The organism is Streptomyces sp. NPDC002926, from assembly GCF_053591755.1.
Genome location: NZ_JBSFUK010000002.1, coordinates 370517 through 425851 on the forward strand (window position 1 = coordinate 370517; position 55335 = coordinate 425851).

The 55335-nt window shown below is 70.9% G+C and carries 54 protein-coding genes (1 of these 54 running past the window's edge); 25 read left to right on the plus strand and 29 right to left on the minus strand.

The window, feature by feature from the left end:
• Positions 1-125: 125 nt before the first annotated feature.
• Positions 126-1199, plus strand: coding sequence for an AI-2E family transporter (locus ACWDZ6_RS04985; protein WP_451501696.1), 1074 nt, complete (start codon positions 126-128; stop codon positions 1197-1199).
• A 135-nt stretch (positions 1200-1334) separates the two neighbouring features.
• The gene (gene aspS, locus ACWDZ6_RS04990; RefSeq protein WP_451501697.1) at positions 1335-3107 is read left to right on the plus strand and encodes an aspartate--tRNA ligase; all 1773 of its coding nucleotides are present in this window, start codon (positions 1335-1337) and stop codon (positions 3105-3107) included.
• Positions 3108-3180: 73 nt separating this feature from the next.
• On the opposite strand, the gene ACWDZ6_RS04995 is transcribed toward aspS, so the two are convergent.
• Entirely contained in the window at positions 3181-4851 is a 1671-nt protein-coding gene (locus tag ACWDZ6_RS04995) for an IS1182 family transposase (RefSeq protein ID WP_451501698.1), read from the minus strand.
• Positions 4852-5284: 433 nt separating this feature from the next.
• Here ACWDZ6_RS04995 and ACWDZ6_RS05000 point away from each other — a divergent pair, with 433 nt between their 5' ends.
• Entirely contained in the window at positions 5285-6055 is a 771-nt protein-coding gene (locus ACWDZ6_RS05000; protein WP_389185094.1) for a L,D-transpeptidase family protein, read from the plus strand.
• A gap of 162 nt (positions 6056-6217) precedes the next feature.
• Here ACWDZ6_RS05000 and metG read toward each other — a convergent pair whose 3' ends face one another.
• Positions 6218-7834, minus strand: a complete 1617-nt coding sequence (gene metG, locus ACWDZ6_RS05005; protein WP_451501699.1) for a methionine--tRNA ligase — start codon at positions 7832-7834, stop codon at positions 6218-6220.
• A gap of 159 nt (positions 7835-7993) precedes the next feature.
• Between metG and ACWDZ6_RS05010 the strand changes: the two genes are divergently transcribed.
• Together ACWDZ6_RS05010 and ACWDZ6_RS05015 are read left to right on the plus strand one after the other, a co-directional pair.
• Positions 7994-8647 (plus strand): response regulator transcription factor, encoded by a 654-nt coding sequence (locus tag ACWDZ6_RS05010; protein ID WP_451501700.1) that lies wholly within the window; start codon positions 7994-7996, stop codon positions 8645-8647.
• Positions 8648-8772: 125 nt separating this feature from the next.
• Complete coding sequence (locus ACWDZ6_RS05015; protein ID WP_451501915.1) at positions 8773-9903, plus strand: sensor histidine kinase; 1131 nt, start codon at positions 8773-8775, stop codon at positions 9901-9903.
• On the opposite strand, the gene ACWDZ6_RS05020 is transcribed toward ACWDZ6_RS05015, so the two are convergent.
• On the minus strand, positions 9900-11561 hold the full coding sequence (locus tag ACWDZ6_RS05020) for a VWA domain-containing protein (RefSeq protein WP_451501701.1): 1662 nt from the start codon (positions 11559-11561) through the stop codon (positions 9900-9902). The genes ACWDZ6_RS05015 and ACWDZ6_RS05020 overlap by 4 nt on opposite strands.
• Positions 11562-11901: 340 nt before the next feature.
• Between ACWDZ6_RS05020 and ACWDZ6_RS05025 the strand changes: the two genes are divergently transcribed.
• On the plus strand, positions 11902-13977 hold the full coding sequence (locus tag ACWDZ6_RS05025; protein ID WP_451501702.1) for a PhoX family protein: 2076 nt from the start codon (positions 11902-11904) through the stop codon (positions 13975-13977).
• 111 nt (positions 13978-14088) lie between these two features.
• Here ACWDZ6_RS05025 and ACWDZ6_RS05030 read toward each other — a convergent pair whose 3' ends face one another.
• Positions 14089-15048 (minus strand): hypothetical protein, encoded by a 960-nt coding sequence (locus tag ACWDZ6_RS05030; protein WP_451501703.1) that lies wholly within the window; start codon positions 15046-15048, stop codon positions 14089-14091.
• 20 nt (positions 15049-15068) lie between these two features.
• Positions 15069-16544 (minus strand): APC family permease, encoded by a 1476-nt coding sequence (locus ACWDZ6_RS05035; protein ID WP_366734262.1) that lies wholly within the window; start codon positions 16542-16544, stop codon positions 15069-15071.
• Positions 16545-16803: 259 nt separating this feature from the next.
• Here ACWDZ6_RS05035 and ACWDZ6_RS05040 point away from each other — a divergent pair, with 259 nt between their 5' ends.
• Positions 16804-17199, plus strand: a complete 396-nt coding sequence (locus ACWDZ6_RS05040) for an RNA-binding S4 domain-containing protein (protein WP_326651273.1) — start codon at positions 16804-16806, stop codon at positions 17197-17199.
• 74 nt (positions 17200-17273) lie between these two features.
• Here the strand turns inward: ACWDZ6_RS05040 and ACWDZ6_RS05045 are convergent, their stop codons facing one another.
• Together ACWDZ6_RS05045 and ACWDZ6_RS05050 are read right to left on the minus strand one after the other, a co-directional pair.
• Positions 17274-18083, minus strand: coding sequence for an MBL fold metallo-hydrolase (locus tag ACWDZ6_RS05045; protein WP_451501704.1), 810 nt, complete (start codon positions 18081-18083; stop codon positions 17274-17276).
• 12 nt (positions 18084-18095) lie between these two features.
• Positions 18096-18278 (minus strand): hypothetical protein, encoded by a 183-nt coding sequence (locus ACWDZ6_RS05050; RefSeq protein ID WP_366734260.1) that lies wholly within the window; start codon positions 18276-18278, stop codon positions 18096-18098.
• 127 nt (positions 18279-18405) lie between these two features.
• Here ACWDZ6_RS05050 and ACWDZ6_RS05055 point away from each other — a divergent pair, with 127 nt between their 5' ends.
• The 5 genes from ACWDZ6_RS05055 to ACWDZ6_RS05075 all read left to right on the plus strand — a co-directional run bounded on the left by ACWDZ6_RS05055 (position 18406) and on the right by ACWDZ6_RS05075 (position 23597).
• The gene (locus tag ACWDZ6_RS05055; RefSeq protein WP_451501705.1) at positions 18406-19128 is read left to right on the plus strand and encodes a TetR/AcrR family transcriptional regulator C-terminal domain-containing protein; all 723 of its coding nucleotides are present in this window, start codon (positions 18406-18408) and stop codon (positions 19126-19128) included.
• A gap of 134 nt (positions 19129-19262) precedes the next feature.
• Positions 19263-20282, plus strand: a complete 1020-nt coding sequence (locus ACWDZ6_RS05060) for an endonuclease/exonuclease/phosphatase family protein (RefSeq protein ID WP_451501706.1) — start codon at positions 19263-19265, stop codon at positions 20280-20282.
• Between the two features lie 66 nt (positions 20283-20348).
• The gene (locus ACWDZ6_RS05065; protein WP_451501707.1) at positions 20349-21293 is read left to right on the plus strand and encodes an NADP-dependent oxidoreductase; all 945 of its coding nucleotides are present in this window, start codon (positions 20349-20351) and stop codon (positions 21291-21293) included.
• A gap of 26 nt (positions 21294-21319) precedes the next feature.
• Positions 21320-21565 (plus strand): DUF2630 family protein, encoded by a 246-nt coding sequence (locus ACWDZ6_RS05070; RefSeq protein ID WP_366734256.1) that lies wholly within the window; start codon positions 21320-21322, stop codon positions 21563-21565.
• A 61-nt stretch (positions 21566-21626) separates the two neighbouring features.
• A complete protein-coding gene (locus ACWDZ6_RS05075) occupies positions 21627-23597 on the plus strand; it encodes an FUSC family protein (protein WP_451501708.1) in 1971 nt (656 codons plus the stop codon).
• On the opposite strand, the gene ACWDZ6_RS05080 is transcribed toward ACWDZ6_RS05075, so the two are convergent.
• The 3 genes from ACWDZ6_RS05080 to ACWDZ6_RS05090 form a co-directional block, all read right to left on the minus strand.
• Positions 23546-23815 (minus strand): hypothetical protein, encoded by a 270-nt coding sequence (locus ACWDZ6_RS05080; protein ID WP_451501709.1) that lies wholly within the window; start codon positions 23813-23815, stop codon positions 23546-23548. The genes ACWDZ6_RS05075 and ACWDZ6_RS05080 overlap by 52 nt on opposite strands.
• Before the next feature lie 32 nt (positions 23816-23847).
• Complete coding sequence (locus ACWDZ6_RS05085; RefSeq protein WP_451501710.1) at positions 23848-25203, minus strand: flavin monoamine oxidase family protein; 1356 nt, start codon at positions 25201-25203, stop codon at positions 23848-23850.
• A gap of 267 nt (positions 25204-25470) precedes the next feature.
• On the minus strand, positions 25471-26307 hold the full coding sequence (locus ACWDZ6_RS05090) for a hypothetical protein (protein WP_451501711.1): 837 nt from the start codon (positions 26305-26307) through the stop codon (positions 25471-25473).
• A gap of 240 nt (positions 26308-26547) precedes the next feature.
• On the opposite strand from ACWDZ6_RS05090, the gene ACWDZ6_RS05095 reads away from it, so the two are divergent.
• The gene (locus ACWDZ6_RS05095; protein WP_451501712.1) at positions 26548-26922 is read left to right on the plus strand and encodes a hypothetical protein; all 375 of its coding nucleotides are present in this window, start codon (positions 26548-26550) and stop codon (positions 26920-26922) included.
• A gap of 178 nt (positions 26923-27100) precedes the next feature.
• On the opposite strand, the gene ACWDZ6_RS05100 is transcribed toward ACWDZ6_RS05095, so the two are convergent.
• Genes ACWDZ6_RS05100 through ACWDZ6_RS05110 form a run of 3 tightly spaced genes read right to left on the minus strand, consistent with a single transcriptional unit; the run spans position 27101 to position 29328 of the window.
• Positions 27101-27553, minus strand: a complete 453-nt coding sequence (locus ACWDZ6_RS05100) for a universal stress protein (RefSeq protein WP_451501713.1) — start codon at positions 27551-27553, stop codon at positions 27101-27103.
• Positions 27554-27598: 45 nt separating this feature from the next.
• Entirely contained in the window at positions 27599-28249 is a 651-nt protein-coding gene (locus ACWDZ6_RS05105) for an FMN reductase (protein ID WP_451501714.1), read from the minus strand.
• Between the two features lie 2 nt (positions 28250-28251).
• A complete protein-coding gene (locus ACWDZ6_RS05110; RefSeq protein WP_451501715.1) occupies positions 28252-29328 on the minus strand; it encodes an LLM class flavin-dependent oxidoreductase in 1077 nt (358 codons plus the stop codon).
• Positions 29329-29475: 147 nt separating this feature from the next.
• Here ACWDZ6_RS05110 and ACWDZ6_RS05115 point away from each other — a divergent pair, with 147 nt between their 5' ends.
• Positions 29476-29604: a DUF6126 family protein gene (locus ACWDZ6_RS05115; RefSeq protein WP_351453004.1), complete on the plus strand. Its 129-nt coding sequence runs from the start codon at positions 29476-29478 to the stop codon at positions 29602-29604.
• Between the two features lie 21 nt (positions 29605-29625).
• Here the strand turns inward: ACWDZ6_RS05115 and ACWDZ6_RS05120 are convergent, their stop codons facing one another.
• A complete protein-coding gene (locus ACWDZ6_RS05120) occupies positions 29626-30411 on the minus strand; it encodes a bestrophin-like domain (RefSeq protein ID WP_451501716.1) in 786 nt (261 codons plus the stop codon).
• Positions 30412-30532: 121 nt separating this feature from the next.
• Between ACWDZ6_RS05120 and ACWDZ6_RS05125 the strand changes: the two genes are divergently transcribed.
• The 5 genes from ACWDZ6_RS05125 (at position 30533) to ACWDZ6_RS05145 (ending at position 34989) form a co-directional block, all read left to right on the plus strand.
• Positions 30533-30904 carry a hypothetical protein gene (locus tag ACWDZ6_RS05125; protein ID WP_451501717.1) on the plus strand — a complete coding sequence of 124 codons (372 nt, stop codon included), beginning with the start codon at positions 30533-30535 and terminating at the stop codon, positions 30902-30904.
• Positions 30905-31356: 452 nt separating this feature from the next.
• Entirely contained in the window at positions 31357-33384 is a 2028-nt protein-coding gene (locus ACWDZ6_RS05130; RefSeq protein WP_451501718.1) for an FAD-dependent oxidoreductase, read from the plus strand.
• A 31-nt stretch (positions 33385-33415) separates the two neighbouring features.
• On the plus strand, positions 33416-33955 hold the full coding sequence (locus ACWDZ6_RS05135) for a PadR family transcriptional regulator (RefSeq protein WP_389185028.1): 540 nt from the start codon (positions 33416-33418) through the stop codon (positions 33953-33955).
• Positions 33956-34071: 116 nt separating this feature from the next.
• Positions 34072-34254, plus strand: coding sequence for a hypothetical protein (locus ACWDZ6_RS05140; RefSeq protein ID WP_451501719.1), 183 nt, complete (start codon positions 34072-34074; stop codon positions 34252-34254).
• Between the two features lie 78 nt (positions 34255-34332).
• Complete coding sequence (locus ACWDZ6_RS05145; protein WP_451501720.1) at positions 34333-34989, plus strand: class I SAM-dependent methyltransferase; 657 nt, start codon at positions 34333-34335, stop codon at positions 34987-34989.
• 91 nt (positions 34990-35080) lie between these two features.
• Here ACWDZ6_RS05145 and ACWDZ6_RS05150 read toward each other — a convergent pair whose 3' ends face one another.
• Positions 35081-36394: a phosphoribosyltransferase family protein gene (locus tag ACWDZ6_RS05150; RefSeq protein WP_451501721.1), complete on the minus strand. Its 1314-nt coding sequence runs from the start codon at positions 36392-36394 to the stop codon at positions 35081-35083.
• Between the two features lie 131 nt (positions 36395-36525).
• On the opposite strand from ACWDZ6_RS05150, the gene ACWDZ6_RS05155 reads away from it, so the two are divergent.
• Entirely contained in the window at positions 36526-37311 is a 786-nt protein-coding gene (locus ACWDZ6_RS05155; protein WP_389185019.1) for an HAD-IIA family hydrolase, read from the plus strand.
• Between the two features lie 16 nt (positions 37312-37327).
• Here ACWDZ6_RS05155 and ACWDZ6_RS05160 read toward each other — a convergent pair whose 3' ends face one another.
• The 3 genes from ACWDZ6_RS05160 to corA form a co-directional block, all read right to left on the minus strand.
• Positions 37328-38014 carry a histone deacetylase gene (locus tag ACWDZ6_RS05160; RefSeq protein WP_451501722.1) on the minus strand — a complete coding sequence of 229 codons (687 nt, stop codon included), beginning with the start codon at positions 38012-38014 and terminating at the stop codon, positions 37328-37330.
• Positions 38015-38182: 168 nt separating this feature from the next.
• Positions 38183-40357 carry an NPCBM/NEW2 domain-containing protein gene (locus ACWDZ6_RS05165; protein WP_451501723.1) on the minus strand — a complete coding sequence of 725 codons (2175 nt, stop codon included), beginning with the start codon at positions 40355-40357 and terminating at the stop codon, positions 38183-38185.
• Between the two features lie 247 nt (positions 40358-40604).
• A complete protein-coding gene (gene corA, locus ACWDZ6_RS05170; protein ID WP_389185240.1) occupies positions 40605-41687 on the minus strand; it encodes a magnesium/cobalt transporter CorA in 1083 nt (360 codons plus the stop codon).
• Positions 41688-41803: 116 nt separating this feature from the next.
• Between corA and ACWDZ6_RS05175 the strand changes: the two genes are divergently transcribed.
• Both ACWDZ6_RS05175 and ACWDZ6_RS05180 read left to right on the plus strand, forming a co-directional pair.
• Positions 41804-42043, plus strand: a complete 240-nt coding sequence (locus tag ACWDZ6_RS05175) for a hypothetical protein (RefSeq protein WP_451501724.1) — start codon at positions 41804-41806, stop codon at positions 42041-42043.
• A gap of 44 nt (positions 42044-42087) precedes the next feature.
• The gene (locus ACWDZ6_RS05180; RefSeq protein WP_451501725.1) at positions 42088-42885 is read left to right on the plus strand and encodes a VOC family protein; all 798 of its coding nucleotides are present in this window, start codon (positions 42088-42090) and stop codon (positions 42883-42885) included.
• 115 nt (positions 42886-43000) lie between these two features.
• Here the strand turns inward: ACWDZ6_RS05180 and ACWDZ6_RS05185 are convergent, their stop codons facing one another.
• Both ACWDZ6_RS05185 and ACWDZ6_RS05190 read right to left on the minus strand, forming a co-directional pair.
• Entirely contained in the window at positions 43001-43741 is a 741-nt protein-coding gene (locus ACWDZ6_RS05185) for a PP2C family protein-serine/threonine phosphatase (protein ID WP_389185237.1), read from the minus strand.
• Between the two features lie 133 nt (positions 43742-43874).
• Positions 43875-44687, minus strand: coding sequence for a maleylpyruvate isomerase family mycothiol-dependent enzyme (locus tag ACWDZ6_RS05190; protein WP_451501726.1), 813 nt, complete (start codon positions 44685-44687; stop codon positions 43875-43877).
• Positions 44688-44870: 183 nt separating this feature from the next.
• Here ACWDZ6_RS05190 and ACWDZ6_RS05195 point away from each other — a divergent pair, with 183 nt between their 5' ends.
• Both ACWDZ6_RS05195 and ACWDZ6_RS05200 read left to right on the plus strand, forming a co-directional pair.
• Positions 44871-45629: an IclR family transcriptional regulator gene (locus tag ACWDZ6_RS05195; RefSeq protein WP_451501727.1), complete on the plus strand. Its 759-nt coding sequence runs from the start codon at positions 44871-44873 to the stop codon at positions 45627-45629.
• Positions 45630-45726: 97 nt separating this feature from the next.
• A complete protein-coding gene (locus tag ACWDZ6_RS05200) occupies positions 45727-46974 on the plus strand; it encodes a PP2C family protein-serine/threonine phosphatase (protein ID WP_451501728.1) in 1248 nt (415 codons plus the stop codon).
• Here ACWDZ6_RS05200 and ACWDZ6_RS05205 read toward each other — a convergent pair.
• From ACWDZ6_RS05205 to ACWDZ6_RS05225, 5 genes are all read right to left on the minus strand, one after another.
• Positions 46953-47399 carry a GYD domain-containing protein gene (locus ACWDZ6_RS05205; protein ID WP_451501729.1) on the minus strand — a complete coding sequence of 149 codons (447 nt, stop codon included), beginning with the start codon at positions 47397-47399 and terminating at the stop codon, positions 46953-46955. The genes ACWDZ6_RS05200 and ACWDZ6_RS05205 overlap by 22 nt on opposite strands.
• Before the next feature lie 70 nt (positions 47400-47469).
• Positions 47470-47721, minus strand: coding sequence for a hypothetical protein (locus tag ACWDZ6_RS05210; protein ID WP_451501730.1), 252 nt, complete (start codon positions 47719-47721; stop codon positions 47470-47472).
• The gene (locus ACWDZ6_RS05215) at positions 47721-48119 is read right to left on the minus strand and encodes a hypothetical protein (protein WP_451501731.1); all 399 of its coding nucleotides are present in this window, start codon (positions 48117-48119) and stop codon (positions 47721-47723) included. The genes ACWDZ6_RS05210 and ACWDZ6_RS05215 overlap by 1 nt, the downstream gene beginning before the upstream one ends.
• Before the next feature lie 55 nt (positions 48120-48174).
• Positions 48175-49668, minus strand: coding sequence for a sensor histidine kinase (locus tag ACWDZ6_RS05220; RefSeq protein WP_451501732.1), 1494 nt, complete (start codon positions 49666-49668; stop codon positions 48175-48177).
• A complete protein-coding gene (locus tag ACWDZ6_RS05225; protein WP_451501733.1) occupies positions 49665-50375 on the minus strand; it encodes a response regulator transcription factor in 711 nt (236 codons plus the stop codon). Before ACWDZ6_RS05225 ends, ACWDZ6_RS05220 begins: the two co-directional genes overlap by 4 nt.
• Before the next feature lie 222 nt (positions 50376-50597).
• Here ACWDZ6_RS05225 and ACWDZ6_RS05230 point away from each other — a divergent pair, with 222 nt between their 5' ends.
• On the plus strand, positions 50598-52550 hold the full coding sequence (locus ACWDZ6_RS05230; protein ID WP_451501734.1) for a sensor histidine kinase: 1953 nt from the start codon (positions 50598-50600) through the stop codon (positions 52548-52550).
• A gap of 58 nt (positions 52551-52608) precedes the next feature.
• Here the strand turns inward: ACWDZ6_RS05230 and ACWDZ6_RS05235 are convergent, their stop codons facing one another.
• The 4 genes from ACWDZ6_RS05235 to ACWDZ6_RS05250 form a co-directional block, all read right to left on the minus strand.
• Positions 52609-52905: an antibiotic biosynthesis monooxygenase gene (locus tag ACWDZ6_RS05235; protein WP_389184983.1), complete on the minus strand. Its 297-nt coding sequence runs from the start codon at positions 52903-52905 to the stop codon at positions 52609-52611.
• Between the two features lie 90 nt (positions 52906-52995).
• Complete coding sequence (locus tag ACWDZ6_RS05240; protein ID WP_451501735.1) at positions 52996-53781, minus strand: DUF72 domain-containing protein; 786 nt, start codon at positions 53779-53781, stop codon at positions 52996-52998.
• Positions 53782-53891: 110 nt separating this feature from the next.
• Positions 53892-54716 (minus strand): glutaminyl-peptide cyclotransferase, encoded by an 825-nt coding sequence (locus ACWDZ6_RS05245; protein WP_451501736.1) that lies wholly within the window; start codon positions 54714-54716, stop codon positions 53892-53894.
• A gap of 54 nt (positions 54717-54770) precedes the next feature.
• Positions 54771-55335, minus strand: partial view of a polysaccharide biosynthesis tyrosine autokinase gene (locus tag ACWDZ6_RS05250; protein ID WP_451501737.1) — the final stretch only. It continues 1040 nt past the right edge of the window; the window shows 565 of its 1605 coding nt (coding positions 1041-1605); its start codon lies off the right edge, out of view; the stop codon is at positions 54771-54773.

Consider the following 55335-nt stretch of genomic DNA (forward strand, 5'->3'; position numbering starts at 1 on the left):
CCCCCAGGCTCACCACATGACCGGGTGACTGCGCCCCCAGGCCAGGCTCACCACATGATCGGGTAACTGACCCAGGTGGGGTCCCCCGGCGGGCCCGTCGTCGTGGCCCGTGGTCACGTGGGAGCGTGCAGACTCCGAAGCCGCTTCTGCCCGACGCCGCCCGGCGGGTCGCCGCATGGTGCGTTGTCCTGCTGCTCGTCAGCGGCGTGGTCGCCGTCGGGATCTGGCTCTGTGCCACCTTCAAGGCCGCCGTCACGCCCGTGCTCCTCGCGCTGCTCGGGACGGCCCTTCTCGGGCCCCTGCACGAGCGGCTCGTCAGGATGCGGATGAATCGCTCGCTCGCCGCCGCGCTGACCTGTGCCGCCGTCGTCGCCGTCGTCGGCGGGGCCATGTACATCATCGTCAACGTACTGATCGGGACCGGCGACCAGATCATCTCCGCGCTGCGGCGTGCCGCCAGGGATCTCACCAAGTACTTCGGGGCCGCCGGGACCTCGCTCGACGACATCGCCGCCAACTCGAAGGACCTGCTGGGGAAGTTCGGCGGGACCGCCGCGTCCGAGGTGATCAGTGGGCTGAGTGTGGTGGGCGAGCTGATCGCCACCGCCGTGTTGGCGCTGCTGTTCAGCTTCTTCTTTCTGCGGGACTCGTACAGGGCCGCGGGCGTTCTGCGGTCCCTCGTGCCCGGTACGAGCGGGGAGGTCCTTGAGGCCATGGGGCGGCGGGCCTTCGAGGCCGTCGAGGGCTTTATGCGCGGGACGACGTTCATCGCGCTCATCGACGCGATCTGCATCACCGTCGGGCTGCTGATCCTGCGCGTCCCCGGCGCTGTGGGGCTCGGCGCGCTCGTCTTCGTCGGTGCGTACATCCCCTACCTCGGCGCCTTCATCTCCGGCGCCGTCGCCATCCTCGTGGCACTCGCCGACCGTGGGTTCGTGATCGCGCTCTGGGTGCTGGGGGTGGTCCTGGCGGTGCAACTGCTGGAGGGGCATGTGCTCCAGCCGGTGATCCAGAGCCGCATGGTGCGGATGCACCCGGCCGTCGTGATGCTGGCGATCACCGCGGGGGCGTCCGTCGCCGGCATTCTCGGGATGCTGCTCTCCGTACCGGTCACCGCCGCCGCGTTCGGTGTGATCGGCGAGCTGCGGAGGCGTTACGCGGCCGGGTCGGAGACCGGTCCCGGCGCCGCCGACTCCTAGAGCCCCGGGTATTCCGATCTTCATGGCGACCTGCCGGGGTCATGGCATGCGTATGTCAATGAGGCGAACGGGGCCCGGGCGGTAACCTTGACGCGGCCCACTCCTCTCGAATCGCTAAGACTGGATGAAACGACGATGCATCGGTACAGGTCCCACACCTGCGGCGAGCTCCGCGCCTCTGACGTCTCCGCCGACGTCCGGCTGAGCGGCTGGCTGCACAATCGCCGAGACCTGGGCGGCATCCTCTTCATCGATCTGCGCGATCACTACGGCATCACGCAGCTTGTCGCCCGCCCCGGCTCCCCCGCCTACGAGGCCCTCGACAAGATCAACAAGGAGTCGGTCGTCCGCGTCGACGGCAAGGTCGTCTCGCGCGGGGCCGAGAACATCAACCCCGAGCTGCCCACCGGCGAGATCGAGGTCGAGGTCTCCTCGGTCGAACTGCTCGGCGCGGCGCAGCAGCTGCCGTTCCAGATCAACACCGACGACGGGGTCGGCGAGGAGCGGCGCCTGGAGTACCGCTTCCTCGACCTGCGCCGCGAGCGCATGCACCGCAACATCATGCTGCGCACGGCCGTCATCTCCGCGATCCGGCACAAGATGACCGCCCTCGGCTTCAACGAGATGGCGACCCCGATCCTGACCGCGACCTCCCCCGAGGGCGCGCGCGACTTCGTGGTGCCGTCCCGGCTGAACCCGGGCAAGTTCTACGCGCTGCCGCAGGCCCCGCAGCAGTTCAAGCAGCTGCTCATGATCTCCGGCTTCGACCGTTACTTCCAGATCGCGCCCTGCTTCCGCGACGAGGACGCCCGCGCCGACCGTTCGCCGGGCGAGTTCTACCAGCTCGACGTCGAGATGAGCTTCGTCGAGCAGGAGGACGTCTTCCGGCCGATCGAGAAGCTGATGACCGAGCTCTTCGAGGAGTTCGGCAACGGCCGCCACGTCACCTCGCCGTTCCCCCGGATCCCGTTCCGCGAGGCGATGCTGAAGTACGGCAACGACAAGCCGGACCTGCGTGCCCAGCTCGAGCTCGTCGACATCTCCGACGTCTTCGAGGGCTCGGAGTTCAAGGCCTTCGCCGGCAAGCACGTACGTGCGCTGCCGGTGCCGGACACGGCCTCCCAGTCGCGGAAGTTCTTCGACGGCCTCGGCGACTTCGCCGTCGAGCACGGAGCGAAGGGCCTGGCCTGGGTGCGCGTCGGCGAGGACGGCTCGCTGACCGGCCCGATCGCCAAGTTCCTCACCGAGGAGAACGTCAAGGTCCTCACCGAGCGTCTCTCCCTGGTCCCCGGCCACGCGATCTTCTTCGGCGCCGGCGACTTCGACGAGGTCTCCAAGATCATGGGCGCGGTCCGCGTCGAGGCCGCCAAGCGCGCCGGTCACTTCGAGGAGGGCGTGTTCCGGTTCGCCTGGATCGTGGACTTCCCGATGTACGAGAAGGACGAGGAGACCGGCAGGATCGACTTCTCGCACAACCCGTTCTCGATGCCGCAGGGCGGCCTCGAGGCCCTGGAGACCCAGGACCCGTTGGACATTCTGGGCTGGCAGTACGACATCGTCTGCAACGGCGTCGAGCTGTCCTCGGGCGCGATCCGGAACCACGAGCCCGAGATCATGTTCAAGGCCTTCGAGATCGCCGGCTACGCGAAGGAGACCGTTGAGCACGAGTTCTCCGGCATGCTCCGCGCGTTCCAGTTCGGCGCCCCGCCGCACGGTGGCATCGCGCCGGGCATCGACCGCATCGTGATGCTGCTCGCGGACGAGCCGAACATCCGCGAGACGATCGCCTTCCCGCTCAACGGCAACGCGCAGGACCTGATGATGGGCGCGCCGACCGAGCTGGACGAGTCGCGTCTGCGGGAGTTGAACATCGCGCTGCGCAAGCCGGTCGCCAAGTCCGGCGAGTAGCCGACGGAGCAGGTCGAACGCTGAGAAGGCCCCGGAACCGAAAGGGACGCTGTTGGTTAATTCGGGGGCCTGATCACTTCGTCCCGTCGAGTTGTTTCTCGGCGGGGCGAAGTCGTGCGAAGTGGCTGGTGCGGGTGCGAGCCCGAGGTGTCGCGGTGAGGTGGGCGTCGATGCGGGCGAGGTTGAGTGCGGCGCCGGTGAGCTGGTGCTGGAGGCTCGTCTTCGTAAGGCCACGGTAGCGGGACCTGCGCAGGCCACAGCGTTGGACGCCTTGGGAGATGGTGCCTTCGACCCCAGCGCGGATCTTGTACTGCTCTTTCCAGCGGTCGGTCTGCTGAAGGGCGCGGGCCTGTTGGAGGGCCTGGTGTTCGTGGTGCTGCCGCAGGGTCAGCGACCTTCGTTCGGCCTTCGGTGAACTGACGCAGTCGCGCAGTGCGGGACAAGGGCGGCAGCCGGCCGGGGAGAATCTGACCTTGATCACGGGAAGCTGCTGCTGGGAGGTGCCCATGGCCCACCGGGTGCTGGTGCGGCCCTTCGGGCAGGTGACCTGCTGTCGCTCCCAGTCGATGGCGAAGGCGTCCTGTCCATAGCCGCCGCTTTTCGCCTGGGCGACGGTGACCTCTTGCAGCGGCCCGTGCAGGGCAACGCCATGCTCTCTCCGGGCGGTCACGATCTGCGCGGCGGTGGGATATCCGGCATCGACCCAGTGCTCGCCGGGCAGGCAGTCGCGTGCGGCCAGCTGGTCGTGGACCGTCTCGGCCATCGCCTTGTCCGGGATGGTGGCAACGGTGGTGGCCACGTTCGTGATCAGGTTCGGGGCACCGGGTTCGCAGGTCTCGGTGAGGTGGACTTTGTAGCCGTCCCACATGGTGTCGCGCTTGACGCTGCCGCGTGCCTCGGCGTCATAGGGGGTGACCAGGCGCATCGCGCCCGGCGGCCGGTCTTTTGGGTCCCGCCGTGCCACCTCGCCCTCAACCAGATGGAAGTGCTGGACCCATACCTGACGCAGGATCTCCACCTCGTCCAGCGCACGAAGCCAGTGCGGTGCGCCGGGGGCGAAGGCCGCCTCAAGCAGCCGCATCCCGTCCGCGCCGATCCGCAAGCCCACCTCGTCCCGCTTGGCGCGGGCCTTGGGGAACCGCGAGTCCTCGGCCCTGGTCGCGTAGTGCCTGAACCAGTCCGGCTCCGCCAGTTCCACCGGCCAGTCGGGGGCGGCCTGGGCCAGCGCGTTCAACGCTGAACGCAAGGTCTCCGCCACCAGCTCCAGCCAGTTCAACTCACGTGCCGCCGAGGACACGTGCGTGGAATCGGTGCGGGCCCGGCCTGCGCTCTTCAGCAGTCCTTTCCCCCGGGCTGCGGCCAGGATGCCGTCCAGCACCCGACGTCCGGCGTCCGCCCCGGTCAGGCGGTCCCTGAACTCCGACAGCACCGAGAAGTCGAACCCCGGATCTCCCAGTTCCAATCCGAGCGCGTACTTGAAATCGATCCTTGCCCGGACCGTCTCCGCGGCCTGCCGGTCGGTGAGCCCCTCCACGAACTGCAACACCAGTACCAACGCCAACCGCCCCGGTGACCAGGCGGGCTTACCCCGCGAGGGGAACAGGTCCGCGAACTCCTCGTCGGTGAACAACGGCCCCAATTGGTCCCGGACCCGGATCGCCAGGCTCCCCTTCGGGAACGCGGCCCGCGCCACCCGCACTGTCTCCGCCGGGATCTCCCCCGGCCCGCTCGGCTGCATCGACATCGATACCCACCCCATACGACAACGTCGGCCTTCAAGACCACAACCGGGTCTTGAAGGCCGACGTCACGCGAACCCCCGAATTAACCAACAGCGTCCCGAAAGGTTCCGGGGCCTTCTTGCGTGCCGCGTGCACCCCAAACGAGCCGGCGACGGCGGCACGGTGGGCCGGGGCGGCAGTGACGGCGGCTTCCAGGCATGCGTCGCCGCCCCGCGGGCAACCGCCGCTGCGGACGGCCCGGCCGCTGACCGGCGGCGCACAGTTCGCCGAGGACCTCTCTTCTTCAGCCTTTGTGTCTCCGGCGACGCCTCCCACGCTCCGGCCGAAACAGAGCAGATGATCCTATATGTCCGGTTTCAATGTTGTCGGAGCGGAGGCTGATCCCACCCCGGCTCCGAAGCAGCACATCAGGCTCTCGAACTGAAAGGCCCGCACATGTCCCTCCGCACAGGACCGTTTCCGGCGGTCGCACTTACCGTCGCCGGTCTGCTGCTCACCGGCTGCGCGGGCGATCCCGGTGACACAGCGCCCGCGGCCGCGAACAGATCGACGCGCGAAGCCGCGAAGTCGGGCCCCAACGCGCGCTCCGGCGCCGAGGGGCAGCTGGGCCGGGCGCAGGTCATCCCCGCCCTCGGGCCGGGGACCAGCGCCAAGATCACCGCAGCGAACAAGCAGGCGGTCGTGGTGGTCGGTGACGACCCCGACTCCAACAAGTCCGTCGCCACGCTCTACGAGCGCGATCCCGTGCTGGGCTGGAAGCCGGTTTCGGACCCGTGGCCGGCGCACAACGCGCTCCTCGGCTGGACCGAAGACCACCACACGGCCGACCATCGCTCGCCGATCGGGGTCTTCGGCCTCACGGACGCGGGCGGCATGCTGCCCAACCCGGGCACAAAGCTCCCGTACGACGAGGGACCCGCCTTCGACGCACCCGGCACCGGTTTCGAGGGGGAGCCGCTCGAGGGGTCCTTCGACTATGTCGTTGCCATCAACTACAACCGCGAGCCGGGGAACTCCCCGCTGGACTGGACCCGGCCGCTGGGCATGGAGAAGGGCGGCGGTATCTGGATCCACGTCGATCACGGCGGGCCCACACAGGGCTGTGTCGCGCTGCCGAGGGCCCGGATGAAGGAGCTGCTGAGGTGGCTGGATCCGGCGAAGCAGCCGGTTGTGGTGATGGGTGACCTGACAGGGCTGGGCCGCTGAGCCGAGGTGTACGTCCACCGGGGCTCCGCCGCCGGCCGGGTCGTCGGGCGGTTCGAAGCGCGGCCCCCCGGCGGCCGTGGGGAACGGGAAAGGCGGCCGGCCGAGGCCGGAAACGGGAAAGGGCGGGCCGGGGGAAGATCCCCCGGGCCCGCCCCTCACGCACTACGCCTTCTTCGGCTCCTCCAGACGCGGGAACAGCACCGCGCCCTTCGTCACCGTCACGCCCGCCGGGAGCCTGCCCCACTCACCCGCGTGCTGGACCCGCTGGTCCGCGAGGGCGCCCAGCACGGCCTCGGCGCCGAGCGAGTCCCACAGGCTCTGCGAGGTCTCCGGCATGACCGGGTTGAGCAGCACCGCGACCGCGCGCAGCGATTCGGCGGCCGTGTAGAGGATCGTCGCGAGGCGTGCCCGGCCCTCCTCGGACTCGTCCTTGGCGACCTTCCACGGCTCCTGCTCCGTGATGTAGCCGTTGACCTGCTTCACGAAGTCGAAGACGGCCAGGATGCCGCCCTGGAAGTCCAGCTCCTCGCCGATCTTCCGGTCGGCCTCGGCGACAGCCTTGGCCAGGCCCTCCTGGACCGGCTTCTCCGCCTCGCCGGCCGCAGTGGCCTCGGGCAGTACGCCGCCGAAGTACTTGCCGACCATGGCCGCGACGCGCGAGGCGAGGTTGCCGTAGTCGTTGGCCAGCTCGGAGGTGTACCGGGCGGTGAAGTCCTCCCAGGAGAACGAGCCGTCCTGGCCGAACGCGATCGCGCGCAGGAAGTACCAGCGGTACGCGTCCACGCCGAAGTGCGCGGTCAGGTCCTGCGGCTTGATGCCCGTGAGGTTCGACTTCGACATCTTCTCGCCGCCGACCATCAGCCAGCCGTTCGCGGCGATGCGGCCCGGCACCGGCAGGCCGTTCGCCATCAGCATCGCGGGCCAGATGATCGCGTGGAAACGGAGGATGTCCTTGCCGACCAGATGGACATCGGCCGGGAAGGTCTCCTCGAACTTCGCAGGGTTCTCGTTGTAGCCGACGGCCGTGGCGTAGTTGAGAAGAGCGTCGATCCACACGTAGATGACGTGCTTCTCGTCCCACGGCACCGGGACGCCCCAGTCGAACGTCGAGCGCGAGATGGAGAGGTCCTGCAGACCCTGCTTGACGAAGTTCACGACCTCGTTGCGCGCGGACTCGGGCTGGATGAAGCCCGGGTTGGCCTCGTAGAGCTCCAGCAGCCTCGGTCCGTACTCGCTGAGCTTGAAGAAGTAGTTCTCCTCCTTGAGGATCTCCACCGGCTTCTTGTGGATCGGGCAGAGCTTCAGTCCGGCGAAGTCGCCCTCGCCGTCGATCAGGTCGCCGGGGAGCTTGTACTCCTCGCAGCCCACGCAGTACGGGCCTTCGTACCCGCCCTTGTAGATCTCGTCCTTGTCGTACAGGTCCTGCACGAACTCCTGCACACGGTCGGTGTGCCGCTTCTCCGTCGTGCGGATGAAGTCGTCGTTCGCGATGTTCAGGTGCTCCCAGAGGGGCTTCCAGGCCTCCTCCACGAGCTTGTCGCACCACTCCTGGGGCGTGACGTTGTTCGCCTCGGCAGTGCGCATGATCTTCTGACCGTGCTCGTCCGTGCCGGTGAGGTACCACACCTTCTCGCCACGCTGACGGTGCCAGCGTGTGAGCACGTCGCCTGCGACGGTCGTGTAGGCGTGGCCCAGGTGAGGAGCGTCGTTGACGTAGTAAATGGGGGTCGAGACGTAGAACGCCTTCGCCCCCTGCTTCTCGGATCCAGTGGCCGCCATGGGCAAAATCCTAACGGCCCGCGGATGGTCCACTCACCTCGATAAGCGGGCGGGCCGACGGGCGGAGACGTCCGCGAAACATCTTGTCCCGTAAAAAGACGCATCCTGGAGGAGAGGCGGCGCGGCGGGGTGCGAGGGGAAGAGCGGGGGGACGGCACTATGCGGGTACTGGTCGCCGAGGACGAGGAAGTCCTGGCCGAGCTGGTCGCCACCGGGCTGCGACGGGCCGGATTCGCCGTCGACACCGTGTTCAGCGGTGACGCCGCCCTCGCGTATCTCGGACTGCACGACTACGACGTCGTGGTCCTCGACCGCGATCTGCCGCGGGTGCACGGGGACGAGGTGGCGCGCGAACTCGTCGCCACCGCCTCGCGCACCCGGATCCTGATGCTGACCGCGTCCGCGTCCACGGAGGACCGGGTGGCGGGCCTGGACCTGGGCGCGGACGACTACCTGGGCAAGCCCTTCGAGTTCCCCGAGCTGGTCTCGCGGGTGCGCGCGCTGCGGCGGCGCAGCGCCCGGCCGGTGCCGCCGCTGCTGGAGCGGCACGGGGTGCGGGTGGACACCGCGCGCAGGACGGCCGAGCGGGACGGGCGGGATCTGGACCTGTCGCCGAAGGAGTTCTCCGTCCTGCAGATCCTGCTGGAGGCGGACGGGGCGACGGTCTCGGCGGAGGAACTGCTGGAGCGTGCCTGGGACGCGCACACGGATCCGTTCACGGGTGCGGTCCGGGTCTGTATGAGCAAGCTGCGGGCCAAGCTGGGGGAGCCTGCTCTGATCCGTACGGTGCAGGGAGTGGGGTACGGGCTGTGAACGGCGGACGCGAGGCGGCCGGGCCGCGGACGAGGGCGACTGCCGCTGTTTCGCCGGGCGGGTGGAGAAGGGGGCACCGGCGCCGCCCGGACGTCGGCTCCACGGGGGAGCGGAACAGCGCGGCGATCGGTCCCGGCTCGACGATCCGTACACGGATCGCCCTCGTCTACGGCGCTGTCTTCCTGGTCCTCGGCGGCCTGCTGCTGGGGATCGTGAATCTGCTCTCCCGCGCCGGTACGGAGGACGAGGTCGCGGCGATCAGGCAGCGCGCCGCCCTCGCGCTGCCGGTGACGGACGTGCGCGGGGTAACGGTCCATCAGCTGACCGACAGTGTCCGGGACGCGGCGGGGCAGCAGATGCTTGTCTGGTCGGTGTTCGCGCTGCTGGGGACAGCGCTGTGCGCGGTCGTGGTGGGGTGGTGGACGGCGGGGCGGGTGCTGCGGCCCGTGCACGCGATGACGGCGCAGGCGCGGTGGCTGTCGGAGCGGACGCTGCCGGGGGTCCCCCCGGACGGAGTCTGGGGGAGGATCGGGGCGAGCGGTCCCGACGACGAGCTGAAGGAGCTCGGCGACACGCTGGACGCGCTGCTGGTGCGGCTGGAGAAGGCGTTCGACAGCCAGCGGAGGTTCATCGCGAACGCCTCGCACGAGCTGCGGACGCCGCTGGCGACGCAGCGCACCGCGATCCAGGTGGGGCTCGACGAGTCCGCCTCGGCGGAGGAACTGGCCCGTACCAAAGCGGTGCTGCTCGACAACAACCGGCGCAGCGAGCGGCTCATCGAGGGGCTGCTCGTACTGGCGCGGAGCGAGCGGGGGCTGGCGGAGCGGGAGGACGTCGACCTGGGGGAGGTCGTGGCCGAGGAGGCGGCGCGGCACGAGGTGAAGGCCGCGGTGTCCCCGGGCGGGGCGAGCGGGGCGGGCGGGGTCGTACGGGGGAACCGGATGCTGCTGGCGCGGCTGGCGGGCAACCTGCTCGCCAATGCCGTCGCGTACAACGTGCCCGGCGGGACGGTCGACGTGTCTGTCGAGGACGGGGTACTGAGGGTGCGGAACACCGGTCCCGTCATCGCGGAGGCGGACGTCCCGGCCCTCTTCGAGCCCTTCCGGCGGGGCGAGGGCCGCGACCGGATGGGGCCGGGGGCGGGGCTGGGCCTGTCGATCGTACGGTCGATAGCGCAGGCCCACGGCGGCACGGTGACGGCCGGGCCTGGCCCTGAGGGCGGCCTGGCCGTCACCGTGACGCTGCCGACGACCTAGTTGCGCCAGGTGGCGAGGAGCCCCTGGTAGAGGTCGGCGTCCGGGAGCTCGCGCGGCGCGGGCCCGGCGTGGAAGAACGAGGCGTTCTCCAACTGGAGCTTGCGGAGGTAGTCGAAGGCCTTCGCGTCGTGCTCGCCGAACGCGACGAACTGCCAGAAGACCGGCTTGTCGGCGGCCTCGGCGAGGGCGGCGGTGGCGGCGGTCTTGGACTCGGGCGCGCCGTCGGTCTGGAAGATCACGAACGCGGGTGCGTCGGTGTCCGCCTTGGCGTGCAGGGCGAGGACCTCTGCCACGGCGAGGTGGTAGTTCGTACGCCCCAAGCGGCCGAGAGAGCTGTGGAGCTCGTCGACCCTTCCTTCGTACGTGTCGAGCGTGAGCTCACCGGTGCCGTCGATCTCGGTCGAGAAGAAGACGACGCTGACGGCGGCGGCGCCGTCGAGGTGCGCGGCGAGCGCGAGAGCCTGCTCCCCGAGCCGCTGTGCGCTGCCGTCCTTGTAGTACGGACGCATGGACCCGGACCGGTCCAGCACGAGGTACACCCGCGCCCGGGCCCCGGCGAGCCCCTGCTTCTCGAGCTCGGCACCGGCGGCCTTGTACGCCTCGACGAGCTGGGGGGCGCGGGCCTCGACCTGGGCGAGGGAGTGGGCGGAGGCGGGTGCGGGTGCCTTCGTGGAGGTGGTGTCGGCCGCGGCGGCCACCGGCTCGGGCACGGTGCCGGTCTGCGGTGCGGCGTCCTGCGCCTTCGGCGCGGGCTCGGCCGCGGGGTCGGCCTGGGCGGCCGCTGCCACCGCGGGCTCGTCGTCCGCCTTGGTGTCGTGCGCGTCGGGCTCGGTCGCCGTTACCGGCTCGGGGCCCTTGTCCGCGGCGTCGGCGGGCTCGGCCACGGCCACCGGCTCCGGCGCGGCCGGGGCCGCATCGTCCGCCGGGGACGTGACGGTCTCCGCCGCCTCGGGCTCGGGCTCGGTCTTGGCGTCGGTTGCGGCCTGGGTGTCGTTCGCCTCGGGCTGGGCCACGGCGTCCGGCTGGGCGGAGGCCGAGGTGGCGTCCGCCGGGGCGACGGTCTCCGCGGTTGCGGGCTCGTCCTCGGCCTGCGGCTCGGTCACGGGCTCGGCGTCGGTTGCGGGCTCGGTTGCGGCCTGGGTGTCGTCCGCGTCGGGCTGGGCCACGGCGTCCGGCTGGGCGGAGGCCGAGGTGGCGTCCGCCGGGGCGACGGTCTCCGCGGTTGCGGGCTCGGGCTCGGTCTGCGGCTCGGTCACGGGCTCGGCGGTCGTGACCGGCTCGGCGTCGGACCCCGCCGTGGCGGTCGCCGGCTCCGGCTCGGCCGGGGCGGTCTCCGTCTCAGCGGCCACGGGCTCGGCCGCGGCAGGCTCGGCGGCCGCCGGCTCCGGCTCGACGGGGGTGACCGGCTCGGCAGCCGCCGGTACCGGCGCCGGATCCGGCGAGGACTGGGCCGGGACCGACTTACGGCCCCGGTGGGACTGCTTGTCGAAGGCCGCCGAGACCAGGTCCGCCGCGCGCTCCGCCGGCGACGGGGCCGGCACCGTCGCGGTGGCCGGTTCTGTGCGCTCGGTCTGGGGCGGGACGGAGGCTGTCGTCGACCCGTTACTCTCCGAACGGTCGCTTCCGAACACCTTGCGCAGCAAGCTCCGAATGCCCATGGGCGAGGCCTTTCGCATGAGTTGAGTGCGGTGATTGTCCGCGCTTGGGCCGGGGGTCCAGGGGGTGTCCTGGCCAGGGCGGACACGTAAGGTTAGCCGCCTCCCGCGGCGATCTCCGGCAGGGGCGGCCCAGCGTCACGAGTCCCACCGCCAACGCCGCCCGACCGGCCCCGGCCGCCCGCCCACTGCACCCCCGCCGCCCGCCCAACCGCGCCTCGGCCGCGCCGGATTCATCCCTCGTTCACTTCATGGCTGCCGCATTGCTCACATGCGCACCTAACGTCGCGGCCGGACATATTCCGACACCATGTCGGCGCAGGGTGCGCCGTAGGAGGACGAAGTGCGCAAACTGCTGCCGCTGTTGAACACCAACCCCCACGGGGGCGGACGTTCCGCTCTCACCTGCCGGTACCGCTGCGGCGACGCCTGCTTTCACGAGGTGCCGAACACCAGCGACAACGAATATGTCGGCGATGTCATCGCGAGCGTGCTCTCCAGACGCTCCATGATGCGCGCCGCCGCCGTCGTGACCGTCGCAGCTGCCGCCGGCAGCGCGACCGTCATCGGGACGGGCGGCGGGGCGCGGGCGACCGCCGCGTCCGCAGGCTCCGAGGACCGCCACGGGAGCGGCCACGGCGGCAGGACCGACGGCGCCCGCGGACTGCGCTTCGCCGCCGTCCCGCCCAACAAGGACGACCAGGTCACCGTCCCCGACGGCTACTCCCAGAACGTCGTCATCCGCTGGGGCGAGCCGATCCTCCGCGGCGCCCCCGCCTTCGACTCCGACAAGCAGACCGCCACGGCGCAGGCGGGCCAGTTCGGCTACAACAACGACTTCCTGAGCCTGCTCCCCCTCCGCGGCGAGCACGGTCGTCAGGTCCTCGTCGCCAACCACGAGTACACCGACGAGATCCTGATGTTCCGCGGCTACGACCCGCAGAACCCGACGCGCGAGCAGGTCGAGATCGCCTGGGCCGCGCACGGCCTGTCCGTCGTCGTGGTCCAGGAGGAGCACCGCAGCGGCAGGCTCACCCCGGTCACCCGCCACCCGCTCAACCGCCGCCTCACCGCGACCAGCGAGTTCAAGGTCACCGGCCCGGCCGCGGGCAGCCCCCTGCTGCGTACGAGCGCCGACGCGACCGGCACCAAGGTGCTCGGCACGCTCAACAACTGCGCGGGCGGCACCACCCCGTGGGGCACCACGCTGCATGGCGAGGAGAACTTCAACCAGTACTTCGCGGGCGGGTCGAGCGCCACGGACAAGCGGTACGGCATCGGCACCGGCGCCACCGAGCGGAAGTGGGAGCGTTTCGACAAGCGTTTCGACGTGGCGCAGGAGCCCAACGAGCCGCACCGCTTCGGCTGGGTCGTCGAGCTCGATCCGTACGACCCCGACTTCACGCCCCGCAAGCGCACCGCGCTGGGACGCTTCAAGCACGAGGCCGCGCAGCCGCGGCTGACCGCCGACGGCCGCCCCGTCGTCTACATGGGTGACGACGAGCGCTTCGACTACTTCTACAAGTTCGTGTCGAGCAAGCGGATGAAGAAGGGTTCGAGCCGGGCCGCGCGCGAGCACAACCTCACCCTGCTCGACGAGGGCACGCTCTACGTGGCCAAGCTGACCGGCGACAGCCCGGCCGCGGAGATCGACGGCACCGGCAAGCTCCCGGACGACGGCGAGTTCGACGGCAGCGGGCAGTGGATTCCGCTGGCCACCGGAGACAGGTCCCACGTTCCCGGGATGAGTGCCGAGGAGGTGTACGTCTTCACCCGCCTCGCCGCCGACAAGGTGGGTGCGACCAAGATGGATCGCCCCGAGGATGTCGAGCCGTCGCCGCGCACCGGCCGTGTCTACATCGCGCTGACCAACAACACCGACCGTGGCAAGCCCGGCAAGGCCGCCGCCGACGAGGCCAACCCGCGCAATCTCAACAAGCACGGCCAGATCCTGGAGCTCGCCGAGTACTGGGACGACCCGGCCGGCGACGGCTTCGCCTGGCGGCTCTTCCTGGTCGCGGGCGACCCGAACGACCCCGCCACCTACTTCTCGGGCTTCCCGAAGGAGAAGGTGAGCCCCATCTCGTGCCCGGACAATGTCGCCTTCGACCCGCACGGCAATCTGTGGATCTCCACGGACGGCAACCAACTGGGCTCCCACGACGGCCTGTTCGGTGTCGCTACGCACGGCGAGCGGCGCGGTGAGCTCAAGCAGTTCCTGACCGTTCCGAGCGGCGCCGAGACCTGCGGCCCGCTCGTCCAGGACCGTCGGGTCCTGGTCGCGGTCCAGCATCCGGGCGAGATCGACGGCGCGTCCGTCGAGAAGCCCGCGAGCGTCTGGCCCGACGGACCGGGCAAGATCGTCCGCCCGTCGGTCGTCGCGGTCTGGCGCAAGGACGGCCGGGACATCGGCGTCTGACGGCAGGCCCGGAACATGATCACGGGGTGGCGAGCACCTGTGCGCGCCACCCCGTGCTGTGCACCCCCGGACGCAACGCCGGATGCCCGGCCCGCACCCCGCGGGCGGCCGTCAGCGCAGGCCCGCCCCCTGCCGGAACCGGGTGAACTGTTCCTCCGCGTCTCCCGTGTACGACCACGGCACCCGCGCCGCCTGCCTCCCCAGCAGCTCGAACAGCTGCGCGGCCTCGTCGTTGAGCCCCGCGTAACAGGCGGCGTGCGCCAGGTAGTTCAGCTCACCGATCTCCTCCGGCGCCGCCGGGCCGGCTGTCCGCCCGCCGATCCAGCGGTCCCAGGTGCGCCGTACCTCGGTCACCGCCAGCTCGTGGTGCCAGTGCCGGCCGAAGTCCCGTACCGGTGCCCGGCCCCGCGCGCCCTCGGCGACATAGCGGTACTCCTCCACCCGCGCGATCTGCACCAGCACCGGCAGCGGCGAACCGGGCGGCGCCGCGCCCGCCACGTCCCTGGCGAAGTCGTACATCGTGCCGTGCGTGCCGTGCCAGCGGGCCGAGTAGTAGCGCAGCAGCTGCACATGGCCCTCGATGTTGTACGGGTCGCGGCGGCGCAACTCGTCCCACCAACGACGCAGTTCGCGCCGCTGGATACCCTGCTCGTACAGACGCGCCACCGTCAGCAGCGATACCCACGGCATGGGGTCGGCCGGGCGGGCGTCGGCCGCGCCCAGGCAGGCCATCACCGCCACATCGAGCCGTGCGTGGTCGAGACCGACGCCGCGGCCCACCTCGATCGCGTGGTTGAAGACCCGTACGACCTCCGTCGCCGCCCGCAGCACCGCCACGTCCGGGTTGCCGGGCTCCGCCGCCCGCCAGTTCTCCACGGCGGAGGAGCCGGCCGCCGCGTGTGCCAGCAGCCGCAGCCGGTGCGTACGCAGCGGCCAGTCGTCGCCGGTGGCGCTCAGCAGGTCACGTACGCCCTGCCAGCGGCCGATGACGATGTCGTGCAGAGCCTCGGTGAGCGGGCGGTCCCCGAACGCGGGGTCGAATTCGGGGACGAAGCGGCGGCGTGCGGCCATCTGCGGCACTTCCCTGCTTCTCAGAAGTCCGTGGCGAGCGACTTGTCGGCGTAGTCGGGGTGCCGGGAGGCGGAGTTGGCGTAACTCTCCTGCGTCTCCCTGGCCAGCGACGCGTCCAGCCGGGCCGGACGGTAGTACGCACTGCCCTGCCGCCAGTACCGGATCATCGGCACCACACCGATGGCGAGACCACCGAGGCCGATCCCTGTCGACGCCGCACTCAGCTCGCCCAGCGCCTCGAAGAAGATCCAGAGCATGAACAGCGCTCCGAGCAGCGGCCAGGCGCCGCCGAGGACGAAGTCCCGTACCGACCTCAGAAGGGTTCTGCGGTACGCGACGACCGCCGCGATTCCCGCGAGACCGTAGTAGAACGCGATCTGCAGGCCGATCGCCGCGACGGCCGCGGCCAGCACATCACCGACCGAGCCGAGCGCGGTGGAGGCAACGAACATCGCGAGCGCCACCGCGCCGACGACGGCGACCGCCACCCAGGGAGTGTTCCACCGGCGGTGCACCGTGCCGAGCGCGGCCGGCATGGAACGGTCCCTGCCCATCGCGAACAGCGAGCGGGTGACCTGGATCAAAGTCGTCTCGAGCGTGGCGACGGTGGACAACAGCACCGCCACGACCAGGAGTTTTCCGCCGACGCCCGGCCAGATCGCCTCGCCGAGCGCGCCCAGCACATTGGCGCCGCCTGCCTGGATGTCCTTGGCGGTCAGGATCACGTTCACCGCGATCGTGAACGCCTCGAAGAGAAGGAAGACGACACCGACGCCGACAAGCGCCGCGAGTCCGGCAGTGCGGCGGCTGTTGCGGGTCTCCTCGCTGAGGTTGCTCGTGACGTCCCAGCCCCAGTAGTAGAAGGTCGCGATCAGCGCGCCCGACGCGAAGCCGGAGGCTCCGTCGAAGTGCGAGAAGCCGAGCCAGGACCAGTCGAAGGCGGCCGCGGCCCCGTGGTGCAGCAGCGCGGCGAGGATGAAGAACAGCAGGATCGCCAGCTCGACACCGGACATCAGCAGCTGCGCACGTACGGTCAGCCGGGCGCCGCCCAGGACGACCAGCAGCATCGCCAGGAACCAGCCCGCGCCGACCGCTGTCGCGAGGACGGTGCTCTCGGCGAGGGACGGATCGAAGAGCGCGAGCGTCATCGCGCCGGCCGGCAGCGAACCGGCCACCATGAATATCGTCGCGGAGACGACGAGCGCCCAGCCGGACAGGAACCCGAGGAAGGGATGGAGGGTGCGGCCCACCCAGGAGTAGCTGGCGCCGGCGTTGATGTCGATCCGGCCGAGCCTGCGGAAGGCCAGGACGATGCCGAGCATCGGTATGGCGCAGTACAGCAGCGCGGCCGGTCCGGCGAGACCGACGGAGGCGAAGAGTACGGCGGTGGTGGCGGCGATCGAGTAGGCGGGGGCGCTGCCCGCGACGGCCATCACGATGGTGTCGAACGTGTTGAGGACGTTGGGCTGAAGCCCTCTGCCGGAGCTGCTGCGCATGGAATTCTCCGAATGCCCATGGGACGAATGCCCTTGTGCCGCACGACATATGTCGGCATGTAAGAAACGAACGCCCGCTCCGGAGTGAAGGCCTCCGTAAAGGGAGAACGTGCGCATCGTAGTCGGATGTGCGCGGTGAGGTGAGGGGGTGGGGCTGCCCCCGGCCCACAACAGGCTGGATGACGTCATGGGCCGGTTCCCTCGCGCTCCGTGGGCATTGCCCGTGCGGCCGGCGGGGGCAAAATCGTAGAGTCGGTACATGGCTGCAGAGGTTTCGGACGAGGGCACCGTAAGGATCGACGCGTGGATCTGGTCGGTCCGGCTCACGAAGACCCGCTCCCAGGCGGCGTCCGCCTGCCGGGCAGGCCATGTCCGGGTGAACGATGAACGGGTGAAGCCGGCGCATACCGTGCGGTCGGGGGACAAGGTGCGCCTGTTCCACGCGGGCCGGGAGCGGCTGGTGGTCGTCTCGAAGATCGTCCGGAAGCGCGTGGGCCCGCCGGTGGCGGCCCAGTGCTACGTGGACAACAGCCCGCCGCCACCGCCGAGGGAATTCGTGGCACCGGTGGCGGTACGGGAGCGGGGAGCGGGCCGCCCGACAAAGCGCGACCGCCGCGAAATGGAACGCCTCCAGGGCGGGCTGCCGAAGGCATAGGAGACCCGGGGCACGGGCGCCTGCGCCCCGCCCCGGGGTGCGGGATCCCGTGTGCGTCCGGACCCCGGCCCGCGTCAGTGCACGCGACCGAGCCTTTCCGCGCCGAACTGCGCGAACTCGTTCGCGTCGTGCGACGAGAAGATCCGGATCAGCCTCGGGTCGGCACGCCGCAGCTCCCGCAGCCGCTCCAGCTGCGTCAGCCGCTCACCGTGGTTCTCCGCGACCAGCCGCTGGTGCAGTGCCACCGGGCGCGGGCAGCGCGGCCGGCGGGTGTCGATCTCGCCGTGGAAGAAGTACGCGTCGCCCGCGTGCAGCAACCACCGCTCCGGCTCCTGCACGGCCACCCCGCAGTGCCCGCGCGAGTGCCCCGGCAGCGGCACCATCAGGATGTCCGGCGAGCGCAGCACCCGTGCCGCCGCGAAGCCGTGCCAGCTGGAGTCCGCCGTGTCGTGGACGACCCACCGCGGACCGTGCGCCCACTGGGCCGGGACATAGCGACTGGAGTCCTGACGCGACTCGCGTCGCATCGCCGCCCGGTACTCGTCGGCCATCACATGGACCCGCGCGTCGGGGAAGTCCGCGAGACCGCCGGCGTGGTCCTGGTCGAGATGGGTGACGATGATGTCCTGTACGTCGTACGGGTCGTAACCCAGCGCCCGGATCTGATGGACCGCCGTACGGGAGAGATCCAGCGTCGGCCGCATGGTCCGCCGGAAGAAGGGCCCGAGCCGCCGCGGGTCCGAGATGTCAGCGGCGCCCAGACCCGTGTCGACCAGGACGAGGCCGCTGCCCGTCACCACCAGCAGGCAGTGGGCGACCAGTGGGGCGCCGCCGACAGGGTGCATCGGGGCGCAGTCGAGGTGGTGGACGACGGGCAGAGACATGCGAGGCTCCGGCTACGCGGGGAAGGGAAGGGACGACGCGAGGCCGAGCTGGGTGAGGATCGTCGCGGTGTCGAAGTAGACGCGCTCGCGAACCGGTTGCTCGTCCTCGAAGAGGAACACCGCCGGCGCCGGGCAGCGGAAGGCGCGTCCGGCGGGTGGGACGAGGACGAGAGCCTCACGCGTTTCCTTCGTCATTCTGCGGGCCCTCCAGGGCGGTTGCTCCCGTACTTACGCCGTAAGTACGGGACCGAGAGAAGCACTTACGCTGTAAGCCGTCAAGGAGGACAGCAAGAGTCCGCGAAACCCCCCCAGGAGCCACCCGATGTCTGACGGAAGACCCCGTCAACCACCCACGGAGCGCGGCACATCGGCTCACCGGCCGGCAGCCCGCGAGCCGTTGTCCCGCGAGCGGATCGTCGGCGCCGCGCTCCGGATCATCGACAACGAGGGCGTGGACGCGCTCTCCATGCGCCGGATCGCCGCCACCCTCGGCGTGCAGGCGATGTCGCTCTACAACCACGTGGGCGGCAAGGAGGACGTACTCGACGGGGTCACGGAGTACATCACCACGGACATGCAGCTGTCCCGGTGGTCCGGCGGTGGCTGGGAGGACGGCATCCGCTCGGTCGCGTACGCGTTCAGGCGCTCGTCACTGCGTCACCCGCGCGCCTGCGAGCTGGTTCTCACCCGCCAGCTCTCTTCCCCCGGGGCACTCCCGACCATCAACTGCTCTCTCTCCGTCCTGCTCGACCACGGTTTCGACGAGGCAGCCGCCGTGCATGCCCTACGGCTGCTCATCGCCTTTCAGGTCGGCTCACTGCTGCGGGAGTTCCATTCGCCCTGCTTCAAGGGTGAGGAGGAGTCGGCCGTACGGGAGCGCGCGGCGCATCTCGCGGACTCGGGATTCCCGGCGGTGGCGAAGCTCGCGTCGAAGCTGGCGGTGATGGACCACGAGGCGGAGTTCACCTTCGGGCTCGAGCTGCTGATCAACGCGCTGCGCCAGTTCGCCCCCGGGCAGTCCGAGGACGCCGGGGCCTCCCGGTGAGTTGCGGCGCATCGCGACAGCCGCAACATATTCGCCGAGACCGACGTCCTTACTACCGACGTCCTTACTGTTGGAGTGACTCGACACTGTTGGAGTGACTCCAACGTCTCAGCATCCCGCGCCCGGAGGCCGGATTGGACAGCGCCATCGCGAGGGCGGCCCCTGCCGCCGGGCCGCATGCCCCCTTCCACCCCTCGCGGGCGCGCAGCGCCGCCGCCTGGTCGGCGACCCTGCTGCTGATCGCCGCGAGTGTGGTGGCCGGCTGCCGGGTCGCGGGCACCGACGGCGTCACCCCGGTGCCGCAGCTGCTCGCCTTCCTGCCCTGGCTGCTGCTGCCGGCCGGGACCGCCCTGCTGCTGGCCCTCCTCGCGCGGTGGCGCACCGGCATGGTCTGGGCGGTCGCGGTGCTCGCCGTCATCGGCTGGTTCGTCAGGCCGTACGACACCGGGCTGACCGACGATCCGCCGGGGCCCGTCGTCGCCCGGCTCGAAGTGCTCACGTCCAACGTCGAGTTCGGCAACGCCACCGAGGGACTGCTGGCCGCGATCCGCCGCGAACAGCCCGACCTGGTGTTCGTCCAGGAATGCGACTCCAGATGCGCGGACGCGCTCGCGGCAAAGGTTTCCCGCGGCGACTATCCGCACCGCACTGTCGTCGAGGGCCGTGCGGCCAGCGGCTCGGCCATCCTCAGCAAGCTCCCGCTGCGCGCCGCCGGGGGCATCGACGCCACGCTGGCCATGCCGGGCTCGGTCGCCGTCGTCGGCGGCCGGACCGTGGACCTCCAGCTCGCCCACCCGCTGCCGCCGATCCCCGGCGGCGTCGCCGACTGGCGGCGTGAGCTCGGCCTGCTCCGTACATACGCCGCCGGGGTGAAGGGACGGCCGGCCCTCGTCGCCGGTGACTTCAACGCCACCCAGGACCACGATGCCTTCCGCCGGATCCTCGACGCCGGAGATCTTCGCGACAGCGCCACCCTGGTGGGCGCGGCCCGCATCCCGTCCTGGCCGTCCGCCGTCCGTAGACCGCTGGGCGCCCAGATCGACCATGTGCTGGTCAGCGAGGACTTCTCGGTACGCAAGGCCCGCTTTCTGGACCTGGCGAACACCGACCACCGGGCGCTGCTCGTCCAGCTCGAACTGCACGACGTGCGCTGACCGGCCGCCCGGGTAAGAGTGGGGACGTGGTGAGACCGGGGGGCCGTACATCAGGAGGCGTTCCCGATGCGCGCTGTCGCCGTCAAGGCGTTCAAGGCCGAACCCGAACTGATCCAGGTGCCCAAACCGGAGCCCGGCGTGGGCGAGGTGCTGGTGAAGGTCGAGTACGCGGCGCTCAATCCGTCCGACCGGGAGTGGGCCGACGGAATGCTCGAGGGCCTGGCACCGCATGTGTTCCCGCTGGTCATGGGCGTGGACTTCGCCGGCAGGGTGGATGTCGTGGGTCCGGGCGACAGCCGCTTCCGGGTGGGCGACGCCGTCTTCGGGCGGGCCGCGCGGCCGCCGGTCGGGACCGGGACGTACGCGGACTACGTGACCATGCCGCAGGACGGCCCCATCGCCTTCGTACCGGACGGGCTGCCGCTGAAGACCTCGGCACTGCTGCCCACCTCCGGGATGGCCGCCGCGCAGATCCTTGAGGCGGCGGGCGTAGGAACCGGGCAGAGCCTGCTGGTCATCGGCGCGGCGGGCGGCGTCGGCAGCTTTCTGACGCAACTGGCCGCCGCGCGCGGCGTACGGGTGCTCGCGGCTGTGCGCGGCGACGAACAGCGGCGGATGACCGCGCTCGGCGCCACCCTCACCGTCGACACCACCGCGCACGATCTGGCGGCCGCCGTACGGGACGCGGGCCCGGACGGCGTCGACGCCCTGGTCGACCTGGTCTCCGTGGACCCGGCCGCCTTCTCCGCGAACGCCGCGCTCGTACGTCCCGGAGGCCGGGCGCTCACCACTCGTTTCGCCGCCGGAACCGCGTGGCTCCCGGTCGGCGTCGAGGGTGTCGACTTCCGGCTGAACGCCTCGTCGGCGCTGCTCGACATCCTCGCCGCCGCGGCCGCCGACGGTTCACTGAAGGCACCGGTCGACGCCGAATTCCCGCTCGAGAAGGCTCCGGACGCGCTCGCGCAGAGCCGTGCGGGCGGCGCGCGCGGCAAGACCGTCCTCGTCCTCTGAGACTCGTCCCTCCGAGAGCAGGTGTCATGGACAACGACCAGATACTCGGCAACATCACCGCACTCGTCGCGGAGGAACGCTCCCTGCGCGAGCGCTCCGGCCGGCAGCTCGGTCTCGACGCCGACGAACAGGCCCGGCTGCACTCCGTCGAGGTACAGCTCGACCAGTGCTGGGACCTGTTGCGCCAACGCCGCGCCAAATCGGAGTTCGGCGACGACCCGGACACGGCCGAGGTCCGGCCCGCCGACGAGGTGGAGGACTACCGCGGCTGACCGCCCGGCCCGGGCCTCCGTGCGCAGGAGTTGCGCCGGACGGCTTCTTCGGGGTCTTTTGATGACCATGGGCGAAGACAAGGGCGGGACCGGGACGCGGGCGGGACGGCTGACGCCGCCGGACTGGCTGGTGAAAGGCCTGCTGCCGCAGACCGCACCCATCCCCTGGGCCGCGGTCGCCCGAGCCGCCGTCGCGCTGTCCGCGCCTCTCGCGATCGGGCTCGCCGCCGGGAAGCCCATGTATGGCGCGCTGGTGTCGATGGGCGCGCTCTCGGGCGTCATCGGCGACACCGCCGACTCCTACCGGATGCGCATCTTCAACATCGCCGTCCCGCAGTTCTTCGGCGCGGTCGGCGTCACCCTCGGAACCCTCGTGTACGGGGAGGGCTGGCAGGCGGTCGTCGCGGTGACCATCGTCGCGCTGGTCTCCGGGATGATCTCCTCGATCGGCGCGGTGGCGTCCGTGTCCGGGCTGCTGCTTCTGCTCAACACGGTGGTGGGCGCCGGGCTGCCGATGCCCGAGCCATGGTGGAAGCCCCCGCTGCTGCTCAGCCTCGGCGGGCTCTTCGTTCTCGTACTGACTCTGCTGGCCTGGCCGTTGCGCGGCCGGGAGCCGGAACGGGCATCGGTCGCCGCGGCCTACGCAAGCGTCGCCGAACTCTTCGCGACGGCGGGCACCGCGGCGTACGACGAAAAGCGCCAGGCCGTCACCCAGTCCCTCAACACCTCCTACGACCTGATCCTCGCCCGCCGGGCCCACGACCACGGGCGCAGCAGCCCGATGGTCCGGCTGCTCGCCCAGCTCAATGTGCTCATCCCGCTCGTCGAGGGCGCAGCGGCGGCGCATCGGTACGGCCGGGCCTCCCGCCGCCCCGAAATCGCCGCTGCCGTACGGGACTTGGCGGACGCGGTCGCAGAGGGCCGCAGCGAGCCGCCCGAGCTGGCGCTGCCCGAGCCGGAGGGCCCGGCCGACCGCGCCGTCGACACCGCGCTGCGGTACGCGGCCACCGTCGTGCACAAGACCGACCCCGACCCGTACAACGTGGACGACCGGCTCGGCCGGCCCGCGGCGCTGCGCGTGCGGGTCCGGCGCGTGTCCCGCGACGTGATGCTCTCCGAGGGGTCCTGGCGGTACGGGCTCCGGCTCGCGCTCTGCATAGGTCTGGCCCAGTCCCTGGTGTCCTTGGTGCCCGTGACCCGTTCGTACTGGGTGGCGCTCACCGTCACCTTCGTCATGAAGCCGGACTTCGGCTCGGTCTTCTCCCGCGCGGTGCTGCGCGCGCTCGGCACGGCGGCGGGCCTGCTCGTCGCGGCGGCGGTGCTCTCGCAGGTGCCGCGCGGCTGGTGGGACGTACCGGTGATGATGGTGCTCGCGGCGCTCATCCCCGCCTTTTCCGCGAAGGGGTACGCCTTTCAGACGGCGGCCGTCACCCCCGTGATCCTGCTGCTCTCCGACGTCCTCAACCACCAGGGCTTCAACCTGGTCCTGCCGCGTCTGGTGGACAGCCTCATCGGCTGCGCGATCGCGCTGGTGGCGGGCTATCTGCTCTGGCCGGAGAGCTGGCACACCCGTATCGGCGACCGGCTGGCGGCGGCGGTGGCGGAGACGGCGGGCTATGTGGGGCACGCGCTCAGTGCGGATGAGGACCAGGGAGAGAGGGTGCGCAGGCGCCGCCATATCTACCGTGATCTCTCGTCCGTACGGTCGGAGTTCCAGCGCGCCCTGACCGAACCGCCGCCGGTGGGGGCGCGGGCGGCAGCGTGGTGGCCGCTGGTCGTCGCGGTCGAACGGATCGTGGACGCGACGACGGCGGCGCGGGTCCGGGTGGACCACGGGGCCGAGCCGCCGGCGCCGGCCGAGGTGACGGACATCGAGCGTCAGTTGCGGGAGCTGGCGGAGGGGCTGCGGTCGAACGTTGTCCTGGTGAAGGTGCGGACGGAACTGGAGGGCGACGAGCAGGGGGTGCTGGCGCCGCTGCGTCAGGAGGTGAAGGCGGCGAGGGCGATCGCCTCACCCGAGCGGCCCACCTGACCCGAGGCCAGGGCCGGGCCTGAGGTCGGCACCTTGAGCGTCGCCGGCATCCACTTGCCGGGCCGGACGGTGCAGCGGACCCGGTCGTCCGCCACCGCGGCCGGCCCGTGCCCGGTCTCCTCACGGAGCGCTGCGGCCCGGCACGACGGCGGCATTCCCGGTGCGGACGACATCATCCCGCTCGGCAGTCCCGGCGCCGGCGCCGGCAGTCCTGGCACCGGCGCCGACCAGCCCGGCGCCGGGCGCGCGATCAGAGGACTGCCAGCACCTCGTCGGCCGCCCGCTCGCCCGAGCGCACGGCCCCCTCCATCAGCCCGTGCATCACCGTTGCCGTCTCCGTGCCCGCCCAGTGGATCCGGCCCACCGGCCGGCGCAGTGCCGGGCCGTAGTTGGTCAGCACGCCCGTGGGGAAGTGGCCCACCATCCCGCCCAGCGACCACGGCTCGGCGGACCAGTCGGTTTCCAGGTAGCCACTGGGGGTGTGAGCCTGCGGGCCGAACCGCTCGGCCAGTGCGTTCAGCCACACGTCCCGCCGCTCCTTGGGCTCCAGGCGGCCCAACTGCACGGCGCCGGGTCCGAACGCGTAGCTGCTGAGCACTCCCGGCCGGCCCGAGCGCGGCGTCTGGTCGATGGTGATCCCGACCGGTGACTGCGGTGCCAGCGTCTGTCCCGACAGGTGCTGCTCCCGCCAGAACGGCTCCGGGTAAGTCGTGAGCACCCGGATGATCGCGCCGGGCACCAGCCGCTGCCGCAGATGGCTGTGGTCGGGGGGCAGCGGCGGGTCGAAGGCGATCCGGCCGGCCAGCACGGGCGGCGTCGCCACGATCACCCGCCGCGCCCGTACGGTGAGCGCGTCGGAGCGGACCTGCACATCGGTGCCGTTGTACGTGATCTGCCGGACCGGGGACGACAGGTGCACCGCCTCACCCAGTCGCTCGGCGATCCGCCGGGCCAGCTCCGGCGCCCCGCCGTCCACCAGGTGGGTCTCGGTCTTCCGGGTGTCGGTGTAGTAGTTGAAGCTGCCGCCGCCGCGGGCCAGGACCAGCGCCCCCAGCAGCGAAACCTCCGCCGGATCGGCGCAGAAGAGCAGGTTCATCGCTGACATGAGAAGGGTGCGAGCCTTGTCCGACGGCACGTTGTGCGGCTGGGAGATCCACTCCCCGAGCGTGCGGGCGTCCAGCGCGCGGGCGCCCCGGGCCTGCCAGGGGGCGTCGGCCGGTAGCCGCCGCGCCATCCGGTTCAGGCGCATGAACGCGAGGCCCAGGGAGGCGAGCGCAACGGGTCCGATCTTGGGGACCAACCCCCGGTAGCGCTGGTTGACGCCGTCCAGGAGCAGGACCTGGTCCCCCTGCTCGTACTGGGGGTACACCTCCATGCCCAGCTCCCGGCAGAGCCGGAACATCCGGTCCTGGCCCTTGCCCAGCCAGGTGCCGCCCGCCGAGACGACCGTGCCGTCCGGCATCTCCCGGTTCCACACGCGCCCACCGACCCGGTCCCTGGCCTCGAGCACCACCACGTCGCGGCCGGCCTGTGTCAGCTCCCGCGCGGCGGCCAGACCCGCGAAACCCGCACCTACCACGCACACGTCCGCTTCCAGGCGTTCCATGGCTCACCTCCAGGGTGCAGTTTTCCCGTCCGCCGCCCGTCGCGCCCGGCGGGGACACCCATCCGGGGAGGATTCGGGACCCGTCCGACGATCCATCCGATCCAGGTGGCCCGCCCCCGATGCTGTGACCGGAAACGACGCTTCATCGGCCACTCCGAGCGTGCGGCCGGGCCCCGGGACCGGCCGGGTTCGGGCCCGGCGGGCCCGATGGGCTCGGGTCACTCGTGCGGCTCAGGTCACTTGCGCTGCTCAGCTCACTTGTGCCGCTCAGGTCACTCGTGCCGCTCTTGCCACTCGGGTGCGGCGGCGGTCCACCAGCCAGGCGGCCAGCGCCAGCGCGAGCCCGGCCGCCAGGACCCACCACGCCGTCGTGCGGAGCGTCGCCGTCAGCGCGTCGTACACCGCGCCCGCCGCCGGCCGGTCCACGTCCGGCGGCAGATCGTCGAGACAGACCCCGCGCCAGACCGCGACCGCGACGCCCAGCAGCACCGCGCCCCCCGCGAGCGCGAGGCCGAGTCCGACCAGCGCCCGCACTCTGCGTACGGCGAGAAGAACCCCGGCCGCCGCGATCAGTGCCGTCGCCACCGGCAGCCACAGTCCGACGATCCCCAGCACGTGGAAGACATCGCGGACCGTGCCGAGCTTGCCGGACTCCAGGATCGTGATCCGGGTGTGCTCGACGGGGATCTGGTCCACGAACGGCACGCCCTCGTCGGAGAGTTGCTGCTTCACCCGCTGGGTGACGGGCGCCAGATCGATGCTGACCGCACTGTCGCCGCCCTCGGCCAGGGCGTCTTCGACGGCAGTGTGGGCGGCGCGGTTGACGGTGTTCCAGACGCCCTTGAAGGCGGCGGTGCCGGCGAAGGAGAGCACGGCTTCCCGCACCAGGCTCTGGACGCCCTCCTGGAACGGGCCTGCGTCCGTCCGCTTCCTGACCTCGTCGGAGATCCGGACGGCGACGGCGTTCTGCACGCGGGGGTCCGAGGCGAGCGGCTCCATCGTGGCGACGTAGTTGTCGGTGTCGCCGATCTCCTGGTCGACCCAGACGGCGAGCGCGCTCAGCGGAGTCAGGACGGCCACCAGGACGATCAGCAGCGCCGACATCGTTGAGAGGAAGCTCCGCACTCCTCTAGGGAACGCGGGCTGAGCCGCGGGCGCGAGCGGTGCGCCGCCGACCGGGGGCCGGAGATCGGGCGTCTTCCGAGCCGGCCGTCGAATCGGCCCCCGAATCGGCCCGCAGAATCCGGGGCGGTCCTCTGACTTGCCGGGCGACGGGCGCGGGTGTGCCCTGAGAGGAGGACGCGGGGGACGAGGACGCGGGGGACGAGAGGGAAGGAGTCCGCCATGGCCGCACATGCAGCGGTGCCGGCACGGCACCACGGTTCTCTCGGCTGGGCGATGCCCGCCGCCCTGGGCGTGGTCTACGGCTTCTACGCGGCGTTCGTCGAGCGCGACGGCGGAGCCATCACGGGTGGTGACGTCCTGCTCGGTGTGGTCGCCGGTGTGGTTTTCGCGGCACTCGCGTACACGCTGGGCCGGTTCCAGGCGTCGATGCCGCGCGAGCTGCGCGCGGCAGCGTACGGGGCGCTGTGCGCCGCATCGATGGGCTACCTGATCAGCCTGGCCGGGGGGAGTGTGCTCAGGTCTGCGGCCATCGCGCTGGCGGTCGGCGCGGGGATGGGGCTCGCCACCTTCTACATCTTCTACGAGCGGGAGTAGGACCGGGCGCGCCCCTTTTTCTTCAAGCGCCTCCTTCATGCGCCGCGCGGCCGCCGGACCGGATCCGGCGGCCGCGCGACGCCGTCTCACGCTCTGTGGGTGGGGACCGGAGACACGAAGAGGAAGGCGCGGCGGAGGTTGCGCAACCGGATCCCGGCCCTTGTCACGGCTCCCGGCCTCAATCCGTTCCGGGGTCCGGCTTGCCCCGCACCACGACCACCGGGCACGGCGCGTGCTGGGTGACGTGCAGGCCGACCGAGCCGAGCAGCGTCGACTTGAAGCCGCTGTAGCCGCGGTTGCCGACCACCAGCAGTGAGGCGCCCTCGGCCCGGTCGATCAGGGCCTGGGCGACGTTCCCGATCATGACCGTCCGGGTGATCGAGGCGGCCGCGTCCGCGCCGAGGGTCTCCTTCAGGGAGTCGGCGAGGACCTGGGCCGCCAGCGTCTCCGGGTCGAAGTCCGGGGGCACGGCGGACACCATCGACGCCCAGCCCGCCGCCGGGTACTCCCAGCTGATCACGGCCTCGACCGTGTCACCGGTCAGTCCGGCCTGCCGTACGGCCCAGCGCAGCGCCCTGATCGACGGCGCGGAGCCGTCCACGCCCACGACGATCCTGCCTGCGTCTGCCATACCTGCCACCTCCGGTGCGTAGCCCTGTGCAAAGCCTACGCAAAATCAGACAAACTGTGTCACCGGTGAGGAGCCGGCCTGCGCACCGGCGGGCACGTCGACAGCCGCCCCCGCAGGCACGCCGACAGTCGCGCGCGCAGGCGAACCCGCGGTCATCAGCCCGGCGAGCTCGCGGCCGGCGCGCGCGATCCGTTCCGGCAGCGTGTCCGTCAGCGCGTCCCCCGTACCGCCCCAGTCCTCCGACGCCGCGTACACCGCCGTCGGTGTGACCAGTGCCCGCAGATAGGCGAAGAGCGGCCGCAGCGCGTGCTCCAGCACCAGCGAGTGCCGGGCGGTGCCGCCCGTCGCGGCGATCAGTACCGGCTTCCCGCTCAGCGCGTCGGGCTCGATCAGATCGAAGAACGACTTGAACAGGCCGCTGTACGAGGCGGTGAAGACGGGCGTCACGGCGATCAGACCGTCCGCCCCCGTCACCGCCTCGACCGCCTCGGCGAGCGCCGGTGCCGGAAACCCGGTGACCAGGTTGTTGGCGACGGCGACGGCCAGCTCGCGCAGTTCGACGACGCGCACCTCCACGTCCACGTCGCGCTCGCCGAGCCCGCCTCGTACGGACTCCGTCAGCCGGTCGGCCAGCAGCCGGGTCGAGGACGGCACGCTCAGCCCGGCCGACACCGCGACCAGTTTCAACGTCTCCACGGTTACGCCTCCTTCGCGAGCAGTGCCGGGTGCAGCGGCGCGGTCCGGGGCACGCCGGCCGGCCGCAGGTTCGCGAACTCCTTGCGCAGTACGGGTACGACCTCCTCGCCCAGCAGGTCGAGCTGTTCCAGCACCGTTTTCAGCGGCAGCCCCGCGTGGTCCACCAGGAAGAGCTGGCGCTGGTAGTCGCCGAAGGTCTCGCGGAAGGTCAGCGTCTTCTCGACGACCTCCTGCGGCGAGCCCACGGTCAGCGGGGTCTGCTCGGTGAAGTCCTCCAGCGAAGGCCCGTGTCCGTACACCGGCGCGTTGTCGAAGTACGGCCGGAACTCCGCGATCGCTTCCTGCGAGTTCTTCCGCATGAATACCTGTCCGCCGAGCCCGACGATCGCCTGTTCCGGCGTCCCGTGCCCGTAGTGCGCGTACCGGTCGCGGTAGAGGTTCACCAGCTTCTGGAAGTGCTCCTTGGGCCAGAAGATGTTGTTGGCGAAGAATCCGTCGCCGTAGTACGCGGCCTGTTCGGCGATCTCCGGAGAGCGGATCGAGCCGTGCCAGACGAACGGCGGGACTCCGTCCAGGGGCCGCGGTGTCGAGGTGAAGCTCTGCAGCGGCGTACGGAACCTGCCCTCCCAGTCCACGACGTCCTCGCGCCACAGCCGGTGCAGCAGCGCGTAGTTCTCGACGGCGAGCGGGATGCCCTGCCGGATGTCCTGTCCGAACCACGGGTAGACGGGGCCGGTGTTGCCGCGCCCCATCATCAGGTCGACGCGGCCCTCGGCCAGGTGCTGGAGCACCGCGTAGTCCTCGGCGATCTTGACCGGGTCGTTGGTGGTGATCAGCGTGGTCGAGGTGGAGAGGATGATCCGCTCGGTCTGCGCCGCGATGTGCCCGAGGAGCGTCGTCGGCGAGGACGGCACGAACGGCGGGTTGTGGTGCTCGCCGGTCGCGAAGACGTCCAGGCCGACCTCCTCGGCCTTGCGCGCGATGGCGACCGTCGCCTTGATCCGCTCGTGCTCGCTCGGCGTACGGCCGGTGGTCGGGTCGGTCGTGACATCGCCGACCGTGAAGATGCCGAACTGCATGGAGGTCACCTTTCGGGCTCTCGGTCTCCGCGACCGTTGGTTGAATATCGAACCAAACCCTGTAACGGTGACCCCAGCCCCCCTATTCCGGCTGCTCGTACCCTGGTGCGGGGACACTCGGCGTGCCGGACCGGCTGGAGGACTGCGGTGAGCGAGAGCGAGAGCTGGAAGGAGCGGGGCGTCGCCCTGCGTGTCTTCGTCTATGTCTTCGCCACGCACCTCTTCGCCGGCTTCGTGTGGGTCCTCTTCTACGTGGGAGAGCACGCGCAGAAGTGAGCGGCAGCGGTGCGGGAGCTGTCAGCCCGGCCCCGCGGCGCTCGTGAACAGCTGCTGGAAGGCGTCCGCGGAGTCCTGGCCCGACCTCCCGAACGGGGCGTCGAAGTCCCAGACCAGGAAGAGAAGGAACGCGATCAGGGCGCTGAACAGCCCGGCCAGCAGCAGCTCCCGGGGTGTGCGGCCGATCTGCAGCGTAAAGATCAGGCCGACCGTCACCAGCGCACCCGTGATCAGGCCGAACCACACGACGCCGGGCAGTGTCTCTCCGGCGTTCTGCACGCGGGCGTTGCGCGCGTCGTCGGCGACGGCGATCTGGTCGACGAGCGGCTGGTACGCCTGCGCCTCGAGCTCGTCGGCCGGTTTCCGCTCGGTGATGTCCGCGCGTACGACGCCGAGCAGCTCCGCGCCCCGGCCGGGGAGCTCGTCGTTGTCGATCATCCGCGGCCACTCCTGGTCGACGACATGGGAGACGTAGCGGTCGATGTCATTGCGGAGCTTGTTCCGTACGGCGGGCGGATAGACCTGGGCCCGCTGGGTGATCTCGTGCAGCGCCTGTGCCTCGCGGCGTACATCGTCCTGCGCGGCGCCGCGCGCCTCCCAGACGCCCGCGATGGCCAGACCGAGCACGATCGCGTACACGACCCCGACCATCATCGTCATGTACTCGAGGACGTCGGGGGTCTCGGTGGGGTCGTCCTCCTCCGTGGCTCCGGCTTTGCTGAGCCTGCGCTGCCTGAGCACCGTGATGACAAGGACGACGGCGCAGGCGGCGGCCATCGCGCCGGTCAGGGCCAGCCATTCCGACATGAGGGTTCTCCCGATCGGGGTGTGGGGGGTGAGGCGGTGCGTGTGTCAGGCGCCGCCGCGCCGGGATGCGGCGGACCGTGAGCGGGGCCGTAGCACCGCTGCCGCGAGCACGGCCGGTGTGGTGATCACCAGCATCATGATCACCAGGGGCGTCCCGGCGGCGAACGGTTTCCCGGCCGCCCGGCGGTGGTTGCGTACGGCGAGGACGCGCGGCCGCTCGGGACCGGTACGGGCGACGGGAGCGCGCGGGGGCGCGGAAGACGTCTTGGGCGCGGGCTCCGTGGGCCGCGGCGCCGGTGGCGGTGCCACTGCCGGCGCCACGGGCGGCGGGGGCGCGACCGGAGGCGTCACGGTCGGGCCGGGCGTGGGCGGCTCCGGTTCGGGCGGCGGGGTGCTGGTCGGTGGGGCGCTGGTCGGTGGAGTTCCGGACGGTGCGGGCGTCGGCGGCACGGTGGGAGCCGGGGTCGGCGGCGGGGTGCAGTCGCCCAAGTAGATCGATGCGGATAAGGAAACCGATGAGGACACCGATACCGACAGGCACACCGACACATCGGTAACACCTGACACAACGTCGACGACGCCGGCCCCGACCCCCTGCGAGCCGAGAATCGCCGCGATCCCCAGTGCGCTCAACTGCCCATATCCCGCCACACGGGCACGTTATGTCCGTGCGGACCGGACCGGCATCCCGTTTCACTCGTACGACTGATCAGCACATTTGTCGGACCGTCAGGCAATCGACGGCCCGTCGGCCGCGCGGTCCGGGAGGCGCCGGAAGGCCCGGACGCCCACGCCGGGCCTGCCCTCCTTCGGCGCCCCCCGACGCCGTACGGGCGGCGCGGCGGCCTCCGTGGCAGCGCCGGAAGATTCTTTTGCACTTTGTTGCATAATCCCTCTCGGCCAGCTAGAACTGGATGGACGACCCCTGCGCGAGGAGGCGCCCCGATGAGCCCGACCCCGTACCCGCACCTGCTGAGCCCCCTCGACCTGGGGTTCACCACCCTGCCCAACCGGGTGCTCATGGGCTCGATGCACATCGGCCTCGAGGAGGCCGAGCGCGGCTTCGAGCGGATGGCCGCCTTCTACGCCGCACGCGCCCGCGGCGGCGTCGGCCTCATCGTCACGGGCGGCATCGCCCCGAACGACCGGGGCCGTCCGTACGAGGGCGGCGCCAAGCTCACCACCGAGGCCGAGGCGGAGCAGCACCGGGCCGTCACCGCCGCCGTGCATGCCGAGGGCGGCCGGATCGCGATGCAGATCCTGCACTTCGGCCGGTACGCGTACCACGCCGACCTGGTCGCGCCGAGCGCGATCCAGGCCCCCATCAGCCCGTTCGTCCCGCACGCCCTGACCGACGCCGAGGTCGAGGAGACCATCGAGGACTTCGTAAGGGCGGCAGAGCTGGCGAAGTCCGCCGGGTACGACGGCGTCGAGATCATGGGCTCCGAGGGCTACTTCATCAACGAGTTCATCGCCGGCGCCACCAACCACCGCACCGACCGCTGGGGCGGCTCGTACGAGAATCGGATACGGCTTCCGCTGGAGATCGTCCGCCGCACCCGTGAGCGCGTCGGCCCGGACTTCATCCTGATCTACCGGCTCTCCATGCTGGACCTGGTGCCCGGCGGCTCCTCGCTGCAGGAGGTGATCACGCTCGCCAAGGAGATCGAGGCGGCCGGAGTGACGATCATCAACACGGGGATCGGCTGGCACGAGGCCCGTATCCCGACCATCGCGACCTCGGTCCCGCGCGGCGCCTACACCTGGGTGACCAAGAAGCTGATGGGGTCCGTCTCCGTCCCGCTGATCACCAGCAACCGCATCAACACCCCGGAGGTCGCCGAGCAGTTGCTCGCCGAGGGGCGTGCGGACATGGTGTCGCTGGCCCGGCCGTTCCTCGCCGACCCCGAATTCGTCGCCAAGGCGATGGCGGACCGCGCGGAGGCCATCAACACCTGCATCGGCTGCAACCAGGCCTGTCTGGACCACACCTTCAGCGGGAAGATCACATCCTGCCTGGTCAACCCGCGTGCCTGCCACGAGACCGAACTCGTCCTCTCGCCGACCCGGCTGCGCAAGCGCGTCGCCGTGATCGGCGCCGGCCCGGCCGGCCTCGCCTGCGCCGTCTCGACGGCCGAGCGCGGACACGAGGTGACCCTCTTCGACGCGGCCGACGAGATCGGCGGCCAGCTGAACATCGCCAAGCGGATCCCGGGCAAGGAAGAGTTCAACGAGACGCTGCGGTACTTCCGTACGCAGCTCGAACTGCACGGCGTGGAGGTCCGGCTGGGCACCCGCGTCACCGCGGACGACCTCGCGCCGGCCGCGTACGACGAGATCGTCGTCGCCACCGGAGTCACGCCGAGGACCCCCGAGATCCCGGGCGTCGACCACCCGAGCGTCCTCAGCTACCTCGACGTCCTGCGCGACGGCGCGCCCGTCGGCGAGCGCGTCGCGGTCATCGGCGCCGGCGGAATCGGCTTCGACGTGGCGGAGTTCCTCACCGACGGCGGACAGGGCGCGAGCCTGGACGCCGCGACGTACTTCCGCCAGTGGGGCGTGGACACCGACTACAGCGCGCCGGGCGGACTGACCGCTCCCGAGCGGTCCGCGCCGCCGCGCTCGGTCCACCTCCTCCAGCGCAAGGCCGGCAAGGTCGGCGCGGGTCTCGGCAAGACGACGGGCTGGATCCACCGCACGGAGCTGAGGCACCGGGGGGTCCGGACGACCGCCGGGGCGACGTACGAGCGGATCGACGACGAGGGCCTGCATGTCAGCGTCGACGGCGCGGCCAGGGTCATCCCTGTCGACACGGTCGTGCTGTGCGCGGGACAGGAGCCGCAGCGCGCGCTGTACGAGGAGCTGAGTGCCGCGGGCCACTCCGTGCACCTCATCGGCGGGGCGGACGTGGCGGCCGAGCTCGACGCGAAGCGCGCCATCGACCAGGGCACACGGCTCGCGGCGACGCTCTGAGGCGTCGGCGCCGGATACCTAGGATCGAGCCATGTCCCTCCCGCACGCGATCCTCACGGCCCTGCTCGAAAAGCCCTCGTCGGGGCTGGAGCTGACCCGCCGCTTCGACAAGTCGATCGGCTACTTCTGGTCGGCCACGCATCAGCAGATCTACCGCGAGCTGGGAAAACTGGAGCAGGCGGGCCATATCCGCGCACTGCCGTCGGCGCAGCCGACCCGCGGGCAGAAGAAGGAGTACGAGGTCCTGCCCGCGGGCCGTGAGGAGCTGACGGCGTGGGTCGCCAGGTCCGAGGACCCGAAGCCCGTCCGCGACCCGCTACTGTTGCGGCTGCGTGCGGCGGGCGTGGTCGGCAGCGAGGGGCTCGAGGAGGAGCTGGAGCGTCACCTCGCGATGCACCGGAGGCAGTTGGCCGAGTACTCGGAGATCGAGGCGCGCGACTTTCCGCCGCAGCGGCAGTCGAGTGAGCAGGACAGGCTGCGGCACATGGTGCTGCGCGGGGGCATCGAGCTGGAGACGTTCTGGACGAAGTGGCTGACCGACGCGCTGGAGGAGTTCGGGCGGACGCCGTGACGGTCGCGATGGCGGAGGCCGCCGGGCGCCGCGACTGACGCCGTGACAGGTGCCGCCTCACCGGACCGGCCTATCGCCGACATGCGGTACCTGACGGCCCGTGAGATTGTCGCCAGATGACTGATTCCCTGATCGCCGCCTGCTGCGCGGCCGTGTTCGCGCTGCTCCTGACCTCTGTCCTCGGTCTCGCCCGCGCCGGTGGCAGCGACCCGTCGGCCGAGGCGCGTTCCGTGACCCTCGCGGTGTACGGCGGTGTCGTCGCCGTGGTGACACTCGGCCTGCTCATCATCCTGGCGTGAGGTCACGGCAGACGTGCGCACTCCCCCGGCGGCCCGTGCCGGCGGCCGTTGTCAGTGGCTGCTGAGAGGCTCGGTGTCATGACCGATCCCGCCGCTTCGATCACCGACTACTGGGACGCCGCCGCGTCCGCCTTCGACGACGAGCCGGACCACGGACTCCGCGCCGGACCGACACGTGCCGCATGGGCCCGGCTGCTGGGCTCCTGGCTGCCGTCGCACCCGGTGGACGTCCTGGATGTCGGCTGCGGCACCGGATCCCTTTCCCTGCTGCTCGCCGAGGCCGGACACCGGGTGACCGGCATCGACCTGGCGCCGCGCATGGTCGAACAGGCGCGTACGAAGCTCGCGGCCGCCGGCCATGGGGCCCGTTTCCTGGTCGGGGACGCGGCGATACCGCCGACGGGCGACCGGCGCTTCGATGTCCTCCTCTCCCGGCACCTGGTGTGGACGCTGCCCGACCCCGAGGCAGCGTTGCGCGAGTGGGTCACCCGTCTGCGACCGGGCGGCCGTCTGGTGCTGGTCGAGGGCCGGTGGCGCGAGGCCGGACAGAAGGGAGTGCCCTACGTACCTCAAGCAGCGTCCCTGCCGTGGAACGGCGGAATCGGCGCGGCGGAACTGGCCGCCGCCGTACGCCCGCTCGTGGCGGACCTGCGCGTCGAACCGCTCAGCGGCGACCCGCACTTGTGGGGCGGCCCGGTGACCGACGAACGGTACGCGCTGATCGCCGGGGTCTGACGGGCACGGCCTGCAGGTCGCGGGCGCATCCTGGTGGCCGAGCCGCACGCCGTACACCGCGGGCCTGCTCCATCAGCTGGAGTACTGCCCCCTATGACGGCGGGTCAGGGATCGGCCGGGAACCGGTCAGGTGCCTGACGAACCAGGAGCGGGCGAGGTCCGCGACCTGGTCCAGGGCCCCGGGTTCCTCGAAGAGATGCGTGGCGCCGGGGACGATCTCGAGCCGGTTCTCGCAGCGCAGCTCCGCCTGCGCGTGCCGGTTGAGATCGAGCACCAAGGTGTCCTGGCCGCCCACGATGAGCAGTGTGGGCGCCCGTACCTCTCCGAGCCGCGGTCCGGCGAGGTCGGGCCGGCCGCCGCGGGAGACCACGGCGCCGATGCCCGGGCCGGCCGAGGCGTCGCCGGGCGCGGCGGCCCGCAGCGCCGCCGCGGCTCCGGTGCTCGCCCCGAAGTAGCCGATCGGGAGGGACTCGCGGCTCCGCAGCCAGCGGGTGGCGTCCGCCAGCCGCCGGGCCAGGGTTTCGATGTCGAAGACGTTCGCCCGGTCGGCTTCCTCCGCCGGTGTGAGCAGGTCGAAGAGCAAGGTGCCCAGACCCGCACGGTTCAGGGTCGTCGCCACGTGCCGGTTGCGCGGACTGTGGCGGCTGCTGCCCGAGCCGTGGGCGAACATCACGATCGCTCCGGCACCGTCGGGAAGGGTGAGATCCCCGGCCAGCGGGACCCCGCCGGCGTCCACCTCGACCGCGGTGACCTCGGCCTTCGTGGACCCGACGTCCGCGGCCTGTGCGAGCAGCGAGACGACGTCTTCGTCGGGGGTCTGGGAGAAGTCTTGGTACCACTCGCCGACGGCGGAGAACATGGCCGGCGTGGAGAGGCAGACCACCTCGTCCGCCTTGGTGCGCAGCCAGGCGACCGCATCCGGTGGCGCCACCGGAACGGCCAGCACCACACGGCCCGCCCCCTGCGCCCGTACGACCTCGCAGGCGGCCGCCGCCGTGGCACCGGTCGCGATCCCGTCGTCCACGATGATCGCCGTCCGGCCCTCGAGTGCCACGCGCGGCCTGTCCTCGCGGAACCGCCGGGCCTGCCGTGCGAGTTCCGCCTCCTCGGCGTGCTCGACCGATGTGAGTTCCTCGCGCCGGATCCTGCCGCGGCGGACGATGTCGTCACTGATGACCCGCACTCCGCCTTCGCCGATGGCACCGAACGCCAGCTCCCGGTGGTAGGGGACACCGAGCTTGCGGACCACGATCACATCGAGCGGGGCGCCGAGCGCCCGCGCCACTTGGTAGGCCACCGGGACTCCGCCCCGGGGCAGGCCCAGGACGACGGGTTTCTCCTCCTGGAGGTGCCGTAGCGCTTCCGCCAGGCGCCGTCCCGCGTCCGTGCGATCGGTGAACAGCACAGTGGTTCACCCCCAACCCAGGGGAGACAGGAACCACTCCCGCACCTCTTTCAAAATAACCCCATTTGCCGCTGCTGAGGAGGTTGGCGAGGTCCGGGGCCACGGTCGCGCGTGGGGCTACGGTCGTGAGTATGGAGCGAATCCGCGCGGTCCTGATCGATATCGACGGCGTGCTCACGGTGTCCTGGAAGCCGCTGCCCGGCGCCGTGGCCGCCATGGAACGCCTGCGCGCCGCGGGACTCCCACTGGCGCTGGTCACCAACAACACCTCACGGACCCGCGCCGCGATCGCCGCGAAGCTGTCGGCTGTGGGCTTTCCGGTCGGCGCCGAGGACATCCTCACGGCACCCGCCGTCACCGCCGCGTATCTGCGCGAGCACTATCCGGACGCCCGCTGCCTGCTGATCAACACCGGTGACGTACGGGACGATCTCGCGGGCGTGACACTCCTCGACGAAGGTGATGACACAGCCCCTGATGTGGTGGTCTTCGGCGGCGCGGGCGACGACTTCACGTATCCGGTCCTCAACCGTGCCTTCCGTGAGCTGCAGCGCGGTGCGCCGCTCGTCGCGATGCACCGGAATCTGTACTGGCGTACCTCGGACGGGCTCGAGCTCGACACCGGGGCGTTCCTTCTGGGGCTGGAGCGGGCCGCCCGGGTCGGGGCGGAGATCACCGGCAAGCCGGCCGAGGCGTTCTTCGCCACCGCCCTGGCGCATCTCGGCGCGGACGCGTCGGAAACGGTGATGGTGGGCGACGACATCGAATCCGATGTACTGGCGGCTCAGCGCAGCGCGATCACCGGCGTGCTGGTGAAGACCGGCAAGTACCTGCCCGAGACGCACGAGGCGGCCGACGGCACACCGGACCATGTTCTCGACTCTTTCGCCGACCTGCCTGACCTGCTGGAACTCTGAAGAGCTCGGCCTGAGATCACTCCGAAGCGCTCCCGCTCCCGCGCCGGCGCCCGTTCCCGTTCCCGTCGGCGACCAGTGCCGCGATCTCCGCGGCCGTCCACCGCCCCTCGGCCCCCGGGCAGCCCGCCAGATACTCGGCGGCCCGCAGCGCACTCCAGCCGTGTGCCGCGACGACCCCCGCCACCAGATGCCGCAGGTAGGCCGCGGCGGGCGGCTTCATCGCGACGTCCGAGACGCGCCAGGGGGCCGTGAACGTCAGCACCGGACAACCGTCCAGCAGGCCGGCGCACACCAGCGTCTCGTACCGCCCGGGGCCCGTCTCCGCGCGCCCACGGCTGAGAACCTCCGTCAGATCGAGGTCCGGGCCCGGCTCGCGGTACATCTCCTGCGCGGCGATGTCGGAGAACTGCGCGGCCGTCAGCAAGTGGGCGCGGGCCGGCAGTTCGCCGCCGCCGTCAGGGTCGTAGAACGCTCGGCCGCCGGTCCACACCTGCGACTCGGTGGCGAAGTACAGCATCCCCGGCAGCATGACCGCCACCGAACGCGCGGGCGGGCGGGAGTCCCGGCAACCGGCGAGGTAGCGGTTCAGCCGTTCAAGATCCATATTGGAGCCGTACGCCGCGTACCAGACGAGAGGGACGTCCTCCGCGCGGTATCCGTCGCGGGCCCCGGTGACTGTTTCGGGCCGTCGGGCTCTGATCACGTGCTCACTCCGCAGAGACGTTGCATGCCGTGCCCCTCCACTATCCACGGGTACCGCGACTGCGGGACGTCGCCGGGCGTGCGCGAGGCCGCCCGGCGCCGGGCTCTGCAACGAGCCCGGCGCCACCACGTCGCGGGAGGGCGGCGGATGCCGCGCAGCTGCGGCCACTCAGGTGCAGGTGAGCCTGGGTGCCGCCCAGTCCGCGTGGTCGTAGTTGATGCCGTCGCCGCTGTCGGTGATCACCAGCCTGAGTTCCAGGCCGCCGGTGAGATCCGCGGTGAGCTCTCTGGACGCGTCGGCTCCGGTGAGCCGGCCGCTGTCGGCGACCTTGGTGCCGTCCCGGTAGATCTGGAAGACCACCGACCCGTTCGCACCGCCCGACTCGTCGTCGACACCGACGCCGGTGGTGAGCGTCGTGCAGCTGCCGCCGATGTAGTACGTGACCGTGGACCCCGCGTGGGTGCCCAGGCCCTTGGCGTAGGTGGTGCCGTTGACGGTGAGGGTCCTGCCGTCTCCTGCGGCCTGTTCGCCGTTGCTGCGGTCGCGTTCGACGGGGCCCCAGCCGTTGACCGCCGACGTCCATGACAGGTCGCTGAGTGCGTGCGTACCGCCCGCGGGACCGTTCCCGCAGGTCAGCTTGGCATCGGCCCAGTCGGCGTGGTCGTAGTCGATACCGTCGCCGCCATCGGTGACGACCAGCCTCAGTGTCGTACCGCCCGCGAGGTCGGCACTGAGCCGCCGGGGCGGGTCGGCGGCCGTACGCAGCCCGCTGTCGGCGACCAGCGCGGCGTCGCGATAGATCCTGAACGCGGCCGAACCGCCCGCTGTCGACTCGTCGTCCACGCCGACATCGACGCTCAGCGACCGGCAGGTACCACCCAGGTGGTACGTGATGTCGCTCGCCGCGTGGGTGCCCAGGCCCTTGGCGTAGGTGGTGCCGTTGACGGTGAGGGTCCTGCCGTCTCCCGCGGCCTGTTCGCCGTTGCTGCGGTCGCGTTCGACCGGGCCCCAGCCGTTGACCGCCGACGTCCACGACAGGTCGCTGAGCTGGTTGACCCCGGCCGGCGGCGGCACCGGAGCGCCCGGCGTCACGCGGTACATGACCGTGCCGTGGGCGGGCACCGAAGCGCTGATGGTGCCCGTGGTGGTGCTGGTCTGCCGGGACCAGAGATCCTTGAGGGCGTACGAGGACGCGCCACCGATCCCGATCGCCCCGACGGTCGTCGAGACCGTCTTCGTGGACGTGGTCTCATTCGTGAGAGTCACCGAACGGCCGCCGTCCGCCAGGGGTTTGGACATCACCACCAGGCCGCCGGAGCTTGCCACCACCGTGGCCTGCTTGCCCAGGCTGTCCTGGTCGACCGCGATGACGTCGGTGTTCTTCAGGATCGCGAGGGTCGCGGCGGACGCGCTGCGCAGATCACTGCCGATCAGCAGCGGTGCGGCCATCTGCGCCCAGAGGCTGAAGTGCGTGCGGTACTCGGTGTCGCTCATCCCGCCGTTGCCGACCTCGAGCATGTCCGGGTCGTTCCAGGCGCCGGGCTTGGCATACGGCGCCAGCCCCTGGTTCCGGTGTGCGATGCCGATCATGCTGGACCAGGAATCGCTGATGTCCCCGGTGGTGCGCCAGGAGTTGCCGATGTCGGGTGCCCAGTTCCAGGGCTGGTTCTCTCCCCACTCGCAGATGCTGTAGAGGATGGGCCGGCCGGTCGCCTTCAGCGCGTTGGCCATCGCCGTGTAGCGCTGCCTGGCGTCGGCGCCCGTGTTGTTGCAGTTGTCGTACTTGAGGTAGTCCACCCCCCAGGACGCCCACAGGTCGGCATCCTGCTGCTCGTGGCCGAGACCGCCGGGAAACCCCTGTACGTCACAGGTCTTGGTGCCGGCACTCGAGTAGATGCCGAACTTCAGTCCCTTGGAATGCACATAGTCGGCGACCGCCTTGATGCCGCCCGGGAAACGCACCGGATCGGGGACGAGATTCCCGGCGGCGTCGCGCGAGGGGAGCGCCCAGCAGTCGTCGATGTTGACGTAGGTGTACCCGGCGTTCTTGAGGCCCTGCGAGACGAAGGCGTCCGCGATGCCCTTGACCATCGCCTCGTTGAACTCGGCCCGGCAGTGGGTGGAGTTCCAGTTGTTGAAGCCCATCTGAGGCGTACGCGCCAGGCCGTTGTCGGCGGCCGGTGCCGTGGGAGTCGGGACAGCCGTGGCGGCCTTGCCGGCGATGGCGGTCGTGCCGGCTGCGTCAGCCGGGACGGCGATGAACGCCCCGCCGCCGGTGAGCAACGCGAGCGCGGCGGCGACGGTGGCCAGACGCTCTCTGAAGATGTGTCGTTCGGTGTGCATATTCGGCTCCGGAGGGGGGTGAATGGCGCACAAACAAACGGGGACGAACGAAAGCGACCACATCTCAGCGCCGAGTCAGGCACATGTCAATAGATCGGGCGCCAACTGCCCGGCAGGGAGCCACGGGACGCCGGCCACGCAGCCGTCGTCACGCTGAAGGTGAGACCCGCGGACCGGATCCCGCCGACGGGTCGGAGCCGGCCGTTGCGGCGGAAGCAGTCGGAGCCGGCCGTTGCGGCGGAAGCAGTCAGAGCCAGCCGTTGCGGCGGAAGCTGCGGTGGACGACGAAGCAGACGGCGACCATGACGACGAGGACGAGCGGGTAGCCGTAGGTCCAGTGCAGCTCCGGCATGTGGTCGAAGTTCATGCCGTACACCCCGCAGACCATGGTCGGTACGGCGATGATCGCCGCCCATGCGGTGATCTTGCGCATGTCCTCGTTCTGGGCGACGGTCACCTGCGCCAGATGGGCCTGGAGGATCGAGTCGAGCAGCGCGTCGAACGACGTGATCTGCTCCGTGACGCGGGCCAGATGGTCGGCGACATCACGGAAGTACGGCTGGATGTCCTGGCCGACCGGCGGCAGCGGCTGGGTGGCCAGGGCGTGCAGCGGCCGGTCCAGCGGCGCCACCGCGCGCTTCAGCTCCAGCAGCTCGCGCTTGAGCTGATAGATCCGGCCGGCGTCGCCACGGCCCGCCTGCTCGCTGAAGACGGCGGACTCGGCAGCGTCGATGTCGCTCTGCACGGCGTCCGCCACGGCGAGATAGTCGTCGACCACATGGTCGGCTATGGCGTGGAGTACGGCGGCAGGGCCCTTGGCCAGCTGCTCGGGCATGGCCTCCAGGGCCTCCCGGAGCGGGCCGAGTGAACCGTGCCTGCCGTGCCGGACGGTGATCACGAAGTCGGTACCGGTGAAGATCATGAGCTCTCCGGTGTCCACCACTTCGCTGGTGGCGGTGAGTTCCTCGTGCTCGACGTAGCGGCACGTCTTGAAGACGGCGAACAGCGTCTCCTCGTACCGTTCCACCTTGGGCCGCTGATGCGCGTTCACCGCGTCCTCGACGGCCAGCGGATGCAGACCGAACAGCTCGGCGACCCCGGCGAACTCCGTCTCGGAGGGTTCGTGCAGCCCGATCCACACAAAGCCGCGCCCGGTCTTGCGCACCCGCCGTACGGCCTCGTCGACCGGACAGGTCTCGGGCTGCCGCACACCGTCCTCGTAGATCACGCAGTTGACGACCGTGCTGCCGAGCGGGGAGCGGGCCGGATGGCTCAGGTCCACAGTCCTGCGGGCGGCGCGGCGCACCGCACGGCGGAGATTGCTGATCACGGGCACGGCTGACTCCTTCGGACACCAGCGGCCAGTGTGCCACCGGCCGCCCCCGGTCCGGCCGCGGCCCTTGCCCGGGCAGGCAACGGCGCCGCTCTGTTGGGTGCAGCGTCGCCGTGGCCGCCCGGTTCGGCGAGGCACCCGGCGTCCCCGAAACCGATGTCGGCCGCCGGCGAGAAGTCGTCGAGGCGTTCTTCGCCGCCTCACGCGGCGGCGACTTCGACATGCTGCTCGTGCTGCTCGACCCGGAGGTCGTACTCCTTACGGACACCGCGGCCGCACTGCCGGGCGCGGGCCCGGCGATACGGCTCAGCGGCGCCCCGCTTCGGCGCGCGGGCCGACGGCGGGCTGGTTAGCGTGAAAAGCCGGACCAGTCGTCGAGCAGGAGAGAGTTGGAGCCATGGCCGCGCAACCTGAGGGCATGCCGTGCTGGGTCGATGCGATGTTCAGCGACGTCGAAGGAGCCAAGACCTTCTACGGCGATGTGCTGGGCTGGACGTTCGGTGAGTCGTCGTCGGAGTACGGCAACTACACACAGGCCTACTCCGACGGCAAGGCGGTGGCCGCCGTCGTCCCCCCGATGCCCGGCCAGGAAGGCCAGTCGGCGTGGTGTCTGTACCTCGCGTCGCCGGACGCCGCCGCCGTCGCCGGGAAGATCCGTGACAACGGGGGCGAGGTGCTGATGGAGCCGATGCAGGTCGGCGAATTCGGCTCGATGCTCCTGGCCCGCGACCCGGGCGGTGTCGTCTTCGGGGTCTGGCAGGCGGGCGCCCACGAAGGCTTCGAGGCGAAGGGCACGCCCGGCTCGTACTGCTGGGCCGAGGTCTTCACCAGGGAGCCCGAGAAGTCGGACGGCTTCTTCCCCGCCGTCTTTCCTTACCGCGTGAAGCGGATGGACGACGACGTCATGGACTACAGGCTCTTCAACCTCGGGGACGAGCCCGTTCTGGGCCGGATGAAGATGACGGACGACTTCCCGCCCGAGGTGCCGCCCCACCTGAACGTGTACTTCGGTGTGGAGGACTGCGACGCGGCGGTGGCGAAGGCGACCGCACGCGGCGGGGTGCTGCGGTTCGGGCCGATGGACAGTCCGTTCGGCCGGTTCGCGGCGCTGACCGACCCGCAGGGCGCGGCGTTCTCCGTCATCGACATGACGACCACCGCGGGCGACATGCCCAGGACTTCCGACGTGGCCTGAGCGGTCATCGGCGATTCTGCTCCCTTGTGGATCCGGTCGACGCCCTGATCCCGGCGCATCAGCCCGGAGCCCCGGGCCGCCTGCCCGGGACTCCGGGCTGCGGCGGGGAGATGCCCTACTCGCCGATACGCACCAGGGCGAGCGTGATGTTGTCAGGCCCTCCGGCCTCGATGGCGGCCTTCCACAACTCGTAGGCGGCCCGGCCGTCGTCGTGCACCCGCAGCAGGCCGTCGATCACATCGTCCGGCACCGGGTCGGTCAGCCCGTCGGTGCAGATCAGGTAGCGGAGGCCCGCGGACACCGGGGCGGCGGCCGTGTGCGCCGTGATGGCGGTGAACGTGGGGCTGCCGCCGAGCGTCTGCGTGACGGCTGACGTGGTGCGCCGCCCGGGTGCCGGCGGCGGGCTGTCGTCCACGCTCACCTGGCGAAGTCCGTCGTCAGTCACCTCGAACACCTTGCTGTCGCCGACATTGAACGTCAGCAGCGAATCCGCCAGCACGACGGCACCCGCGACCGTGGTTCCCATGGTGACCCGCTCGGGAAACCCGTCGGTCGCCGCATACACCGCGTGATTGCACAGGTCCAGCACGTCACGGACGGCTTCTTCGCCGTCCAACGTAGGTCCCAGCGAGGCGAGTTGCCGGACGACCAGTGCGCTCGCCACTTCGCCGGCCGGCTGCCCGCCCAGCCCGTCGGCGACCGCGACGACGAGCGGTGTGCCGAAGGGGAACAGGAGCGTCTGAGGATTCTCGGTCACGGTGCCGCACAGCGTCCACGGTCCGACCACGAGGCTGTCCTCGTTGTGATCCCGGATCAGCCCGTCATGGCTCAAGGCGGTCACCGCTATGTAGGGCACTGGCATTTTCCGCCCTTCCGTAAACGGCAGGCGTGTCCTCACCTCCATTGTGACGCCGCGAGAGGGGCGGCCGACGTGCCGGGGCCTCCCGGAAGTGGTGCGGGACGCGCACCCCCGCACCACCGGCCGGACTTCAGGGTGCCGTGAAAAGTGTCGGGAAACGGGGAGCGAGCCAGGGCTTGCGGCCCCAGGCGAGCACGCGGCCCCGGGCGATTGCTCCCCACGGGTCGCAGCGGCCGAGCGCCATGAGCAGGAAGGTGACCGGCTCGGTGAGGATGGTGCAGTCCGGGCGGCTCGATGGCTGCGCGCTCACGGCGACGGCGCCGCCTGTGAGCGTGACGCCGAAGCGGGCGCCGCCCCACAGACGGATCGTGTAGCGGGCGGTCAGCCCAGCGGCGGCGGCGGTGTCGACCACCCGCGGCATGGCCGTGATCAGGAAGGGCAGGGTCAGTTCGACCCGGCCGCGGTCGATCATGTGCGGACGGCCGAGCGCGCGGGCGAGGTCGTAGCCGTGCCCGAGCATGTGCGCCAGCAGGTACGAGCCCAGTTCGGCCCGGCTCATCGGGCCGAGGGGGGTGACCACAGTCCCCTCGATCGCCTGCTGGTCCACCGCCTTGAGGAATGCGGCGGCCTGGACCACGATCATCTCGGCCAGCGGATCGGCCCCGCGCTCGTCGAACCCGGCCAGCGCGCGCTCATTGGCCGCGGCCAGGCTCTGCGGGGTGCCGTCCCCGTAGCCGCGCTCCTGCCCTGCCGCGATATCGGCCATCAGCTCATTGGCCTGCGCCAGATGCGCGGCCGCCGCCCCGACGCTCCACTCGGAGTCGGGTACCGGAACAGCCGTGTCGGCAACTCCGCGCAGCAGCGCGGCGATGTCCTCGGCGGTGTCGCGTATCGCGTCACCGAGGCCCTCGGGCAGAGTGCCTCGTACTTCCTGCCCAGCCACTGGTGCCACGTTTCTCCCATCATGGGCTGCGTACCCGCAGCGCGTGCGAATCCGTCCGGGATCGCCCGCGGTAGACAACCAGGCAAAGAGAGCTGCGACAAGAGGCTGCGCGGGCGGCCCGGGCAATGGCCGGCGTCCCGGCTCGACCTTGCTAACGCGATACACCGGGCGCAATCTGGTGGTATGGCTGCGCAGGACGGCCCAACGCTCATCACTTCCGTGCAGCGAGCCTTCCGCTTGATGGAAGCTGTGGGGGCGCACGAGGGCGGCGTACCGGCGAAGCAGCTGGCACGCGAGTCGGGGCTGCCGCTGGCCACCGCGTACCACCTGCTGCGAACCCTGGTCCACGACGGGTACCTGCGGAAGCTGGACGACGGCGGGTTCGTCATCGGGGACAAGCTGCACATGCTGCACGTCGGAAGCAGTGGGCAGGCGCTGCTCACCCGTATCCGTCCCACGCTCGCCGCCCTGCGGGACGAAACGTCTGCCGCCGCCTACCTGACCTTCTACGAGGACGGCGAGATCCGGGTCGCCGAGATCGTCGACAGCCCGCGGGCGCCACGGGTCGACCTCTGGGTGGGATTCGAGGACGCCGGGCACGCCACGGCGCTGGGTAAGTGCGTTCTGCGTGAGCTGGACGAAGACTCCCGCAGCGACTACCTCTCCAGGCACCAGCTCGCCGATCTCACGCCGCGGACCATTACCCACCGTTCCGAACTGCTCCGACGACTCGAATCGTCACCCGCCACCCCGGCCGTCATGGACGTGGAGGAGTACTCCCTCGGTACGGTCTGCGTCGCCGTGCCGGTATACAGCGGCGAGACGCTCGGCTCGCTCGGTGTCTCCGTCCGGGCGGACCGGCTCTCCCGAATCGATCAGGTCCTCGCGCAGCTGATCCCGGCAGCGAACCGCGTGACCAGGGGCCTCTCGCTCACTATCTGAAATTCCTGTCCTTGTGGCGCACCCGCTCCTCCCTGTTTCCTGGATAAAACGGGCACTTCAGCCCTCATTGACGGATCAGGGAGTTGCGGACGCGAACATGATTCAGACCCGAGACGATCAGCGCGACCGCCCACGGATCTGGAAGCTCAAGAAGCAGACGGCCGGCTCCGGCACGCCGGCCAGGCCGGACGGGGGGCCGGGAGCGGCCCTGGCCGCCGGGGCGACAAAGCTGGACCAGCCGCGCACCGCCGCACTCCTCGCCGGCGCGCCCGCACTGATCGTCTTTGCGGTGGCGCTCCTCGCCCTCCTCAGCGGAACCGGGGCGACCTGGCTGCCGCTGCTCGCCGTCGGACCCACGCTGGCCGCCGCCACCAGCAGGCCGTGGGGAGTCCTCCGTATCGGCTTCATCGCCGTGGCGCTGGGCGCGGTGTTCGGCGTACGCGGCGGTGCGCCGGGGCGTGAGCAGGCAATCGTGCTGTCCGCACTGGTCGCCGTCACCCTCGCGGGCAGCCTGGCCAGCGCGCTGCGCGGGCGTCGCGAAAGGGTGCTGGAGGCCGTCCGCTCGGTCGCCGAAGCCGCCCAGCACGCCCTCCTCAGGCCCGTGCCTGCCACTGTCGGCCAGTTCCAGGTGGCTGTCCGCTACAGCGCCGCCGCGGCGGAGGCCCGTATCGGCGGGGACCTCTACGCCCTCGTGCCCACCCCGTACGGGATCAGGCTGATCGTCGGTGATGTGCGGGGCAAGGGGCTGCCCGCGGTGAGTACTGCCGCCCTGGTGCTCGGTGTCTTCCGTGAAGCCGCCTATGACGAGCCGGACCTTCTGGATGTCGTCGGCAGGATCGAGCGGAGCCTCGCGCGGAACCTGGGTCCCGACGACTTCGTCACCGCCGTTGTCGCCGGGTACGCGGGGGCCGGGCGTATGGAGATAGTCAACTGTGGACACGCCGCTCCGCTACTGGTGCGGGGCAGCGACGTCACGGCTGTCGAACCGGCACATCCGACTCCGCCTCTCGGGCTGAACACACTCACCGGCGAGACCCCGAACCTTCAGGTGCTGTCTTTCACCGACGGCGACCAGTTGCTCCTCTACACCGACGGGGTGACCGAGGCCCGCAACCACAGTCGTGAGTTCTACCCGCTCATCGAGGGGGTGGCACGGCACCTGTCGGACGAGCCGTCCCGTACCGTCGCCGCGCTGCACAACGAGCTGCTGGAGCACGTGGGCGGGCGCCTCCACGACGACGCGGCACTGCTTCTGCTCCGGAAACCGGCCGTTGCCGGCTCGGCGGCGTCCACGAGGGGTGCGTCCACAGCCGACATGGCGTGTCAGGCGCCGGGCGCGCGGTAGTCCACCTTCTGGCGGACCGCCTCGTCGATCTCCTCGGGCGTCAGCAGCACGACGATGCTCGTGCGCACGCCGCCGGCCGCGGACACAACGAGACCCAGGGCCGCGGCGGAGGCGTTGTTCGGCAGGTCCGCCGTGACATAGACGTCATCGTCACCGAATGCCCAGTGCATTGATTCGAGCCGACCCCCCACGCTCTGGACCATGCGTTCGACGACATCACGGCGCGCCGTGCCGCCTTCCTTGAGCAGGCCCTTCAGTCCCTCCGTGGTCAACTTGGCTTTGACGAGGTATTTCGACATCGGCCTCCGCCTTTCACATCCGTCCTGGTTCTGGCCCTTTGCTCGAATTTTTCTTCGGTTACCGGCCATTGACGGGATCAGGAACGGCTCCTGAAGGTCGAAGAAGATGATCCCGGGTACGTCCATCGTCGCCCTGGCCCAGCGCGACTGCATCCGGGCGGGCCGCCGGGGGCCGTCCCCGGCGTCCCTTGCCGGATCAGTCCTGCCCGTCTTCCGCCGCCGCGGACTCCGCTGCGGCAGCGGCCGATTCGGCGGCATCCACGAGCTTCTTCATGTCGGTGACCTCCGCGGGGCCGGTGGTGACGGGGCCGGTGGTGACAGGGCTGTCGGTCGTTCCGCCGGCCTTCTCGTCGTCGTCCTGCCCGCAGCCGGTGAGGGCCGTGAGGAGCAGGAGGGCGGCCGCGACGGTGGTGGCGGTGCGGCGGCGGGACTCCGGCCGGCGGGACATCACTTCTCGCTCCCGTTGCTGTTCGCCTCGCACCAGGTCTTGACCGCGGTCAGGTCCTTCCGGCGCTTCTCGAGGGTGGGAACAAGGGAGCGGCGGAAGGTGAGCTTGTCGTTGAGGTACGTCTCGATCTCGGTGTGACCGGCTGCCTTGGCGTTTTCGACCCGCTTCGCCAGCCGGGCGATGGAACCGCGCCGCGCCGCGTTCCCGTCGAGGCGGTCAAGGGCTCGGCCGAGGCGCTTCTCGATCTTCGGTACCCGCTTGCAGAGAGCCTGGGCACCGTCGCCGGTGGGCGCGGCGTCCGGCGACGGTGCCCCTCCGCCGGCCGAGGCCGTGCCCGCCGCGGCGAGCAGCGCGGCGGCGGCGGTGAGAGCGAGGGCAGCGGTCCTGACAGTCCTCATGACGGTTTCTCCTTGGGAACGGGGCGAGGCCCATATGCCTGCGCCTGCCCAGAAGTTAGGAGCCGTCCTTGTGGAAACCTTGTGGGTGCCCGGCAGCTCCGGTCAGCCAGTCCCGCTCGGCAGGCAAGAGGATCTCGGTCTGCCTGCTCTCCCGCACCGGGAGCCGTACCTCGATCCGCGTGCCACCGGCGCCAGGACGGTCCTGGACCTCGACGCGGCCGCCGTGCAGGGCGGTCTGCTGCGCGACGAGGGTCAATCCGAGGCCCGATCCGGGGCTTTCCGGTCCGCGCTCGAAGCGATGGAAGACCGCGGCACGGCGCGGGGGCGGGATGCCGGGCCCGTGGTCGTCCACCGTCAGTACGGCGACCGAGCCCCTGGGGTGTCCGCCCGCTCTCAGGCCCAGCTCGATCCGGGCCCGTCCGTCGCTGCCCCGCCCGTGCATCAGCGCATTGGCCAGGAGGTTGTCGACGATTGTTCGTACCCCGGGCTCCCATGCGTGCACGCTGAGGCGCGGCATCACCGGCACATTGATCTGCGCCGTGGGATGCCTGCGCTCGGCGTCGGCGACGGAGGCGTCGATTACTTCGGTGAGGTCCACCGGACCGAAGGCATCGGCCTCGACCAGGTCGCCACGTCCGAGTTCCCTGAGCATCACCAGCAGGCTCAGCAGCCGGGCGTGTTCGGTCCGGAGATCCCTCAGGACCTCATCCCGGTCCACCGGCGCGAGGTCGGGATGCTGGGACAGGATCTCCAGATTCGTCTGCATGCTCATCAGCGGGGTGCGCAGTTCATGCGCCGCGGCGGAGGCGAACGACCGAGCGGTGGTCAGGGCACCCGTGGTCCGCGCGGCCTGTTCGTCATAGCGGGCCAGTACGGTCTGCAGCGTCCGGGCGAGGTCGTCGACCTCGGTGACCCCGGTCCGGCTGTGGTCGAGTCTTGCCGCATCCACCCTCGGGTCGAGGCCGCTGGTGCGCTGTTGCAGCCGGCGCAGCGGGCGGCCGGCCCGCGAGGCGACGGCCAGAGCCAGCAGACCGGCCAACGGGGCGGCCAGCAGCGCCACCATCACCACGCGGCGGCGTACGAGAGCCAGTTGGTCCTCGCTCGCGGTATCCGGGGAGAACAGCCACAGAGTGCCGTCGACACCGGCGCGCGAGCCCTGCACACGTACGGCCAGCACCCGCCAGCTCCTGGACCCCTCCTCGATGGTGACCGGCATCCGTGCGCTCTGCGGAAGGGGTACGGAGGCATCGGGCTGAGGGCCGCCGGATACGGTGCCCTGCGGCCCGGTCAGCCGGATGCCGACATCCAGGCCGGAGGCGTACAACTGCCGTTCACGAGCCTGCTCGACCGCTGCGGGACGGTCGGCGGCGGTGGCCCGCAGCAGCCGACGGGCGTCCCCCGCGGCCACTGCCGCGCGCTCGCGCAGATGCGCGTCCTGCTCGGCGTGCAGATCACGGGCGACCAGCTGGAGCAGCAGCCATCCCGCCGCCAGCACCAGCACCGGCACGGTGACGCCAATGGCGAGTGCGATCCGCGTCGACAGTTTCACGCGCTCCGGCTCCCGTTGTCCGGGCGCAGGACGAAACCGACGCCCCGCACGGTATGGATGATCCGTGCCCGGCCACCGCTCTCCAGCTTGCGCCGCAGATAGCTGACGAAGGTGTCGACGGCATCCGTGCGCACCTCGAAGTCGTACCCCCAGACCCGCTCCAGCAACTGGTCCCGGGTGAGCACGATCCCCACATTGCGCGCCAGGACCTCCAACAGCTCGAACTCCCGCCGGGTCAGCACCAGCAACTCGCCGTCGAGCCTCGCCTCGCGGGCCGCCGGATCCAGCACCAGGGGCCCGATGCGGACCGTGTCCGTGTCCCTCGGCGGCCGCCGGCGCAGCAGCGCCTCGAGCCGCAGCACCAGCTCCTGCAACGCGAACGGCTTGACCAGGTAGTCGTCGCCACCCGCCTGGAGCCCCGCGATGCGGTCCGCCGTCTCGTCCAGCGCCGACAGCATCAGTACGGGAAGGTCGTTGCCGTCGTCGCGCAGGGCCCGGCACACCTGGATTCCGTCGAGACCGGGCATGGAGATGTCGAGCACGACCACATCGGTCGGCTCCCGGCGCACATGGACCAGGGCGGGCCGCCCGCCCTCGGCCAGCGACACCGCGAAACCGGCCAGCCGCAGTCCCCGCTCCAGCGACCGCCGGATCGCCGGATCGTCGTCCACCACCAGCACCCGTCCCCGGCCGACGTCACCGCCCATCAGCCCACCCGCCTCTCCGCTCCCCGCACCACGCCGGCGCCCACCTCATCGTGTACCAGCGACGGCCGGGTCCGCGCCCGTCCCGTGCGGCCGGACGTTGCGTTACGGCAAGGTGACGTACGGTGCATGCCGCTGCCCGCCTGCCTGTGAACCCGTGGCAACCAGTCCCTTACCGTCGGGAAACCGCGCCGGGCACGCCGGTTCGTAGCGTCGTCGGTTGTGATGCGCACCCAACGACGCCTGCTGTCGCAACTGCCCGCTCTGCCCGGCTGGGGAACGATCCGCGGCCGTGTAGCCATCGTGCTCGCCGTCCCCACCTGTCTGCTGCTGGTCGTGACCGGCCTCGGCGTCGCCGACCGGGCCGCCGACTGGTCAGCGGCGCGGGAGACCGCGGGCCGCGTCGAACTCCTCCTCAAGGCCCAGGAACTGGTGCGCGAGCTGCAGCGTGAACGCGGCCTCACCAACGGCCTGCTGGGCGGCGCCAAGGAGTACCGCGACGACGTCGGGGTACAGCGCGCACGCACCGAGACCGCCCGTGCCGGATTCGAGACCCTGCTCGGGGCGGGCGGCGCGGGAGCCGACACCGCCGACACCTTACGTGAGGCGCTCGCCCGGGTCTCGGCCCTGGACACCGTGCGCCGCCGGGTCGACGACGGCACTGTGCAGCGCGCCCCGACCCTGGCCGCGTACACCGGGGCGATCGACAAACTGATCGACGCCGCGGCCGCGGAACCGGCTCGAGGTGACCGAGCCCTCGCCGAGGCGATGGGCGCCTGGCAGGCCCTCGTCCGAGCCACCGAAGCGGTCGCCCTCGAACGCGGCTCCCTCAACGGAGTGTTCGCGGCAGGGCGTTTCAAGGGCAGCGAGTTCCTCGACTTCACCGAGGTACGGGCGGCCCGGCTGGCCTTCCTGACCCAGTACGCCGAACTCGCCACACCCGCCCAGCAGTCCGCGCTGGACGCCGCCTTCGCCACCGGGGAGGCCCGGCGCGCCCTCGGCTACGAGAAGCGGGCGGAGGACGGAGCCGATGGCGGCCGGCTCTCCGTGGACCCCGGCCGCTGGTGGTCCTCCATGACCGCGCTCGTCGACCAACTTCATGGCGTTCAGCGGCAGATCGGCGCCGAGGTACGGCGCCGCGCGGACCGGATAGGGGAGGACGCCACCGGCCAGCTGGGCGGTTTCATCGGCCTCGGTGTGCTGATCCTCGCGGTCGCCGCTGCACTCGCCGTGCTCTCCGCCCGCTCGATCACCCGGCCGCTCGTCGCACTCGCCGATGAGGCCGACTCGGTCGCCCGTAGCGGGCTGCCCGCCGCGGTCGCCCGGATCCAGGAGGCCGAGGCGGGCGACGAACTCGTCTCCGGGCCGTCCCGACGGGTGCCCGACAGTGCCCGCGAGATCACCCGTCTCGCCACCGCCCTGCACAACGTCGAGCACACCGCTATAGGTCTTGCGACCGAGCAGACCGTGCTGCGCCGCAACAGCGCCGAGTCGCTCGCCTCCCTCGGCCGCCGCAACCAGGCACTGCTCTCCCGCCAGCTCGGCCTGATCACCACGCTGGAGAGGCAGGAGATCGACCCGGACGCACTCGGCGAGCTCTTCGAACTCGACCACCTGGCCACCCGCATGCGCCGCAATGCCGAGTCGCTGCTCGTGCTCGCGGGGGAGGAGCTGCCGCCGCGTACCTGGTCCGGACTGGTGTCGGCGGCCGAGGTGGTGCAGTCGGCGATCTCCGAGGTCGAGCAGTACCAGCGCGTGGTCGTGGTCGATGTACAGCACGGCCGCGTCCGTGGCCGGGCCGTCGCCGAGCTCTCCCATCTGCTGGCCGAACTCATCGAGAACGCCCTGCTCTTCTCACCGCCCACGCTCCCCGTCGAGATCTACGGCTGGCGCGACGGCGGCGAGTACTGCCTCGCAGTCGTCGACCGGGGGTCCGGCATGACCGCCGAGGACCTGGCCCGCTCCAACGCCCGGCTCGCCGGGCGGGAGTCCTTCCTGATCACCCCCACCCGCTTCCTCGGCCACTATGTCGTCGGGACCCTCGCGGCCCGGCTCGGCGCGCAGGTCGAACTGCGTCCCACCCAGGGGCAGGACGGTGCCTGCGGCGTCACGGCGTACCTTGCGCTGCCGACCACTCTCGTCGACGTGCAGGAGACGCAGCCGGCGGCGGCCGGCTGATCCCGGCGGGAGAGCGGGAGGCAGTCGGACGTTGCGGCGGCAACGAGCGCCGGTGGTCTCAGGCGGAGCCGACGCCGAGTTCGCGGCCGCGGTAGAAGCCTTCCCGCTCCTCTACGACGTAAGGCGCCATGGCCTCACGCCGCCGCGTCTCCGCCTCGGAGGCCCGCCAGGCGTCGCACGCTTCTCGGGTGTCCCAGAACGACACTCCGGTGATCTCCTGGCCGTCCTCGGACCAGTACGCGAAGGCGCGGCGCAGGCCTTGCGGGGAAGGGGCCGGGCGCCAGGCCCCCTCGAACTCCTCCAACGCGCCCGGCTTGATGCGGCGCGTCGTCACCCAGACGAAATGCTCCTCCATCGCAGCCTCCTCTGGAACGCCGGTTCGACTCGACGGTGCTCTCATCGTAGATCCGTGGCACCGCTCGCGCCCGCTCGGGCTGTGGCCCGCTCAGGACGTGGAACCCGGCGCCGGGGCCACCGGCGTACGGCTCACCGTCCGGCCCGAAGCGGCCGCTGCCCGGGCGAACTTGGCGGCGTCCACGACGGCCGCACCGCCCAGGTCGTTGTTGAAGTACACATACACATCGTCCTCGTCCGGCCAGGCGTCGCGGATACGCCGTGCCCAGGACGTCAGCGCTCGGCGGCCGTAGCGCGGCGCCGGCTCGGCGATGCCGCCGTGAAACCGCACGTATCCCCAGGAGGCGGTACGCCACAGTGGCGTCACCGGGCGGGACCCCCGATCCGCCCAGCACAGTGCGCTGCCATGCCGTTCCAGCACTGCCCGGAGCTCCCTTTCCGCCTCCCACCACGAGGTGTGGCGGAATTCGACGGCCACCCGGACCGTGCCGGGAAAGCAGCTCAGGCAGGCGTCCAGAGCCCCGATGTCCGCCGGGAAGTTGGGCGGCAGCTGCAGCAGTACGGGCCCCAGCCGGTCGCCGATGCCCTCGGTCCGCTCCATCAGCCGGCGCACCGGCTCCTCGGGGTCGTGCAGCCGCTTCAGATGGGTCAGATAGCGACTGGCCTTGACCGCCATGACGAAGCCCTCCGGCGTCCGCTCCCGCCAGGAGGCGAAGACCTCCGTACTGGGAAGCCGGTAGAAGGCGTTGTTGTTCTCCACGGTGGCGAAGTGCCGGGCGTACTCCTGGAGCCACAGCCGCTGCGGCAGCCCCGGCGGATAGAGAACGCCGCGCCAGTCCTTGTACTGCCACCCCGAGGTTCCCACGAGCATGGGCATGATCAGATCCCTGTCCATGTGGCCGAGAAATATCGCGACACACGTGCCTCTCTCCCGGCCTCGGACAGTCCGATGCCGTGCCGCCCGGGCCTCGGGCAGCTCGTGTCGCGTCACTTGGGAACGAAGGCGACCCGGAACATCTTGGGCCACCACTTGCCGGTGAGCAGGAACTGACCGGTCCCGGGAACGGCCGCAATACCGTTGAGGACGTCCGCGCGTCGTTTCTCGGCCGCGCTGAGCAGGGCCGGAGCGTCGATGTCCGCGGTCACCGTGCCGGTGTCGGCGTCGATACGCACAATCCGGTCGGCGGCCCAGACGTTGGCGTACACGGTGTCGCCCACACACTCCAGCTCATTCAGCAGCTTCACGGGCCGCCCACGGTCGGAGACCGTGACCTCCCCTGTCTTCGCCAGCGTTCTGGGGTTCCGGAAAACGAGCCGGGAGGAGCCGTCGCTCGTCACCAGCCGGCCGCGCTGCCGCTGGTGGCACACTCCCCAGCCTTCGTCCCCGTAAGGGACCCGGCGCAACTCGGCCAGCGTCCTCGTGTCCCGTTCGACCGCGATGCCGTTCTGCCAGGTGAGCTGCCACAGAGTGGGCCCCATGACGGTGATTCCCTCGCCGAACAGCGGCGCGGGCAGATCGGCGCGGACCGCGGGAGACCCGCCTGGCGGCCCCGCCCGAACCGATGACTGTCCGGACACTCCCGTGCTCTCGTACAGCTTGCCGCCGGCCATCTCCAGGCCCTGGGTGAAGGCCTTCGGGTCATGGGGCAGTACCTCGACGACCTCGACCCTCAGCTGCTCGACCGCCGCCGAGGCCCGCCCCTGCGTGGCCGGGCCGCGGTCCCCGGCTCCGGCGTCTGTCCCGCACGAGTGGAGGAGCGTCCCACTGACCAGGGCCGCGGCCGCGACGGGTACCACCAGCGAGAGACGCATGAGGTCACACCGGCACCGTGGCCGACAAGAGCGCCTTCGTCCCGCCCGACCGGTTCACAGACGCTCGCTCCCCAGGCGGAGTTGTCCCGGCGCCGCCTCGCCGCCGCCGGGGGGCGAGGCGCTGACCGCATGGGACAGCCCGTCCACGAACACTGGCCGGGTCGCCTGGCTGTACGGTCGCGGCCTGGCCGGAACAGGAGCCCCGTGCCCCCTGGCAGCCGGCCGTCGGCTGGGAACCACCGCCGCCAGGCGCGACGTCACGAGCTCGGCGAGCCGCGTCGTCACTTTCTGCTTCGGCCGGTACTTGTACGAGTAGCCGTATGCGTCGGCCTCTCCTCGTGCCGGAGCGCCATTCATGACCGCCCCCAGCACAGGGACATTGACGCGTTCGAGGATGCGCAGGGCGTCGACGACCTGGCTCCGGCTCGTCCGGCCGGCGCGCGCCACGAGCAGGAAGCCGTCAATGGCGGGTGCCATCGCCGCGGTGTCGGCAAAGGGGAGCACCGGAGGGGTGTCCACCACGACATGGTCGAATTGCTCGGCGAGGGTGCGCAGCAGGGAGCCGAAGTGGCTGCTTCCGAGCAACTGGGTCGGGTTGGGAGGGATCATCCCACTGGTG

What these genes read in the sequence shown, in the direction of transcription:
- ACWDZ6_RS05215 (WP_451501731.1), bottom strand. Translation starts at nt 48,119, where the DNA reads ATGAGGACTGTCAGGACCGCTGCCCTCGCTCTCACCGCCGCCGCCGCG.
- ACWDZ6_RS05230 (WP_451501734.1), top strand. Translation starts at nt 50,598, where the DNA reads ATGCGCACCCAACGACGCCTGCTGTCGCAACTGCCCGCTCTGCCCGGC.
- ACWDZ6_RS05050 (WP_366734260.1), bottom strand. Translation starts at nt 18,278, where the DNA reads ATGACGAAGGAAACGCGTGAGGCTCTCGTCCTCGTCCCACCCGCCGGA.
- ACWDZ6_RS05020 (WP_451501701.1), bottom strand. Translation starts at nt 11,561, where the DNA reads ATGGGCATTCGGAGCTTGCTGCGCAAGGTGTTCGGAAGCGACCGTTCG.
- ACWDZ6_RS05135 (WP_389185028.1), top strand. Translation starts at nt 33,416, where the DNA reads ATGTCCCTCCCGCACGCGATCCTCACGGCCCTGCTCGAAAAGCCCTCG.
- ACWDZ6_RS05055 (WP_451501705.1), top strand. Translation starts at nt 18,406, where the DNA reads ATGTCTGACGGAAGACCCCGTCAACCACCCACGGAGCGCGGCACATCG.
- ACWDZ6_RS05235 (WP_389184983.1), bottom strand. Translation starts at nt 52,905, where the DNA reads ATGGAGGAGCATTTCGTCTGGGTGACGACGCGCCGCATCAAGCCGGGC.
- ACWDZ6_RS04995 (WP_451501698.1), bottom strand. Translation starts at nt 4,851, where the DNA reads ATGTCGATGCAGCCGAGCGGGCCGGGGGAGATCCCGGCGGAGACAGTG.
- ACWDZ6_RS05045 (WP_451501704.1), bottom strand. Translation starts at nt 18,083, where the DNA reads ATGTCTCTGCCCGTCGTCCACCACCTCGACTGCGCCCCGATGCACCCT.
- ACWDZ6_RS05245 (WP_451501736.1), bottom strand. Translation starts at nt 54,716, where the DNA reads ATGCGTCTCTCGCTGGTGGTACCCGTCGCGGCCGCGGCCCTGGTCAGT.
- ACWDZ6_RS05010 (WP_451501700.1), top strand. Translation starts at nt 7,994, where the DNA reads ATGCGGGTACTGGTCGCCGAGGACGAGGAAGTCCTGGCCGAGCTGGTC.
- ACWDZ6_RS05155 (WP_389185019.1), top strand. Translation starts at nt 36,526, where the DNA reads ATGGAGCGAATCCGCGCGGTCCTGATCGATATCGACGGCGTGCTCACG.
- ACWDZ6_RS05240 (WP_451501735.1), bottom strand. Translation starts at nt 53,781, where the DNA reads ATGCCCATGCTCGTGGGAACCTCGGGGTGGCAGTACAAGGACTGGCGC.
- ACWDZ6_RS05200 (WP_451501728.1), top strand. Translation starts at nt 45,727, where the DNA reads ATGATTCAGACCCGAGACGATCAGCGCGACCGCCCACGGATCTGGAAG.
- ACWDZ6_RS05225 (WP_451501733.1), bottom strand. Translation starts at nt 50,375, where the DNA reads ATGGGCGGTGACGTCGGCCGGGGACGGGTGCTGGTGGTGGACGACGAT.
- ACWDZ6_RS05100 (WP_451501713.1), bottom strand. Translation starts at nt 27,553, where the DNA reads ATGGCAGACGCAGGCAGGATCGTCGTGGGCGTGGACGGCTCCGCGCCG.
- ACWDZ6_RS05165 (WP_451501723.1), bottom strand. Translation starts at nt 40,357, where the DNA reads ATGCACACCGAACGACACATCTTCAGAGAGCGTCTGGCCACCGTCGCC.
- ACWDZ6_RS05210 (WP_451501730.1), bottom strand. Translation starts at nt 47,721, where the DNA reads ATGTCCCGCCGGCCGGAGTCCCGCCGCCGCACCGCCACCACCGTCGCG.
- ACWDZ6_RS05130 (WP_451501718.1), top strand. Translation starts at nt 31,357, where the DNA reads ATGAGCCCGACCCCGTACCCGCACCTGCTGAGCCCCCTCGACCTGGGG.
- ACWDZ6_RS05040 (WP_326651273.1), top strand. Translation starts at nt 16,804, where the DNA reads ATGGCTGCAGAGGTTTCGGACGAGGGCACCGTAAGGATCGACGCGTGG.
- ACWDZ6_RS05180 (WP_451501725.1), top strand. Translation starts at nt 42,088, where the DNA reads ATGGCCGCGCAACCTGAGGGCATGCCGTGCTGGGTCGATGCGATGTTC.
- ACWDZ6_RS05140 (WP_451501719.1), top strand. Translation starts at nt 34,072, where the DNA reads ATGACTGATTCCCTGATCGCCGCCTGCTGCGCGGCCGTGTTCGCGCTG.
- ACWDZ6_RS05035 (WP_366734262.1), bottom strand. Translation starts at nt 16,544, where the DNA reads ATGCGCAGCAGCTCCGGCAGAGGGCTTCAGCCCAACGTCCTCAACACG.
- metG (WP_451501699.1), bottom strand. Translation starts at nt 7,834, where the DNA reads ATGGCGGCCACTGGATCCGAGAAGCAGGGGGCGAAGGCGTTCTACGTC.
- ACWDZ6_RS05095 (WP_451501712.1), top strand. Translation starts at nt 26,548, where the DNA reads ATGGCCGCACATGCAGCGGTGCCGGCACGGCACCACGGTTCTCTCGGC.
- ACWDZ6_RS05195 (WP_451501727.1), top strand. Translation starts at nt 44,871, where the DNA reads ATGGCTGCGCAGGACGGCCCAACGCTCATCACTTCCGTGCAGCGAGCC.
- ACWDZ6_RS05000 (WP_389185094.1), top strand. Translation starts at nt 5,285, where the DNA reads ATGTCCCTCCGCACAGGACCGTTTCCGGCGGTCGCACTTACCGTCGCC.
- ACWDZ6_RS05070 (WP_366734256.1), top strand. Translation starts at nt 21,320, where the DNA reads ATGGACAACGACCAGATACTCGGCAACATCACCGCACTCGTCGCGGAG.
- ACWDZ6_RS05090 (WP_451501711.1), bottom strand. Translation starts at nt 26,307, where the DNA reads ATGTCGGCGCTGCTGATCGTCCTGGTGGCCGTCCTGACTCCGCTGAGC.
- aspS (WP_451501697.1), top strand. Translation starts at nt 1,335, where the DNA reads ATGCATCGGTACAGGTCCCACACCTGCGGCGAGCTCCGCGCCTCTGAC.
- ACWDZ6_RS05205 (WP_451501729.1), bottom strand. Translation starts at nt 47,399, where the DNA reads ATGGACGTACCCGGGATCATCTTCTTCGACCTTCAGGAGCCGTTCCTG.
- ACWDZ6_RS05110 (WP_451501715.1), bottom strand. Translation starts at nt 29,328, where the DNA reads ATGCAGTTCGGCATCTTCACGGTCGGCGATGTCACGACCGACCCGACC.
- ACWDZ6_RS05120 (WP_451501716.1), bottom strand. Translation starts at nt 30,411, where the DNA reads ATGTCGGAATGGCTGGCCCTGACCGGCGCGATGGCCGCCGCCTGCGCC.
- ACWDZ6_RS05085 (WP_451501710.1), bottom strand. Translation starts at nt 25,203, where the DNA reads ATGGAACGCCTGGAAGCGGACGTGTGCGTGGTAGGTGCGGGTTTCGCG.
- ACWDZ6_RS05145 (WP_451501720.1), top strand. Translation starts at nt 34,333, where the DNA reads ATGACCGATCCCGCCGCTTCGATCACCGACTACTGGGACGCCGCCGCG.
- ACWDZ6_RS05075 (WP_451501708.1), top strand. Translation starts at nt 21,627, where the DNA reads ATGACCATGGGCGAAGACAAGGGCGGGACCGGGACGCGGGCGGGACGG.
- ACWDZ6_RS05030 (WP_451501703.1), bottom strand. Translation starts at nt 15,048, where the DNA reads ATGGCCGCACGCCGCCGCTTCGTCCCCGAATTCGACCCCGCGTTCGGG.
- ACWDZ6_RS05065 (WP_451501707.1), top strand. Translation starts at nt 20,349, where the DNA reads ATGCGCGCTGTCGCCGTCAAGGCGTTCAAGGCCGAACCCGAACTGATC.